The following is a 55786-nucleotide window of genomic DNA, read 5'->3' on the forward strand; positions in this document are numbered from 1 at the left end:
ATCCGACCGTCGCCGTAGTTCACGGTCGCGTTCAGACCGCGCACCCGACCGCTGTGCAGACCGCTCGTCACACCAGACCGGTACACGTAGGTCCCGAACGCCGGCGTCGTCGCACGCGTGATGTCCTGCGACTTCCCGTTGTACAGGTACACGCTGCCACCCGGCTTCTTGATGCCCACCGGGTAGTTCACCAGCGCGTAGTCGTTGTACGGGTAGCTCGAGTGCTGCAGCGTGCCGAGCTTCACCCGGTGGTCCGGGTCGGCGTACCAGGTCGAGGCCTCGTTGCCGCAGTGTCCCGCGGTCAGGAACGAGTACCGCCCCTTGCGGTACACGTTGAAGCCGACCGAGCACTTGTACTCACCGCCGTACGTCCCCTCGCCGCCGGTCGCGTACTTCTGCAGCTTCCCGGGCAGCTTCTCGAGTTTCACGCCGTCCCCGAGACGGCGCGTCTTCGCAGTGAGCGCGGTCAGCTTGTCGCCGGTCACTGTCGAGTCGTAGGACACCAGAACGGTGCCGTCGGGTTCGGTCTGCCAGGCGGTACCCGGCGTGGTCACATCGCGCGCGAGCGCGGACGAAATGGCGGCTGCGGACAGCCGGGGCGGCTTCACTGGATCTGCCGCGGCCGGTACGACGGCGGTGGCGACGAGCGCAGTCGCGGCGAGGGCCACTGCACTCCGGCGGATGGTCGAAGATCTCATGCGATCAACCTCCCATGACGAGGGGCTCACCCAACCGGAGTGGCAACAACCGGACTCAAACGCTGGACAGAGGGTAACCCAGAGTGCGCGACAGTAGCTGTTCGTCACCAGCAAGCGAGGCGTGCGACACCTCAACCGCCCAACTCTCCCCAGACAACGTCACCGTCATCGCCCCGTTCTCGAACCACGGCCCATGCGCGAGCCGCCAGTCCGCCGCAACATCCCGTACGCCGGCCGACCGCGCGAGCCGATGCAGCAACCACGTCATCCACCGCGCATCCAGCAAATGATTCGCCCACCGCACATGCTTAGGCACCGGATTCCGGAACGGCGACATCGTCAACTGTCGGATCGCCGTCCCCGGATGCTCGACCTCCCGCAGTGAAGCCTCCGCGATGTAGCTGCAATGCACGTCACCCGACAGCATCAGAATCGACGCCGGCGGATCTTCACCACTCACCACTGCACTCAACAGCGACGTCACATCGTCGAACGACTTCCGGAACGACGCCCAGTGCTCCAGATCCATCCCCTGTCGAATCCGCTCACCCAGCAGCGCGCCCCGACGTCCCCACGCGCCAGACGAGATCGCCTCATCCCAGCCCTCCAAGTGATGCAGCCCTGGCGCCAGGAGGAACGGCAGCGTCGATGCCAGCAGCAGATGGTGAATCGGCCGCCCTGCCTCCAGCACCACCTTCCGCACCCACGCCCACTCGTGCGCGTCGACCATGGCTCGCTCACCCGGTTCCAGATGCCGCGAACACCGCGAGTCGATCGCCACCAGCCGCACCCCGCGCGCCGCCGTACCGAAGTCGCGATAGAAGCTCCAGCGCGTCGAGGCCGGGTCGTCGTCCGCAGCCCACGCAAAACTGTCCAGGTACGCCGACCGCTCCTCGTCATCGGTGAGTGTCAGCATGGCCCGGTACGTCGCGTCCTGCTCGAGCTGCTCCGGCGACAGGTTCCCCAGGTGCTGATAGACCCAGTACGACGCGTAGGCGCCGACCACGCGGTCCCGCCACCACGGTTGCGCGGTGACCCAGCGACGCCAGGTCAGCGAGGTGTTCCAGTCGTCGCGCAGGTCGTGGTCGTCGAGCAGCATGCACAGCGGCACGGTCGAGAACAGCCAGCGCACCGCCGGGTTCAGCCACGCGTCGTCGTACAGCCAGGTGTACTCCTCGAAGTTCCCGATCTCGTCGGCCACCTCGGACCCCTGCCGCCCGCCGTGCGCATCCCGCAGCCGTTGCCGGACGGCATCCGATGGCTCGTCGGCATACACCTGGTCCCCGAGCAGCAGTAGCGCGTCCGGCAACTCCTCAACACCAGCCAGCGCTACCAATGCATCCGGGCCGAACCGCTCGAAAGCCTCGGAGGAGAACGGCGCCGACCGCCGGCACGACCCGAACGTCATCCGGAAGGTACCGTCCGCCCGCGGAGTCCGGATCACACTGGGCGCAAACCCGTCGAGCGGCCAGACCGGCGTGCCATCCAGCCGAACGTCGTACGGCGTCGAGCTGTCCGGCGACAGTCCTTCGATCACCACCAGCGCGTAGTGATGCCCATGCACCGACCATGTCTGCGCGGTATGCCCGAGCACCTCCACCACACACGGCGAGGAGGTCTCCACCCAGACGGTCGCCCGCGTCTCATCGACGTACCGCAGCAACGGCCCCAGCCTGAGTTCCATGCGCAGAACCTACTGGCTCAATCCAAGCGGAGAGAATGCAGCACGAACGACGCCAACTCCCGGTAGGCCTCGGCGTCGTTCAGACCGGTACGGCGGGCGATGTCGCCGCGCTGGATGGCCTGCATGGTGTGCGCGATCATCTCGGCGGCGAACGCGATGTCGACCTGCCGGAAGGTCTTGCTGTTGATCCCGTCCTCGATCAGCGTCCGCACCCGATCGGCCGCGATCCGCGTGTTCCGCTCGTAGACCGAGCGGGCCGGCGCGAACGTCGCGACGTCGTCCAGGAACGTCCGGCTGGCCGGGCGGAGTGCGTCGGCGACGGCGTTCAGGTACGCCGCGATCCGGCGGTCGTGCCGGGTTTGCCGGGCGACCGCGGACTCGACCTGGGCGGTGGCGTTCTTGAAGTAGTGCTTGACCACCTCGACGGCGAGCTGTTCCTTGCTCGGCGCGAGCGCGTACAGGGTCGTCTTGCTGCAGCGCAGCTCGGCGGCGAGGTCGTCCAGGGTGAACCGGCTGAAGCCCTGTTCGAGGAACAGGGACAGGAGGCGGTCGAGCAGTTCGCTCTGCCTGCGAGTGCGGCGCCCCGGCACGACTGTCGTCATAACGAGACAGCATAGAACGATACTGAAGTATGGCCGCTAGTATCGTTCCTGGTATCATTTCAGCAGACCCGGGGAGGGGTGCCTGATGAGCGTCGATCGCCTGTTGCCGACCGAAGAATCCACTGACTTGCTCGCGCTCGTCCGCGACCTGTGTGAGCACGAGCTCGCGCCGTACGCCGCCAAGGCGGAGGAGGCCGAGTCGTTCCCGCGGGACGCGTTCCGCACGCTCGGCAAGGCCGGACTGCTCGGCCTGCCCTACCCGGAGCAGTACGGCGGCGCCGAGCAGCCGTACGAGGTCTACCTGCAGATGCTCGAGGAGATCGCGTCCGCCTGGATGTCGGTCGGGGTCGGCGTCTCCGTGCACACGATGACCAGCTACGCGATGGCCAACTTCGGGACCGACGAGCAGAAGCAGCGGCTCCTGCCCGGCATGGTCGGCGGCGAGCTGCTCGGCGCCTATGCGCTGTCCGAGCCGCAGGCCGGTTCCGACATCAGCGGGATGACGACCAAGGCGGTCCGCGACGGCGACTCCTACGTGCTCACCGGGACCAAGTCCTGGATCACCCACGGTTCGCACGCCGACTTCTACACGACCTTCGCCCGTACGTCGGCCGACCCGAAGCACGGTATTTCCGCCTTCCACGTGCCCGCGCCGGCCGAAGGACTGAGCTTCGGCGCGCCCGAGCGCAAGATGGGTCTGACCGGTTCGACGACGACCCTGGTCAACTTCGACCAGGTCCGGATCCCGGCCGAGAACCTGATCGGCGCCGAGGGCGACGGCATGCGAATCGCCCTGTCCGCCCTCGACTCCGGCCGGCTCGGGATCGCGGCGACCGCGATCGGGCTGGCTCAGGCCGCGCTCGAGGTCGCGGCGTCGTACGCGAAGGAGCGTCAGCAGTTCGGGCACGCGATCGCGGACTTCCAGGGCGTCCAGTTCCTGCTCGCCGACATGGCCGCCGCGGTCGAGTCCGGCCGAGCGACGTACCTGCAGGCCGCGCGCCGCCGCGACCTCGGCCGCCCGTTCACCCAGCAGGCCGCGATCGCCAAGCTGGTCTGCACCGACGCCGCGATGAAGGTTACGACCGACGCCGTCCAGGTCCTCGGCGGCTACGGTTACACGCGGGAGTTCCCGGCCGAGCGCTACATGCGCGAGGCGAAGGTGACCCAGATCTTCGAAGGCACCAACCAGATCCAGCGGCTCGTCATCAGCCGCGACCTGCTGAGGAGCGTTTCATGAAGTTCAGTCCGTCCGATGTCGCCCTCGTCACCGGCGGCGGTTCCGGCCTCGGTGAAGCGACGGTACGGCGGTTGGCCGCGGACGGGCTCGGGGTAGTCATCGTCGACCTCCCGTCGTCAGCCGGCAAGGCGGTCGCCGACGAGCTCGGCGACCGCGTGGTCTTCGCGCCGGCCGACGTGACCGACGAGGCCGCGGTGACCGCCGCCCTCGACGCCGCCGCCGACCTCGGCAACCTCCGTGTCGTCGTCACGTGCGCCGGTATCGCCACGCCCGGCCGCGTCGTCGGCCGCAAGGGACCGTTGCCGCTGGCAACCTTCCGCCAGGTCATCGAGGTCAACCTGATCGGCACCTTCAACGTCCTCCGCCTGGCCGCCGAGCGAATGATCGCGCTCGACCCCACCGACGACGGCGACCGCGGTGTCGTCGTGATGACCGCCTCGATTGCCGCGTACGACGGTCAGGTCGGCCAAGCGGCGTACGCAGCCAGCAAGGGCGGCATCGTCGGCCTCACCCTGACCGCCGCCCGAGACCTTGCCGACAAGGGCATCCGCGTCGTCACCGTTGCCCCCGGAACCATGGAAACCCCCATGCTTGCCGGCCTCCCGGAGGAGACCCGCCAGGTCCTGGAGCAGCAGGTCCCGCACCCGTCGCGTCTCGGCCGCCCGTCGGAGTACGCCGCCCTCGTCGCCCACATCCTCGACAACCAACTCCTCAACGGCGAAGTCATCCGCCTGGACGGCGCCCTCCGGATGCCGCCCAGGTGATGTGAGCGCCGCGCGCTCGCCACTCCGCGACCGCGCTCACCACTCGGCGAATGAGCCGTCGGCGTGCCTCAGCACCGGCGAGCGCCAACTGTGGCCTTCCGCGGCGGCGGCTCGGACTACCTCTTCGTTGACCTCGATGCCGAGTCCGGGTCCCGTGGGCCGCTCGACGTGTCCATCCGTGAACGCGAACACGTTGGGGTCCACCAGATAGTCGAGCAGCGCGTTGCCGCCGCCGTACTCGATGCCGAGGCTCTGCTCCTGGATGAGGAAGTTCGGGATGGCCAGGTCGATCTGCAGACTCGCGGCGAGCGTGATCGGACCCAGCGGACAGTGCGGCGCGACGGCCACGTCGTACGCCTCGGCCATTGCGGCGATCCGGCGCACCTCGGAGATCCCGCCCGCGTGCGAGATGTCCGGCTGGGCGACCGCGATACCGGTCGGCAACACATCGCGGAAATCCCACCGGGAGTAGAGCCGCTCACCGGTCGCGATCGGGATGCTGGTCGACTCGGTGACCCGGCGCAGGTCCCGCGCGAACTCGGGCAGCAACGGCTCCTCGACGAACATCGGCAACAGCGGCTCGAGCAACGGCAGGATCTGGCGCGTGGCCGCCGTACTGAATCGCCCGTGGAAATCGAGAGCGATGTCGATCCCGTCGCCCAACGCCGCCCGCAGCGCCTCGACACGACTCACCGCCGCGTGCAACTGCGCGGGTGACGGAATCGGCGGCAGCGCCTCGGACAGGTTGAGCTTGATGGCGGTGAACCCCTTGGCCACCTTGGCCTGAGCGTCCTCGACGAGCTGAGCGTTGTCGCGGCCGTGCACCCAGGTGTAGACGCGCACCCGCTCACGCACCGGACCACCGAGCAGCTCATGCACCGGGACCTCGTGGTACCTGCCTTTGATGTCCCACAACGCCTGGTCGATTCCCGCCAGCGCACTCGACAGCACCGGCCCGCCCCGATAGAAGCCGCCCTTCGCCATCACCTGCCAGTGCTCCTCGATCCGCAACGGATCCTGGCCGACGAGGTACTCCATCAAGGCCGTCACCGCACCCTGGACGGCCTCCGCACGCCCCTCGACGATCGGCTCGCCCCAGCCGCTGATCCCTTCGTCGGTGTCGATCCGCAGGAACTGCCACCGCGGTGCCACCAAGAAGGTCTCGTACCCGACGATCTTCACACTGCCTCACCCGCTGTTTGTTGATCCGGAGTTGCCAAGAGAGCGGAGACCAGCTGATCGGTCTGGCGCAGCACCAGGGCGGCCGCCCCGGATGCGCCGGCTCGAGCGCCCAGGTCGAGCTCAGCGGCGACGACCTCGACATCACGGGTGAGCGCCATCGCGGTCCGGCGCAGGGTGGCCCGGATCGGCTCGAGCACCAGCTCGCCGGCCCGGGCGAGCTCACCGCCGACGATGATCCGCTCCGGGTTGAGCAGGTTGCAGATGTTCGCCAGGACCCGCCCGGTCATCTCTCCGGCGGTACGCAGCACCTCCACCGTCTCCGGTTGGCCGTCCGCAGCGGCCGCGAGCAACTCGTCCAGCCCGGCGTCCTCGCCGAGCACCGGCGCCAGCGCGGCGAGCACGGCGTTCAACGACGCGAACTGCACCAGACAGCCGCGATTCCCGCAGGGACAGGGCGCACCGCCCGAATCCGCCGACAAGTGGCCGATCTCGCCGCCACCACCGCGCGCGCCACCCAGATGAAGGTTGCCGTCGACAAGTAATCCCGATCCGATCCCGGTGGACAGCCCGAGGTACAGCACGTCGCGCGCCGCCCGCCCAGCTCCCCAGGTGAACTCCGCGACCGCCTCCAGACGGGTGTTGTTCTCCACCAGCACCGGTACGTCGAGATGCCGCGCGAACTCGGCCGCGACATTGACCCCGGCCCAGGCCTGCCCGGGCAGCGACGGACCGACCACGCCGGTCTGCAGGTCGATCGGACCGGGGACACCGATCGCGACGCCGACCAGGCTGTCCCGATCGAGCCCTGCTTGAGTGAGCAGCTCGTCGAGCAGCGCGAGACCGGCGGTGAGCCGCTCCTGCCAGGGGGTGTCCCGAGCCGCGGTTGCGCCCTGGCTGGCGACCGTCGCACCGGACAGGTCGGTCAGATGGCACCAGACGCGTTCGAGGGTGAAGTCCAGGCCGCCGGCCGTTCCCGCGCGGGGGTTGGCCTGCAGGAAACCGCGCGCCCGCCCGTCCACCTCCGACGCGTCGATGCCGGCGCTGGCCACCTGGTCGCCGACCACCTCGATCACCACGCCGCCGGTGATCAGGTCGGCCACGATCGTCGACACGGTCGTCCGGGACAGGCCGCAGATGCGCGCCAGCTCGGCCCGGTGCAGCGCCCCGTGCTCCATCAGGGCGGACAGCATCCGCTCGGAGTTGGTACGCCGCAGCGCTCGCAGTGATCCCGTGTCCTTCGTAGCCACGAGGTCGATTATCGACGAAACGGCGGAGCGGCGTCAACAAAACTGACATTCTGTGTTCACACTCTTGACACAGATCGCGAGATGCTCGAACAATTTCGCATGGACGCAGCGAGGGACGACCGGATGCCGCTGGTGGTGGTCACCGGCGGGCTGGGGCGTGTGGCGACGGTGCTGCGGCCGTGGTTGCGCAAGCACTACCGGCTCCGCCTGGTCGACCGAGCCAGGCCGACCCATCCGCACGACGACGTGGTCCAGGCCGACATCGGCGATCCCGATGCGGCGTACCGGGCGTTTGCGGGAGCCGACGCGATCCTGCACCTGGCGGCGAACAGCAGCCCGTGGCAGACCTGGGACAGCGTGTACGCCGCCAACGTGCGCACGACTCAGGTCGTCCTCGAGGCCGCGGCGGCACACGCCGTACCGAAGCTGGTGCTGGCCAGCTCGCTGCACGTCATGGGGGAGTACAACCGGCCCACGCACTGGCCTGTCGATCCACGGCTCGATCCGCGCCCGTGCTGTCCGTACGGGCTCGGCAAGGTCGTGCTCGAGGCACTGGGCAGGACCGCTGCGGAGCGGACCGGCGCCTCCGTCACCTGTCTGCGGCTCGGCCTGACCGGCTGGCCGCTGACCGAGCGGCGTTACCTCGGCCAGTGGCTGTCCGACGACGACGCCGGCCGGCTCGTGCTCGCGGCCCTGCGATCCACCGAGCGGTACGGCGTGCACTTCGGCGTCTCCGCGAACACTCGCGCCCACTGGGACATCAGCTCGGCCCGGCACGAGCTGGGCTACCGCCCCGAAGACGACAGCGAAGTCCTCGCAGACCGGGCTGGCCCCTCCTCCGGCCCGGTCTGCCGGCTCTTCGATCCACAGATTTCAGACTGAGAGGTTGGTCATGACCACAGCGAACCCAGGGCTGTCCCGCCGCCGATTCCTGGCCCTGAGCGGTGCGGCCGCGGGCAGCGCACTGGCGGTCGGTTGCGCGCCGGCGTCCTCCACGAAGACCCCGGTCACCGGTGCGTCCGGCTCGGCCGCCAAGCAAGGGGTCGTGACGGTGATGTCCCAGGCGGGCGAGTTCGGCCCGAAGGAGGCCAAGGCGGCCGGGCAGGCGCTCGGCATCACGGTGAAGACGGTCGAGTACGACCTGACCAAACTGACCGCGATGCTTGCCAGCGGCAACCCACCGGACGTGGTCCGCGGGATGGGCGCGACCGACACCGCCTACCTGGCCGCCCGCCAAGTGGCCGAGGACCTCGATCCGTACTTCGCGAAGAGCACGCTGATCAAAGCCGACGACATCGACCCGGTGAACGACCTGTGGCGGTTCGACGGTCAGAAGCAGGGCACCGGACCGCGGTACGGGTTCGCGAAGGACTACTCGCAGGACGCCATGCTCTGGTACAACTCGGCGCTGTTCGACGCGGCCAAGGTCGCGCATCCTACGTCCGCCGAGCCGTTGTCGTTCGACGAGCTGCTCGACCTCGGCAAGCGGCTGACCAGACGCCAGGGCGCCAAGGTGAGCGCGTACGGGCTGAACGCGAACGGTCTGAGTGTGTTCATCACGCTCTGCGGGATGACGGCCTCGGCCGGCGGCAAGGTGCTCGCCGACGACCTCGCGTCCGTCGACCTGACCAGTCCGGAGGCGCTGCGCGCGATCACCTGGTACCTCGACTACGCCAAGGCCGGGATCGGTCCGACCGTGCTGAATCCCGATCCGAACGGGTGGGACGGTCCGACCTTCCAGGCCGGCCGGATGGCGATCGCGACCGACGGCTACTGGTTCGGCGGCCTGTTCGGCAGCGACGCGAAGAACGCGAAACTCGCCCACCTGCTGCCGGCGCCGCAGTTCGGCACCGAGCATCGGATCAGTCCCTGCTACGGCGCCACCGGGCTGTGGATGCCGAAGGCCGGCAAGAACAAGGACGCCGCCTGGCAGGTGATGGAGTGGTTCCTCGCCGGTGACCCCGCCAAGACCCGCGCGGCCGGCGGCTGGGGCATCCCGCCGCTCAAGTCGCTGCAGAAACTGATGCCGCAGACGCAGCCGTTCCAGAAGGAGGCGTACCAGGTCCAGATGGCCGAGCAGAAGTACTTCTCGGTGATGACCTTCACGCCGTACGTGCGACTGGACGCGATCGACGGCGTGATCAGCCGGGAACTGCCCAAGGCGATCAAGGGGACCGTCTCGCCGGCGCAATTCGCCGACAGCCTGAACGGCCAGATCAACGCGCAACTCGCGGATGGAAAGAAGCGCTTGCGGTGAGATCGTCGTACCGGAAGGCGCGAACGTTCTACCTGTTCGTCGCGCCCTGGGTCATCGGGTTCGTCGCGCTGACCGTGTTCCCCCTCGGCTATGCGTTCTGGCTCAGCCTGACCGACTCCGACGGTCTGTCGCCCAAGACCCACTTCGTCGGGTTCGAGAACTACGTCGAGATCTTCAACGACCCGCTGACGCTGAGCTCACTGGGCAAGACCGGTGTGTTCGCGCTCATCACCGTACCGCTGTCGATCTTCGCCGGCCTGCTGCTCGCGGTGCTGGTGAACCAGCCGATCCGGGCGAGAGGGCTGTACCGGGCGCTGATCTACCTGCCGGCCGTGGTCCCGCCGGTGGGCGCCGCGTTGACGTTCCGGCTGATCTTCGACCGGGATGCCGGGGCGGCGAACGGCATCCTGAGCACTGTCGGCGCGAATCCGATCACCTGGCTGGTGGATCCGAATGCCCGCTACGTCCTGTATGCGCTGGTGTTGTGGGGGTGCGGCGGATCGATGATCATCTCGCTGGCGGGGTTGCAGGACATCCCGCGGGAACTGCTCGAAGCGGCAAGGGTCGACGGGGCGTCGCCCTGGAAGTCCTTCACGCGGATCACCGTCCCACTGCTGTCCCCGGTGATCCTCTTCCAGGTGATCACCGGAGTGATCGGCTCACTGCAGTCGTTCGCGCCGTTGCTGCTGTCGTCGGGCTCGCTGAGCGGCGCCGGGACGGTTCCCCAGGGCAACTACATGTACATGATCCACGTGTTCGCGCAGTACTTCAGCGCGTCCCGGTTCGGCTATGCGTCGGCGATGCTGTGGATGCTGTTTGCGGTGATCCTGCTCGTCACGCTGCTGATCATCAAGGTGAGCGCCCGGACCGTCTTCTACACCGTCGAGCCGGAGGGGACGAAATGACCCGGACCTACCGGTGGGCACTGTCCATCACGGCGCTGGCCGTCGTCCTCGTGCTGATCAGCCCGATCTTCTGGCTGGTGTCGAGCTCGTTGAAGTCGCCGGCCGAGATGGCGTCGTTCCCGCCGACCTGGTGGCCGTCCGCACCGCGGTTCGAGAACTACACCGAGGCGGTCAACAGCGTGAACTTCCTCGGCGCCGCGCGGAACTCGCTGACCATCGCGTTCATCTCCACCACGCTGACGACGCTGAGCTCGGCCTGGGTCGGGTTCGGTTTCGCCCGGCTGACCGCGCCGGGCAAGAAGCAGCTGTTCGTCGTACTGCTGGCGACGATGATGCTGCCGGGGATCGTCACGCTGGTTCCGACGTACCTGATCTTCGCGAAGCTGCACCTGGTCAACACCTACTGGCCGTGGGTGGCCTGGGGGCTCGGCGGCAGCGCGTTCCTGATCTTCCTGTTCCGGCAGTTCTTCGCCGGTATCCCGCGGGAGATGGAGGAGGCCGCGATCGTCGACGGCTGCGGGTACGTCGGGATCTTCTGGCGGATCTTCCTGCCGCAGTCCTGGCCGGTGATCGCGGCCAGTGTGATCCTCTCCTTCACCCATGCCTGGGGTGACTTCGTCGGGCCGGCGATGTTCCTGAACCAGGACAGCACGACCCTCGCCGTGGCGATGGCCACCGGTTACGTCAACGACAAGGGCCTGCCGATGAACAACCTCGTCGCGGCCGGCGCCGTCCTGTACGTGCTGCCGGTGCTCGTCCTGTTCATGGTGATGCAGCGCCGTTTCGTCAGCGGTTTCGCGACTTCGGGAATCAAGGGATGAGGAGGCACCAGATGGGAACACGACTGCGCACCTGGTCGATCGGCGTGGCCGGTCTACTGCTCGCGGCCGGCTCACTCAGCGCGGCGGCCACGCCGACTCGGTTGCCGTCAGCAACTGACACGCCAGCGGCCACCGGCACCGCCCGGTACGGCGCGACTTGTTCGACGGCGACCTCGCCACCGGCCCGAGGGCTGCCACTGACCTGGCGTGACGAGTTCGGCGGCAGGTCCCTGGACACCCGTCGATGGAGCACGGTGATGGACTTCCCCGGCCGGGCGGGCGGTCACTACCACAACTCGTCGTACGGGAGTTATGCCGTCGACGAGAACATCGTCCTGCAGGGCGGCCTGTTGCGGCTGGTCGCCAACAACAAGCCGGTCACCGGTACCGACCCCGCCGGCACCTACCAGTACACAGAAGGCTTTATCTCGTCGCACGACAAGTTCTTCCAGTCCTACGGCTACTGGGAGATCTGCGCGAAGTTCCCGGCCGGCAAGGGCTTGTGGCCGGCCTTCTGGCTGATCCCGCAGGACCGCAGCTGGCCGCCGGAGATCGACGTGGCGGAGTGGTTCGCCGGCATGCCGAGCATGCACACCGGCCTGGCCTCCGGCACCTGGCCGGACGTCCGCTGGGACAGCAAGTGGACTGCCGGCACCGCGCCAACCACGGGGTGGCACAAGTACGGCGTCCTGTGGAAGCCCGGCCAACTCACCTTCTACACCGACGGCAAGCCGACCTACACGCTCACCGGCTCGCAAGTACCGAGCAAGGCCATGTACGTCGTACTGAACAGCGGAACGTGGGCGAACGCCGACCGCGGCGGCCCGCCCGACGCCACCACCCGCTTCCCGAACTCCTTCGACGTCGATTACGTCCGCGTCTACCGCACGAACTGACTAACGCTGAGGAGGAACGATCTTGAAGGGCGGGTCGTGCAGGCTGCTCGGATCGTAGTCGTCGTGTGGTCCGGTCCGGAGGATGTTCGTGCTGTCCGGGTACCCCGGGGCGCAGTTGTCGTAGACCAGGCGCATCGTCCACGACCTCGCCCCGGAGTGCAGCTTCACGACGTAGGTGCGTGGATCACGGTTCTGGCAGCCTTCGGCCGGTGGCGCCGACGGCTTGGCGAGATCCTTCAGTAGCGCTTTGCCGAGTTGGGCGGCCAGTCTGCCCGGGACTCGCGAGGATGCGATCAGGGAGCCACTGACGTACTCGCAGATCTCGGCGCCGGTGGCCGGTTCGGTGCGCATCTCGGTGGGGGTGCCGCTGTCGATCGGGGTGCAGCCGTAGGCGTCGGTTGCCCCGATCGGCCGGGCGGTGTCGATGATCCGCCGTCGCTGTGCCTCGTTCGGCGCCAGCACCGTCACCTTGGTGCCGCCGACGACCCGCGTCTCCTCGGACCAGCCGCCGTCGTACTGCTTGATCCCTGGCTCCTGGGCGTCGTCGAACCACACGTACGGCTGCCGACTCTTGAGGGGGTACACAGGGAAGTCGCAGGTGTAGTGGTCGCGCGGTAGCCATTCGGAGAACCGGCCGATCAGCGGCACGCCGGTCCGCATGAACCGGCAAGGGGCCGGGCCGGTGATGTAGTCCTCCCACGCCACCGGGACCTGGACCTGCGCGGTCTTGTACGACTCCCACCGCCAGCCCGGAGCCGCGGGGCCGACCTGGACCGGCGCCGGTAGGGGCTGTGGTGCGGGCGGCGGCTCGGTGCGGAGTGACTGGGTGACACTGAGGCCGGCAGCGATGGCCACGACCACCAGTACGGCGGCGCCGACCACTCGGCCGGTACGGCGGCGGCGGAGGCGGGTGTGGACCGTCGCCAGGAGGTCGTGGTCCGACGGGGCGTCGGCGGCGTGCCTGGTCAGGCTGTCTGCAATGCGCTGCTCGGATGCGTCCATCAGTTGTCGACCTCCTCGGAGACAGTGGCGCGCAGGGTGGCCAGCGCGCGGTGGATCTGGGAGCGGACTGTGGCGGGTGAGCAGTCGAGGATGACTGCGATGTCGCCGTCGGGTAGGTCTTCGTAGTACCGGAGCACCACGGCTGCTCGTTGCTTGGTGGGGAGGGTCGCGCACAGCGCCCAGATCGCGTCGGCGTCGGCGTGCGCAACCGCGTGATCCGGGGCGCTGCCAACCACCGCCTCTTCCGAGACCGTCTCCCGGCGGAAGAACTTCCGCCAGCGCGAGATATCGGCGTTCACGATCGAACGCCGTACATAGGCTTCCGGATCGCCGTCGCGGCTGATCCGCTTCCAACGCGGGTACGCCGAGATCAGCGCATCCTGCACGGCTTCTTCCGCGCGACTGTGGTCCCGCGTCACCAAGTACGCAAACCGCAACAAGGCCGCACCCCGCTGCGCAACCCAGTCATCGAACTCAGGCCCCTCCATCCAGCACCTCCCATCTGACTGCACGCAGGGCAGGCGCGGGATGTTGCATGGCCAGAGTGAGTTGTTCCGCCGAGCTCGTCAGCCAGCGGCACGTGCAGCGGCGATCAGCTGGTCCGCCTGCCGACCGGCGGTAGTCACATGCTGCCGGGATACCGTCCGTGGCTGGTATCCAGCCGGCGTCTTGAGCGCCAGGAGTCTGGCAAGAATCGTGCCCAGGGATTTGTCGACCTTGGACAGAAGTGCGACAGCCTCTTTGTGGTCCTCTCCCCGTGAGTACTCGCCCAATCGAGCGCAGCAGATCACGTCTGCGGACGCGATGCCGGCGTGGACGCACAGGGTTACGTACGCATTGTTGATCGTGTCCTCGGCCGGGTCTCCGGTGAACTCCTCAATGAGTCCTGCTGCCGTGTGGAACTGCTCGGCCACGTGCATTCGGCCACGCCGATCGGCGGCGCTGCATCGATTTGTGCGTCCGCTCATCCTGCGGTCCCGCCGTGGTGCAACGCCTTCACGAGCCACACCTTGTCGCCGACCAACGGGATACCTTCCCTTCGGACGTTGGCGAGCGCGTCGATGTCCCCCGCGACCCGGACCTCTGACTCACGGAGGTGGAGCACGTTGGACGAATTCCCGGTCCACCGTGAGACGTGATATTCCAGCGCCAGGACGCGTTCGTCCCAGGCCTCGTCGGTGATGTCCCTGAAGAGTGCGTCGTCGGATCGCACCAGGAAGATGTCTACGTCGCTGCCTGGGCGCATGTCGTTGCGGGCTGCCGAGCCGAACAAGGCCGCGTAGACCAAGTCCGGCCACGAACCCAAGGTCGACGTGAGTTGCCCGAGGAAACGCTCGCGTGTCGTGGAGATCTCCTGGAGAGGTCCGGCCAGGAGATGCTCCTGATTGAGGCGGTACCGGTACATCGACGCAACGCGCTCCTCGTCGAGGATGCCATCCGCCGCCAGCCGGGCGAGGGCTCGACGCACCTGGTCCCGGCTGCTGATGCCCGACAGCTCCCACACCTGAGCAATACCGAACCAGGTATCCGCGCGAGCGAGCACCTGCAGGATTCGCCCGTCCGCGGCTGTGTGGATGACGCCGAACGGATCTTGTAGGAGCATGCGGCCACCTTCCTCAGGTGCCAAAATTCTGGCAGATCTGCCTGATATATGGCAAGCCTGCCAGATATCAGGCAGGGCGGCCGCTCCCGAGCATGCTGCTGGTAGACGCTTAGGGATTGTCCGGTGCGGTCGGTAGGGCGAGCTTCTCGTCGGGCTTGGAGCTCAGGACGTCCTCGACGTATGAGCGGGCGGCTTCCATCGTGTCGACCTCGTGGCCGGCTTCCTCGGAGAGGAACCAGCGGTGTTCGAGGACCTCGTGGAAGACCTCGGCGGGCTCGAGTTTGCGCTTCAGGTCGCGCGGTACCAGGCGGACGACCGGTTCGAAGACGTCGGTGAGCCACTCGTGGGCGACGATCTCCTCGTCCTCGTTCTGCTGGTCGGTGGAGGCGGCGTACGAGTCGAGGTCGTTGAGTAGGCGGCGGGCCTGGTTCTCTTCGACGTCGAGGCCGGTGAGCCGGATCAGGCGGCGGGTATGGTGGCCGGCGTCCACGACCTTCGGCTGGATGCGGACCTGGCTGCCGTCCCAGTCGGTGATGATGTCGATCTCGGCGACGTCGAAGCCGAGCTCGTTGAGCCGCCGGATCCGCGAGTCCAGCCGGTGCATCTCGTCGGTGGCGAACTCCTCGGGGGCGGTCAGCTCCGCCCAGAGCGCCTCGTACCGGTCCTGGATCGTCTGCACGATCTCCTGCGGGTCGAGCGACTCGTCGAGCAGACCGCCCTCCTGCAGGTCGAGCAGCTCGCCGAACAGGTTGATCTCGGCGGTGTAGAGGTCGTGTGCGCGCTGACCGCTGGAGATCTCCTGGTGCAGCTCACCGGTCTCGGCGTCCACCAGGTACGCCGCGAACGCGCCCGCGTCCCGGCGGAACAGTGTGTTGGACAGCGAGCAGTCGCCCCAGAAGAAGCCGAGCAGGTGCAGTCGGACGATCAGCGCGACCAGGGCGTCGATCAGCCGGTTCACGGTGTCCGGACGCAGCGTGCTGGAGAACAGAGCGCGGTACGGGAGTGAGAACTGCAGGTGCCGGGTGATCAGGATCGAGTCGATCGGCTCGCCATCGCGGTCCACCCGGTCGGTGATGACGCCGACCGGCTCGACCGAGGGCGACTCGAGGCGCTCCAGGTCGCGGAGCAGCCGGTACTCGTGCAGGGCGAGGTGCTCGAGCACCTCCTTGATCGCATAGACCGTGCCGTTGACCCGGACGAACCGGACCACGTGCCGCGAGATACCGCGGGGCAGCGCGACCAGCTGCTCCTCGGGCCAGTCCTCCAGCGGGACGTCCCACGGGAGTGACAGCAGACCGGTGTCCGGACGGGTGGCGACGAAGCGAGGCACGAGCCCAGTCTGTCAGCAACCTGACCTCTCAGACAGTCGGTTCCATCGAGCGCAAGTCGTTGCAAGAAATTGCGTGATCGGGCGTAGAGTTTGCGTCATGACACGACGACTTGCAGAGGTGGCCAAGAAGGTCGGCGTCAGCGAGGCCACCGTGAGCCGGGTGCTGAACGGCAAGCCCGGAGTGTCCGAGGCGACCCGGGAAGCGGTGCTCACGGCGCTCGACGTACTGGGTTATGAGCGTCCGACCCAGCTGCGCGGCGACCGGGCCCGGCTGGTCGGGCTGGTCTTGCCGGAGTTGCAGAATCCGATCTTCCCGGCGTTCGCCGAGGTCGTCGGGGGAGCGTTGGCGCAGCAAGGTTTCACGTCCTTGCTCTGCACCCGGACGGTCGGTGGCGTGTCCGAGGCGGACTACGTCGACCTGCTCCTGCAGCAGCAGGTCTCGGGGGTGGTATTCGCCGGAGGGTTCTACTCGCAGGCGGACGCGCCGCACGGTCATTACGAGCTGATCCAGGAGCGGAAGCTGCCGACCGTCCTGGTGAACGCAGCGGTCGACCACCTCGGCTTCCCGCAGGTCTCGACCGACGACACGGTCGCCGCGGAGATGGCGATCGGACACCTGCGCACGCTGGGACATCAGCGGATCGGCATGGTTCTCGGCCCGCGTGACCACATCCCGTCGCGGCGCAAGCTGGCCGCGTTCCTCGCCTCCGAGGAGGCGGATCCGAAGCTGGTCGAGCACACGATGTTCTCGCTCGAGGGTGGTCATGCCGCGGGCAGCCGGCTGGTCGCGGCCGGCGTCACCGGCATCGTCTGCGCCAGCGACATCCTCGCGCTCGGCGTCATCCGCGCCGTACGGCGGGCCGGTCTCGACGTACCCGGCGATGTCTCGGTGATCGGGTACGACGACTCCGCGATGATGAACTGCACCGACCCGCCACTGACCACCGTCCGGCAGCCCATCGACGCGATGGGCCGGGCGGCCGTCGAGATGCTGATGGCGCTGATCGAGCGAGCCGCCGTCGCGGCCGACGAACTCCTCTTCGAGCCGGAGCTCGTCGTACGGGCTTCCACTGCCCGCGCCCGCACCTAGCTCTCACTACCTGTAGCGCCCCGTTCACCCCAGGTGGACGGGGCGTTCGCACGTCCAGGCGCACTCTAGTCACGTTTTTGCAATCTTCTCTTGAAGTATTGCGTTCATGTGTCGACAACCCTACGGTGTGGCGCAGAGTCGAGGGAGAGGGTTCAACATGACGACAAGGCGCCGCGGGCTCAGCCTGCTGCTGGTAGCGGGACTCGGGCTGGGGGCCGTGTCCTGCGGCTCGGGGGACGACAAGCCGGGGGCTCAGGGCTCCGGCGGACCGGTCACGATCACGGTCGGCTGTCAGCCGCCGAAGAGCAATCCGAAGGAGCGGGAGGGCTGGGACGCCGACGTCGCCGCGTTCCAGAAACTGCACCCGAACATCACCATCGAGAGCAAGGACGCGTTCCCCTGCATCAACCCGGACACCTTCCAGGCGAAGCTGGCCGGCGGCACCCAGGAGGACGTGTTCTACGTCTACTACACCGACGTGCAGAAGATCATCAAGGCCCGTCAGGCCGCCGACATCAGCCAGTACGTCGGGGACGTCAAAGCCGCCAAGGAGTTGCGCCCCGATGTCCAGGGTGTCTTCAAATCCGAGGACAAGACCTACGGACTGCCGCGCAACAACTACAACATGGGCCTGGTCTACAACCGCAAGCTGTTCACCCAGGCCGGGCTCGACCCGGACAGCCCGCCGAAGACGTGGGCCGACGTACAGGCCGCGGCCAAGAAGATCGCCGGTCTCGGCGCCGGGTACGTCGGCTTCGGTGAGTACTCCGCAGGCAACACCGGCGGCTGGCACTTCGCCGCGTCGCTGTACGCCCGCGGCGGCTCGATGGTCGGCGACGACGGCAAGACCGCCGCGTTCAACAGCCCCGAGGGCAAGGCGGTTCTCGAGAACCTGAAGACGATGCGCTGGAACGACAACTCCATGGGCAGCAAGCAGTTGCTGCAATGGGAGGACCTGATGCGCATGATGGGTTCGGGCAAGCTCGGCATGATGATCGGCGCACCGGACGTCGTGCAGTCGGTGAACAACGACTTCCAGGGCAAGTTCGAGGACTACGGAGTGACCGCCGTACCGGAGTCCGAGGGCAAGTCGTCGCTGAGCGGTGGTGACGGCTACATGTTCAACCCGAAGGCGTCGCCGGAGAAGATCAAGGCCGGTCTGCTCTGGCTCGAGTTCCACGAACTCACGCCGGGTCAGGGCCAGTTCAACTACGCCCGTGCCAAGGAACAGGGCCGCCCGGTCGGTCTGCCGATCCCGGACCTGTACGGCGACTCGGCCGCCGGGAAGGAAATCGTTGCCCTGCGCAAGCAGTTCGCCACGGTCCCGGTCGACCACTTCACGCCGTACATGACCGCGCAGTCCACGATCACCAACAAACTCGAGCCGCCGAAGGCCCAGGAGCTGTACGCCGTCCTCGACGTCGCGATGTCCGCCGTACTGACTCGTCAGGACGCTGATATCGACAAGCTGCTCAGCGACGCCGAGTCCAAGGCCAACAAGATCCTGGCGAAGAACACGTAATGACTGTCACCCAAGAGCGGGTACGCCGTCCTCAGCCTCTGAGGGCGGCGGGCCCGCGCCCTGATGACCACGGTGCCCTGAAACGAAGCATCGGGCGGAACCTCACGGCGTACGGGTTTCTCTGCGGTGCACTGATCTGTTTCGCCTTGTTCTCCTGGTATCCGATGATCCGGGAAGTGATTCTCAGCTTCCAGGAGAACAACTTCGTGGACCCGGGGAAGTGGGTCGGGTTCGACAACTTCCGCAACGTCATCGAGGATCCGGCGTTCCGGCAGGCCTGGCTGAACACCGCGGTCTTCAGCGGGCTCGCGCTGGTCGTCGGGTACGCCGTACCGTTCGTGCTCGCGGTCGTGCTCAACGAACTCAAGCACGCGAAGGCGTATCTGCGCTTCGTCGTCTACCTGCCGGTGATGCTGCCCCCGGCTGTCGCCGTACTGCTGTTCAAGTGGTTCTACGACCCGGGAGCCGGCCTGTTCAACCAGGTGCTGGGGGCAGTCGGCCTGCCGGCACTGAGCTGGCTGGACTCGACCAGTACGGCGCTCATCAGCCTCGTGCTCGTGTCGACCTGGATGAACCTCGGTACCGGCACTCTCATCTACCTGGCCGCGTTGCAGAGCATCCCCGGTGATCTCTACGAGTCCGCCGAACTCGACGGAGCCGGGCTATTCCGGCGGGTTTGGCACGTGACGATCCCGCAGACCAAGCTGATTCTCTTGGTGATGCTGCTCCTGCAGGTCGTCGCCACCATGCAGGTCTTCATCGAGCCGTACCTGCTCACCGGCGGCGGTCCGGAGAACGCGACCGTCACGGTCGCCTACCTGATGTACCAGTACGCCTTCAACTTCGGTGACTTCGGCGGCGGTAGCGCACTCGGCCTGATGCTGATGATCGTGCTGATGGTGTTCTCCGCGATCTACCTGCGCATCTCCCGGGAGGCGGAGCGATGAGAACTTTGGTATCCCCGCTGGCCTTGCAGACCTCACGTGGACGCGTGCTCTATTGGTCCGTGTTGACGATCACCGTGGTCGGTTTCACCGGCGCGTTCGTGTTCCCGCTGTACTGGATGATCACCGGCGCGCTGAAGTCACCCGACGAGCTGGCGCAGATCCCACCGAGTTTCTTCCCTTCGAATTTCGATTTCGGCGTGTACGTCGAGGCCTGGAACCAGCTGCAGCTCGGTGTCTTCCTGAAGAACACCGCCCTGTACGCCGGCGGCGCGTGGCTGTTCACGCTGGCAGTCGACGTGACGGCGGCGTACGCGTTGTCGAAACTCCGGCCGATGTTCGGCAAGGTGGTTCTCGCGCTGATGCTGGCCACGTTGATGATCCCGCCGATGGTGCTCTTGCTGCCGACGTACCTGGTGGCCAAGGATCTGCCGATCCTGCACCTCGATCTGCTCAACACCCCCTGGGCGATTTGGTTGCCGGCGGCAGCGAACGGATTCTTCGTGTTCCTGCTCAAGCGGTTCTTCGACTCGATCCCGAAGGAACTGCTGGAGGCGGCCGAGATCGACGGCGCGTCGCCGATGCGGATCCTCTGGTCGATCGTGCTGCCGGTGTCGCGGCCGATCCTCGGCGTGGTCTCGATCCTGTCCGTGGTGACGGTCTGGAAGGACTTCGTCTGGCCGCTGCTGGTGCTGCCGGAGACCGACAAGATGTCGATCAGCGTCGGTATCGCGTCGCTGTCCGCGCAGATGCCGCAGAACGTCCTGATCGCGTCGCTGGTGATCGCCAGCCTGCCGACCATCCTGGTTTTCTTCGTGTTCCAGCGCAGCATCATGGCCGGCCTCACGGCCGGTTCCCTCAAAGGATAAGGAGCTTCGATGGCCGACGAATGGTGGCGTGGCGCAGCGATCTACCAGGTCTACCTGCGCAGCTTTGCCGACGGCAACGGTGACGGGATCGGCGACCTCGCCGGCCTGCGCGCGCGGCTGCCGTACCTGGCCGAGCTCGGCGTCGACGCGATCTGGCTCAACCCCTGGTACCCGTCCCCGATGGCCGACGGCGGGTACGACGTCGCCGACTACCGCGCGATCGATCCCGCCTTCGGCACGCTGGCCGAGGCCGAGGCCTACATCGCCGAGGCCCACGCACTGAACATCCGCACCATCATCGACATCGTCCCGAACCACGGCTCCGACCAGCAGGACTGGTTCGTCCAAGCCCTGCAGGCCGGCCCGGGATCACCCGAGCGCGAGCGCTTCATCTTTCGGGAAGGCCGCGGCGATCAGCCACCCAACGACTGGCAGTCGATCTTCGCCGGCCCGGCGTGGACGCAGGTCCCGGACGGGGAGTGGTACCTGCACCTGTTCGCCCCCGAGCAACCAGACTTCAACTGGCGCAACCCCGAGGTGGTCGAGGAGTTCCACGACATCCTCCGGTTCTGGCTGGACCGCGGCGTCGACGGCATCCGGATCGACAGCGCCGCCGTACTGTTCAAGGACCTGGACAGTGTCGAGGAGTCCTACACCGACCACGACGAGGTCCACGACGTGTACCGCGAATGGCGCCGCATCACCGACTCGTACGACGGCCGCTTCCTCGTCGGCGAAATGTGGATGCCCGACCAGGAACGCTTCGCCCTCTACCTCCGCCCCGACGAGATGCACACCGCGTTCAACTTCGACTTCCTCTCCCGCCCCTGGGAAGCCGCCGAACTCCGAGCCTCGGTCGACCTCACCCTCGCCACCCACATCCCCATCGGCGCCCCACCCACCTGGGTCCTCTCGAACCACGACGTAACCCGCCCCGTCACCAAGTACGGCCGCCCCGACACATCGTTCTCCCACCAGGACCGCAAACACGGCATGCACACCGACCTAGCCCTAGGCGAACGCCGAGCCCGAGCAGCCGCCCTCCTGGCCATGGCCCTCCCCGGCGCCGTCTACGTCTACCAAGGCGAAGAACTAGGCCTCCCCGAGGTCGAGGACCTGCCCGACGAGTTGTTGCAGGACCCCATCTTCGCCCGCTCCAACGGCACCGACCGAGGCCGCGACGGCTGCCGAGTCCCCCTCCCCTGGTCCGCCAAAGAACCCCCCTTCGGCTTCGGCACCGGCACCCCCTGGCTCCCCCAACCCGCCGACTGGAAAAACCTCACAGTCGAGTCCCAGCAAGCCGACCAGAACTCCATGCTCGCCCTCTACCGCAACGCCCTAACCCTCCGCCGCCACCACCTGGGCGACGGATCCCTCACCTGGCTGGAGTCTCGGCCCGGCGTCCTGTCCTTCCACCGCGAGTCCCTCACCAGCATCACCAACCTCACCCCCGACCCGATCGACCTCCCGCCGTACCAGGACCTCCTCCTCACCAGCACCCCCCTCGACAACGGCCAACTCCCACCCGACACCACCGCCTGGATCCGCTGACCCAGACCGCCAAACGCCGTCAGGTGAGGGGTCGGAAGCGGCGGAGACGGAGGCTGTTGGAGACTACGAAGACGGAGCTGAGGGCCATGGCGGCGCCGGCGAGCATGGGGTTGAGGAGACCGGCGGCGGCTAGCGGGATGGCGGCTACGTTGTAGGCGAAGGCCCAGAAGAGGTTGCCTCGGATGGTGCGGAGGGTGCTTCGGGCCAGGCGGATGGCGTCGGCGGCCGCCCGCAGGTCACCGCGGACCAACGTTAGGTCGCTGGCTTCGATGGCTACGTCGGTGCCGGTGCCCATGCTGAGGCCTAGGTCGGCTTGGGCCAGGGCGGCAGCGTCGTTCACGCCGTCGCCGACCATGGCGACTACGCGGCCTTCGCCTTGGAGCTTCTTTACTGCGTCGACCTTGCCGGCGGGGAGGACCTCGGCAATGACCTCGTCGATGCCGACCTCGGCTGCGACCTTCTGGGCGACGGCTTCGTTGTCGCCGGTGAGCAGGACCGGGCGGAGGCCTAGGGCCTTCAGGTCCTTGATGGCTTGGGTCGACGTTGGCTTCACCGTGTCGGCGACTACCAAGACGGCTCTCGCTTGGCCGTCCCAGCCGACGGCTACTGCGGTGCTGCCTTCGGCCTCGGCGTGTTCCTTGGCGTGGGCGAGCTCGGCGGGGAGGTGTTGGCTCCACTCCTCCAGAAGTTGGGTGCGGCCGACCAGGACCGCGTGGCCGTCGACGATGCCTTGGACTCCGAGGCCTTCGACGTTGCCGAAGTCCTCGACCTCGGGGAGCTTGCCGGCAGCCAGTGCGGCTCGGGCGACGGCCTGTGCGATCGGGTGTTCGCTGGAATGCTCCAGCGCTCCGGCCAAGCGCAGTACCTCACTGCGGTCCTGATCAGGAGCCAGCAGTACGTCGACCAGCTCCATCCGGCCCGTGGTCACAGTCCCAGTCTTGTCCAGTACGACGGTGTCCACGCGACGCGTGGATTCGAGCACCTCGGGACCCTTGATCAGGATGCCGAGTTGCGCGCCCCGCCCAGTTCCGACCAGAAGCGCGGTCGGCGTGGCCAACCCAAGGGCACAAGGGCAGGCAATGATCAGTACGGCGACCGCCGCGGTGAACGCGACCTCGACCGGCGAACCGTTGCCCAGCCAGAAGCCGAGCGTGGCCAGCGCCAGCCCGATCACGACCGGTACGAACACCCCGGACACCTGATCCGCAAGCCGTTGTACGGCGGCCTTCCCGTTCTGAGCGTCCTCGACGAGCCGCGCCATCTGCGCCAGCTGAGTGTCCCCACCGACCCTGGTCGCGCGGACCACGAGCCGGCCGCCCGCGTTCACGGTCGCACCGACGACGGCATCGCCCGCACCGACCTCGACCGGTACCGACTCGCCGGTCAGCATCGACGCGTCGACCGCACTGCTGCCAGTGACGACAATCCCGTCGGTCGCGATCTTCTCGCCCGGCCGGACGACGAACTCGTCGCCGACCGTCAGCTGCTCGGCCGGAATCCGCGTCTCGACGCCATCTCGCAGTACGGCAACGTCCTTCGCGCCGAGCTCCAGCAGCGCGCGCAGAGCAGCGCCGGAACGCCGCTTGGCCCGAGCCTCGAAGTACCGACCAGCAAGGATGAAGGTCGTCACGCCGGCGGCGACCTCGAGGTAGATCTCCTCGGCGCCGCCACCGCGCGACGGGATGAGCGTGAACGGCATCGTCATCCCAGGCTCACCGGCCGAGCCGAGGAACAGCGCATACAGCGACCAGCCGAAGGCGGCCAGCACGCCGACCGAGATCAACGTGTCCATCGTGGCCGCGCCGTGCCGCAGGTTCGTCCAGGCGGCCTTGTGGAACGGCCAGGCCGCCCACGTCACGACCGGGAAGGCCAGCGTCAGCGAGGCCCACTGCCAGAAGTTGAACTGCAGCGCCGGAATCATGCCGAAGGCAATCACCGGTACGGCGAGCACGGCGCTCGCGATCAGTCGTTCGCGCAACGGCCGGAGCTCGTCGTTTTCATTGCTCTCGGCAACTTCGGCAGCCGGAAGCGCGGCGGTGTAGCCGGTCTTCTCCACGGTCGCGACCAGATCGTCGGTGGTGACACCCTCGTCGTACGTCACCTTGGCCTTCTCGGTGGCGTAGTTGACGGTCGCGGTGACACCGTCCATCCGGTTCAACTTCTTCTCGACCCGCATCGCACAGGAGGCGCAGGTCATGCCACCGATGACGAGTTCAACGGATTGACTCATGGTTACTGCTCTCCTCTCAGTGACCGTGCGGGGTTTCTTCATGCGACGGGTCCGACGGCACCACGGTGGGCGGCACGATCGGCTTGCCGTCGCCGCCAACCTGCACCGTGAACTCGGCCGTGTGGACCGCGCCCGCGTGCTGGAAGTCCAGGAACAACCGGTACGTCCCGGCGGTCGGGAAGGTGGTGCCGAACTTGATCTCCGGCCCGCCCTTCATCCCCGCCTCGGCATGTTGCGCCGGATGGTTGTGCAGGTAGGCGAGGTCGCCGCTGCGCAGCGAGACCAGGTGCCCGAACGCCCCGAGATAAGGCTGCAGGTCGGTGACCGGCTTGCCACCGCTGCTGACCCGGAACGTCAGCTCGGACTCCTTCCCCGCAACCGGGGTCCCGGCCAGCGTCACGTCGTACTCGTGCACGCTGTAGCTACTGGCCGGCTCGTTCAGCGGGACTGAGATGTACAGCCCGGACACGTTCACATCGGTCCCGAGCGTCAGGGTGCGATCGAACCCGGCCGGCTGGAAGTCGGCGTACAAACGCCAGGTGCCACCGGCGGTGAAGGTGAACGGAATCGACCACGTGCCGCCCGCATCGCGCGTCGGGTGAATGTGATGGAACCCGGACAGATCCCGTCGTACGACGATCAGGTGCAGATCCTTCTCGTGGGTCGGGGTGTAACTGGTGACCGGCTTCCCGTCCGGACCCTTGATCGTGAATCGCAGTACTGTCTTGCTGTTCGCGGTGAAGAACGTCGACTCCGGTGCGAACGTGTAGCCGGCATCGGACACCGCGAGCCCGGGCAGCTGCCCACTCGACTCGCTGTGTCCGCCACCGTGCGCTCCGCCCATGTCCGCCATACCGGCGGGTGGGGCGGGGTCGGCCGCCGCGATCGGGTCGACGGCCGAGCCGATCGCGAACGCCGCCGCGAAGGCGAGCGCGAGCGCACCGGCGAACACGCCGAGCCGGAGCGCGACGGCCCGGGTCATGCTGTGGCGCCAGGTGCTGGGGCCAGTTCGTAGCCCGCCTCGTCGACGGCCTCGCGTACGGCGGTCTCATCGAGCGCTGCGGCGCTGGTCACGTGGACGGCGGAGGTGCCGCCGGCGTTCAGGTCGATCTTCACCTCGGTGACACCGTCCAGCTTGGTGAGCTCCTCGGTGACGGCGGACGTGCAGTGCCCGCAGGTCATCCCGGTGACGGAGTAGGTCGTGGTGGTCATATCGGTCTCCTTCGAAGTTAGCTACGAACCAGGCGGGCGATCGCGTCGGAGGCTTCGCGAACCTTCTCCTCGGCCTCCGCGCCGCCCTTCTGCGCGGCCTCGACCACGCAGTGCGACAGGTGCTCGTCGAGCAGCTCGAGCGAGAACGACTGCAGCGCCTTGGTGGCCGCCGACACCTGGGTCAGGATGTCGATGCAGTACTTGTCCTCCTCGACCATCCGCTGCAGACCGCGAATCTGGCCCTCGATCCGCCGCAGCCGCTTCAGGTGGCTGGACTTCTCGGACGTGTATCCGTGAACGTGCTCTTCGGTCATCGGCGGATCCTTTGCTCGCACTTGCTACCCCTATGGGGTATGTCGACAGGCAAAAAAGTACCCCCTAGAGGTATCCGACGCAAGTCCTTGAGGGATACCGGTAGGGGGTATTGGGTCACAGTCCCAGTTCGATGAGCCCTGGGTGATCGTCCGGACGCGGACCGGGAGCGTCCCAGTGGAACAGCCGCTCGGACTCGGAGATCAGCTGGTCGTTGATACTCGCCCGCCGTACCCGCATCAGCCCGTTCTCGTCGAACTCCCAGTTCTCGTTGCCGTGCGAGCGGTACCACTGTCCGTCGGCGTTCCGGGACTCATAGACGAACCGTACGGCGATCCGGTCGTCGGTGAACGCCCACAGCTCCTTGATCAGCCGGTAGTCCAGTTCGCGTGCCCACTTCTGGGTGAGGAAGGCAACCACCTCGGCCCGGCCGGCGACGAAGGTGTCCCGGTTCCGCCAGTACGTGTCTGGCGTGTAGGCGAGCGAGACGGCCTCCGGATCCTGGTTGTTCCAGGCGTTCTCCGCGGCGCGCACCTTCTGTACGGCGGTCTCCCGGGTGAAGGGCGGTAGCGGGGGTCGGGTGGTCACGACGAGCTCCTTCGATGGTCGACAGTATCCATTCAATATTGGACCACACGACTCAATCGGGCGAGAGATCAACCAAACGCCCGCCGGTGGAGTCTTCCTCTGCAAAGATGTTCGTCCCCTCATCGGGGGAACGACGTGAGAGGGGTGGCATGCCTGACCTGGCGATCAGTACGCGCGGTCTGCGCAAGACGTACCGGACGCGGCGCGGCCGCAAGGTAGTGGCGGTGCAGGGGCTCGACCTGGATGTGCCGGTCGGGGGTGTGCACGGCTTCCTGGGCCCCAATGGTTCCGGGAAGACCACCTCGATCCGGATGCTGCTCGGGCTGATCCGGGCCGACGCCGGCACCATGACAGTCTTCGACCGGCCGGTACCGGCTCGGCTTCCGGAGGTGGTCGGGCGGGTCGGGGCGATCGTCGAGTCGCCGAAGTTCTTCCCGGCGTTCAGTGGCCGCAAGAACCTGGAGTTGCTCGCCGCAGCCATCGGGGCGCCGAAGCAGCGCGTCGCCGAGGTGCTCGAGCAGACGTCACTGGCCGAGCGCGGCAAGGACCGCTTCAAGGGCTACTCGCTCGGTATGAAGCAGCGACTCGCGATCGCGGCCACCCTGCTCAAGGACCCCGACCTGCTGATCTTCGACGAGCCGACCAACGGCCTCGACCCGGCCGGCATCCGCGAGATCCGCGAAACCATGCGCGGTCTCGGCGACCAGGGCAAGACCGTCCTGGTCAGCAGCCACATCCTGGCCGAGGTCGAGCAGGTCGCCGACACCGTCTCGATCATCGGCCACGGCCGCTTGCTCGCCTCCGGCACGGTCGCCGAAGTGATCGGTGGCGGTACGACGACCACCGTCAAGGTCGGTGTCGCCGACCGCGAGGCGGCAACCCGGGTACTGACCGCCGCCGGGCTCGTGGTCCGGGCCGATGGCAACTACCTGTTGGTGGACGGGGTCGAACACCCCGCAGAGCTGACCAAACGCCTGGCCGACCAGCAGTTGTACGTGAACGAACTGGTCCCGATCCGGGCCGACCTCGAGTCGGTGTTCCTGGAGCTGACCGCAGGGGAGGGGCTGGCGTGATCCGCCTGACCGCAGTAGAACTACGCCGGCTGACCGCGCGCCGAATCACCATGATTGGTGTGGCAGGCGTCGTACTGATCACGGCGTTCCTGCTGTTCGTGACCTGGCGCGAGGCCCGGCCGCTGTCCGAGGGTGAGCAGCGGGCGGCCCAGACGCAGTTCGAGATGGCCCACAAGGACTGGGTCGAGCATCATGTCGAGAACGAGGCCGAGTGCCGCAAGAGCTACGACCAGATCCAGGGCTCGAAGCCGCCCATCGACGAGATGTGTGCGTACCCAGAGCCGAAGATCACCGAGTGGGGCAAACCGCAGGCAGTCTTCGCGGAACTGATCCCGAACCTGCTGCAAGGAGCGTCGTACTTCCTCCTCTTCGCCGCCTTCCTGATCGGCGCGAGCTTCGTCGCGGCCGAGTTCAGTTCCGGCGCGATCGGCAACTGGCTCACCTTCGAACCACGTCGGCTACGGGTCTACGGCAGCAAGATCGTCGCGGCCGGCCTGTGGTTCGTCCCGCTCGGAGTGCTGATCACCGGCGTCGTGACACTGGGCGCGTACTTCATCACCGCGGGGCTCGGCTCAACCGCCGGTACTGACTGGGGCAACGTCACCGGCTCAGTCTCCAGAGTCGTGACCACGACGGCAATGGGCGCAGTCCTCGGTGCGGTAGTAGGCCTAGTACTGCGGCACACGGCGGCCGCGATCGGCCTCGTGATGGGCTACATCGTCCTGGTAGAAGGTGTCTTCGGCTCCTTCCTCCAGAAGGCGCAACCCTGGCTCCTAGGCCGCAACTTCGACGCCTTCGTCCTCCACGACACCAAGTACTACCTCAACAAATGCGCAACCGATGCCAACGGCAACTACAACTGCGAGTCGATCGAGAAGACCCTCACCTTCGAACACGGAGCCTGGTACCTCGGCATCCTGACCCTGGTAGCAGTCGTAGTAGCCGGCGCCATCTTCCAACGCCGAGACGTCAACTGACGCGCGATGCACGGGTGGTCACCCCACCCGTGCACGCAGTTCGTGTCGAGGTGATTAGCCCACCCCTGCACCAACAGGTCGGCCGCGATCGTTCTCCGGCCGACAACCCGCCCGCACCGAATCGCAGGCGGCCGGTGGATCCAGCCGCTGGTACTGGTCGGAGGGTGGGTGTGGGGTGAGTATCCGGCCGCTGGGGCGGACCTGTGCCACTGTCCAACCCGCTTTTGAGCCACCCGCGCACCCCGTGCTGAGCGTGAACCAGGTAGGCCGCGCGGAGTTAGTGAGTGTGGGCGGTCCGCCACGCCACACCGGATCACCCATCGCACGGTGGTCACACTCGCGGGCCACACCGCGTCTGGGCGAAGGTGGTTCAGGGGTGGGGATATGCGAAGGCCCCGGAGACGACAGCTCCGGGGCCTTGCGAATAACACAGATCAGGCGGTGAGGCGCTCTTCGGTGGAGGTGCTGAAGAGGTGGAGCTTGTCGGGCTGGGCTTCGAGGTGGATCAGGGAACCCTTCTCGACGTTCATGCGGGCGCCGATCTTGGCGACGATCTGCTGGTGGTTGCCGTCGTGCTCGGCGGTGCCGTAGAGGAAGGCGTCGGCGCCCAGCTCTTCGATGACGGCGACGTGGACCGGGAGGCCGTTGTCGGAGACCTTGAAGGCCTCCGGGCGGACGCCGATGGTGACGGTCTTGTCGGAGCCGGCCTTGGCGAGGATGTCGCGGGCGACCGGGATGGTGTAGTCGCCGAGCTTGGCGCCGCCGTCGACGAGTTCGGCGGTCAGCAGGTTCATGGCGGGGGAGCCGATGAAGCCGGCGACGAACTTGTTCTTCGGGTTGTCGTAGAGGTTCAGCGGGGTGTCGACCTGCTGGAGCAGGCCGTCCTTCAGTACGGCGACGCGGTCGCCCATCGTCATGGCCTCGACCTGGTCGTGGGTGACGTAGACCGTGGTGACGCCGAGGCGCTGCTGGAGTTCGGCGATCTGGGTGCGGGTCTGGACGCGGAGCTTGGCGTCGAGGTTCGACAGCGGCTCGTCCATCAGGAAGACCTGCGGGTTACGGACGATGGCGCGGCCCATGGCGACGCGCTGGCGCTGACCACCGGACAGGGCCTTCGGCTTGCGGTCCAGGTACTCCTCGAGGCCGAGCAGCTTGGCGGCCTCCTGGACGCGCTTGGCGCGGTCTTCCTTGGAGACGCCCTGCATCTTCAGCGCGAAGCCCATGTTGTCCGCGACCGACATGTGCGGGTAGAGGGCGTAGTTCTGGAACACCATCGCGATGTCGCGCTCTTTCGGCGGACGGTGCGTGACGTCGCGGTCGCCGATGTAGATCGAGCCCTCGTTGACCTCTTCGAGGCCGGCCAGCATCCGCAGGGAGGTGGACTTGCCACATCCGGACGGGCCGACGAGGACCATGAATTCGCCGTCCTCGATCTCGAGGTTGAGCTTGTCGACGGCGGGGGTGTCACCACCGGGGTAGATCCGGGTGGCGGCCTTGAAAGACACAGTAGCCATGACTGGGTACATCCCTTCACCGGCAGGAACGTGCCGGACGATCCGAGTAAAGGCCCCCGGGCGGGGGTGCGCTTATCCTCGCCTCCCGCGCTCCTCCTGACAAGGGATGCAGGGTGTGAGCTGTCCATTCTGTTCACCAAGTGGACACCTGTGAACAATCTCAGCCTGCAAGTTCTTGCAACTTCTTGCTGCAATGTCAAGGACAGGTGGGTAAGGTTCCGCCGTGAGCAATAGGGCGCGGCTGGCGGATATCGCGGCCAAGGCGGGGGTCAGTGAGGCGACGGTCTCTCGGGTACTGAACGGCAAGCCGGGGGTTGCGGAGGATACGAAACAGGCGGTACTGACGGCCCTCGACGTACTGGGGTTCGAGCGGCCGACGCGATTGCGGCGGCGATCGGCAGGGCTGATCGGCCTGGTGATGCCGGAGTTGATCAACCCGATCTTTCCGGCGTTCGCGCAGGTGATCGAGTCGGCGCTCTCGCAGCGCGGCTTCACGCCCGTCCTCTGCACGCAGTCTCCTTCCGGTGCGACAGAGGAGGAGTACGTCGAGATGCTGCTCGAGCGCGGGGTCTCGGGGATCATCTTCGTCTCGGGGTTGCACGCGGATACCGGCGCGGACCATGAGCGCTACCAGTCGCTGGTCGAGCGGCGACTGCCCGTGGTGTTCGTGAACGGCTGGTTGCCCGAGGTGCAAGCGCCCTTCGTCTCGTCGGACGACAACGCGGCGATGGAGCTCGCGGTCGCGCATTTGGTTGCCCTCGGCCACCGTCGGATCGGGTTCGCGTCCGGGCCGGAGCGGTTCATCGTCGTTCAGCGCAAACTGGCCGGCTACCGCACCTCGATGAAGGCCCAGCTCGGCGTCACTGACGAGGACCTGGACCCGTTCGTCTCACTGAGCATGTTCGGTGTCGAAGGTGGTCAGGCCGCCGCTCAGCCGCTCCTCGATGCGGGTGCCAGTGCCATCGTCTGCGGCTCCGACATGATGGCCCTCGGCGTCATCCGCGCCGCCCGCCAGCGCGGGCTCACCATCCCGACGGATCTGTCGGTCGTCGGGTACGACGATGCGCCGATGATGGAATTCACCGATCCGCCGATGACCACCATCCGCCAGCCCGTCCAGTCGATGGCGTTGGCCGCCGTACAGTCCCTGCTTGAAGAAGTGCGCGGGCATGCCACGCCGAAAACCGAGTTCCTGTTCCGTCCTGAGCTCGTCGTCCGCAACACCACGGGCCCGGCCCGCTAGAACGGGTAGCGGAGGCGGAGGTCGGGGATCGTCGTGGCGTTGCTGGAATACAGCGACGTGATCTCGGCAGCGGTGAGCGCGCGGCCGTAAAGGCGGACGTCGTCGAGGGAACCGCGGAGGTTCTGCGCGCCATCCAGCCGCTGGCCCAGATGGATCTGGAACGGCCGCTTCGGACTGATCGACCCCAGTACGGCGGTGCTGGTCGCAACCATGCCGCCGTCCACGGAGAGCGTGAACGTCGACCCCTGTCGTCGAAGCGCGAAGTGGTGCCAGGCACGGTCGTTGTAGGCCTTGGCGGTCGCCAGAGTGACAGCGGTTTCGCCGCTCTGCGCGAGCGCCCGCAGGCGGTTCTTCGACGGTTCGGCGCGCAACCAGAGCTGCGAATACACGTCGCCCTGGTTGTACGCCCACAGCAGCGGCTGATCCGCCGTACTGGCTCCGTAGTTGAACCACCCGGTCCACGTGAAGTCGCCGCTGCTAACTGCAAGCTTCTCGGCGAACGGAAGCTGGACGTAGTCGTCAGTCCCATCGAGGGCAAGCGCCGTACCGAACCGGCCCGCCGTCGACGAACCCCCGCGCAGGAAGCCGTGCAGATGGTTGCCTGAGGCATCGGGTGTGGTCGGTACGCCGGTTGTGTTGCCATCCGGAAGCCCGAGCGCGGACTCGGTGAACGTCGTGAACCAGATGTACCCATGCGACCAATTGGCCGCGCGCTCGTACGCGAGCCCGACGGTGTTGTCGTCCAGCAGCGTCATATCCGTGTACGCCGCCATGCCGCTGTAGATGACGACGCCGGCCCCCGGATCGACCCACTCGGTACCGCCCTTGTACGTCGAGCGGATCGTCAGGTTCTCGCGGGTTGTGCCCTGGCGCGTTTCCGTGGCCAGCAGCACGCGGTTATAGCGGTCGCCCTGATCGGTGGCGCGCAGTTCGAGCGTTGACGCCTGAACAGTCGGTACGGCGAGGCTCTGTTCGGCCGCGCCGGCGTGGAAGCCCTGCGAGAACGTCTCCCCGGAATCGCTCGAAACCGCCGAGGCCACGGTCGACGAAGTGTCGGTGCCGTTCTCGTCCCGAGCCATCGCGAACAGCGAACCGTCAGGCCGTTCGAAGACCGACAACTCCTGCACCCGCAGCGCCGGATCAGCAGACTCGTCATGAGCGCCGACCGCCCAGGTGAGCCCGCCGTCGTCGCTGTAGACCAGCGCGCCACCCTTCCGATCGCCGACCGTCGTTGTGTAGTGGGTCCCGACGACAAGCCGGCCGGCGTGGGCGCCGCGGCGGAGCTGGATCCCGTGCGAAGGTCCGGTCGCGTACCCCTTCCAGGTCGGCAACTTCACCTGCGCGGTGATCTCGCGAGGCGCAGTCCAGCTCACGCCGTTGTCCTCGCTGTACTGCGCCCAGACCGTGTCGTACTGCCGCGTCGTCAGCAACGAGATGCGCCCGGTCTGCGAGTCGACCACCGGCGCCGGGTTGTGCGCGGTCACGTCGACGCCCGCGTGCACGACCTTCGGCGTACTCCAGGTCTGCCCTCGATCGGTCGACCGAACCATCACCACATCGTGCGTCCCGGTATCACCGCAGGTCGGCTTCCGCGCCTCCGCGAACAACACCAGCGATCCGTCGGATGCCGTCACCAACGCCGGGATCCGGAAGCAGGAGTACCCCGCGGTCCCCGGCGACAGAATCGCCTTCCCTTCCAGACCCACGCCGTACGCCGGCACTGTCAGCCCGACCGTGATCATCAGCAGAACCGCGAGCAGCACCCCACGAAATCGCATGCGACCAGTCTTGGTCGTCGTACCGCCTGGAGGCTCCCGTCCACGGCGTGTCGTAGGACGTCCGATGTCCTGCGGTCAGTAGACCTCGCACGCCTTGGCCTGGAACTCCGTCAGCGTCCAGACGCGGTTCGGCACCTCGACGTCTTCTTCCGGAAGGTCGGTGGGGAGGCTCACCAGCTCGCCTGGCTTCAGTTTCGCCAGCTCGTCCTGGCTGAAGTTGAGATGGGCGGCCGACCAGCTGTTGTCGTAGGTCCAGCCGTAGATCGTGTACCGCTTCGCCGGGTCGCGCGGTTTCAGCCGACCCTTCAGCGTCCACCCGTTCCCACCGTCCTGCAGGCTGAACTGCGAGAACCCGGTGACGGACGGATCGGCGACCCACTCGCCGATCATCTCGTCGTGCGGCTCCTCGCCCTCCGGCACACTCGGGTCCGTCAGATAAAGCGTCGCCCCGTCGATGTGCCCCTCACACATCTGCACAACCGCCGTCCCGTCGGCGAGCATCCCGAACACGCCGCCCCCAGGCACGCCACAACTCGTCAGACACCCCAAACCCAGGGCCACCACGAGCGAGATCCCCACCCATCGACGCATCTCGTCAGACTACGGTCGGCCGGCGTCACCAGGTGTTCTCATGAACCACTTCGTTATAGGGCCGCCGTTTCCGCGGTCGCGCGGCAACATCGCCGTACTGCTTGGCGTCGGGCGCCTCGTGCCCGAGGAGCGCGATGCCGACCGGAATGTACGACGACGGCATGCCGACCAGGTCCCGGATCAGCTCGTGGTCGACCCCACCGATGAACGCGGCCGCGATGCCTTCGTCGACCGCGGCGAGGAGGAGCAGCGAGAGCGCCGCGCCGGCGCCGGACTGCCTCGGAGAACTCCACGGGGGCACGGTAGTGCGTGGGGAAAGAAACTCCGGCTCGACCTACCCCCTGCCGGGATGGTCGAGCCGGAGAGACTGGGTGGGTCAGCGCGCGGTGTGGAAGGCGGCTGCGGGGGACTCGGTCTTGCCGTTGGCCCAGAGTTGGTTGACCTTGCTGCGCTCGGCGGCGTCCGGGTTGGGGTTGGTGCAGGACGGGCCGGGGCCGCCGCCGGACATCAGCTCCGAGCACGGGCCGGAGTAGTGGTCCGGCAGACCGAGCACGTGGCCGGTTTCGTGGGCGGTGATGCGGGTGGAGTCGTACTCCTTGGACTGGGCGTAGTCGATGAAGATGTAGCCGCTGCCGTGGCCGTCGGTGGAGGCGTACGAACCGCGGGAGTCGTTGCCCTCGGTGTAGTAGAAGTCGTAGTTGCTGCCCTCGACGAGCTGGACGTTGCTGACCGACGAGTTCCAGATCTGGGTACTACGGCTGATCTGGCTCGCGAAGGTGGGCGCGTCCACCGAGTACGTGACGGTGACCGCGTCGAGCTTCTGACCCGACTTGGCGGCCTTGGCCTGCTTGGCGCGCGCGGACTTCATGACCGCGTCGTAGAACGCCTTGGTGGCGGCCTCGTCCTGCGGTGACCCCGTGTACGCCGCACGCGTGGTGGCGGTGGACACGGACGGTGCCGCAGGGGCGGGGGCCGCGGCGGCGACAGCCGGTACGGCGAGCGCGGCGGCGGCGAGCCCCGCGAAACAGGACAGGATGCGGCGATGCGACATGGGAGGGCCTCACTCCGGATCAGTGGCGGAAAGCAACCAGCGGACTACTGGCCGCTACAGTCGCGAGCCTGCCCCGCCCGCCGATTTTCCGCACGCATTCGCGAAGAACTCGGGGGTTAACCCGCGAATCCCGCTCCCGGTTCTATGTCCTCCATAACCGCCCACCTATGACTGTGGGGTGGCGGTGACTACTCGCCGGGGATGCCGACGTTGAGGATTCGGGCGCCGGGGCCGCGTTCGGCGAGGCGGTCGGACTTGTTGTAGAGGTTGCAGCGTTGCAGGCTGAGGCAGCCGCAGCCGATGCAGCCGTCGAGGTCGTCGCGGAGGCGCTCGAGCTCGAGGATTCGCTCGTCGAGGCGGCTGCGCCACGTCTTGGACAGGCGGCTCCAGTCGGAGCGGGTGGGGGTGCGGTCGTCAGGCAGGGAGTCGAGCGCCTCGCGGATCTCGGCCAGGGCCAGGCCGACCCGTTGGGCCGCTTGTACGAACGCGATCCGCCGGAGCGTGCTGCGCTGGTACTGCCGCTGGTTGCCGGCTGTCCGTCGGGAGCCGATCAGACCCTGGTCCTCGTAGAACCGCAGTGCCGACGCCGCCACTCCGGACCGATGAGCAATCTCCCCGATGGACAGCCAGTGGTCCTTGCTCGGGACGTTCTCCTCCGCCATACCTTCACCCTAGAACCGCACACCAAGAACTCAAGCTCGCTTTAATTGTGATGACAGCCCAGTTCTGTCACTGGTCTGGTGACGGGCATCATGGTCAGGGGTGCAGGGCATTTCCTGTACACTTGTCAGGTGTCGGTGCGCGAGTCGCGTCACCAGAGTTCTTTCCAGGCGCTCCGACCCGTCGGTTTCAGCACCCGCTGAAAAGTCCGGCGCCGAGGGTGCAACGCGATAGCACCCGCAGGTCGATGCCTATCTCCTGCCTGATGTTCAGACCGGACAGCTTTTGGCTGCCCGGCCTCTGCACGCGGGCCACTCGGGGTGTCGTCCGCGATTTTCGAGAGAGAGATTGTGACTCAGCACCACCCGGAAGATGCGGCCTCGAAGAAGCCGCGGCACAAGAAGTTCCAGAACCAGTCTTTTGGCGAGCGGATGGGTGACACCCCCTCCACCGCACCGGCAGCTCGTGACGACCGCGCCGAGCGTCGGGGCGGACCCTCGCAGTACTCCGACCGTGGACAGCGTGGCGACGACCGTCGTCCGCCGGCCAAGGGCTACCGCTCCGACCGGAGCACGCAGCCGCGCCGCGACAACGACCGGCCGGCCTACCAGCAGCGCGACGACCGTTCGTCGTACCAGCGTCGGGACGACAAGCCGTCGTACCAGTCGCGGGACGAGCGTCCGTCGTACCAGAAGCGTGACGACCGGCCGTCCTACTCGCAGCGGGACGACCGCTCGCGGGGCGACCGCCCGCAGTACCAGCAGCGCGATGACCGCTCGTCCTACCAGCGCCGCGACGACAAGCCGTCGTACCAGCGTCGGGATGACAAGCCGTCGTACCAGCAGCGCGACGACCGTTCGTCGTACCAGCGTCGGGACGAGCGCCCGTCGTACCAGCAGCGGGACGACCGCTCGCGGGGCGACCGCCCGTCGTACCAGCAGCGGGACGACCGCTCGCGGGGCGACCGCCCGTCGTACCAGCGCCGGGACGACAAGCCGTCGTACCAGTCGCGCGACGAGCGTCCGTCGTACCAGAAGCGTGACGACCGGCCGACCTACGCACAGCGGGGCGACCGGCCGACCTACCAGCAGCGCGACGACCGTTCGTCGTACCAGCGCCGGGACGACAGGCCGTCGTACCAGCAGCGTGACGAGCGCCCCTCGTACCAGCGTCGTGAGGACAAGCCCTACGTGAACCGTGAACGACCCAACTATCAGGACACCCGGAGCCAGGACGTCGCGCCGGAGGACCTGGGCACCGTTGCCGAGGACAACCAGTTTGCCGCGCTCGGCCTCGCGCCGCGGCTCGTGCAGCGACTGGCCCGCGACGGCATCACCGCGCCGTTCCCGATCCAGGCCGCGACCATCCCGGACGCGCTGTCCGGCAAGGACGTTCTCGGCCGCGGTCAGACCGGCTCCGGCAAGACCCTGAGCTTCGGCCTCCCGACGCTGATGCGTCTTTCTGGCGGCCACACCGAGTCGCGCCGCCCGCGCGGGATGATCCTCGTCCCGACCCGCGAGCTCGCGATGCAGGTCCACGACGCGCTCGAGCCGCTGGCCCACGTGATGAACGTGTCGCTCAAGCTCATCGCCGGTGGCCTGCCCTACCCGAAGCAGATCGAGTCGCTGCGTCGTGGCGTCGACCTGCTGATCGCCACCCCTGGCCGGTTGATCGACCTGTGTGAGCAGGGCGCTGCCGATCTGGGCGCGGTCGAGGTCGCGATCCTCGACGAGGCCGACCACATGTGCGACATGGGCTTCATGCCGGCCGTCACCACGCTGCTGGACATGACCCCGCCGGAAGGCCAGCGCCTGCTGTTCTCGGCGACGCTGGACAACGACGTCGACACGATCGTGAAGACCTACCTGAAGGACCCGGTCACGCACTCGACCGAGTCCGGCCAGGCCACGGTCTCCACGATGGAGCACCACCTGCTCGTCATCGAGCCGGGTCACAAGCAGTCGCTGACGGCCGAGCTGGCCAGCCGCGACGGCCGCACCATCGTCTTCGTCCGCACCAAGCTGGGCGCCGACCGCGTCGCCACCCAGCTGCGCGACCGTGGCGTGATGGCCGCGGCCCTGCACGGTGGCCTGACCCAGGGCGCCCGCAACCGGACGCTGGACCAGTTCAAGGACGGTTCGGTTCCGGTGCTGGTGGCAACGGATGTCGCCGCGCGTGGTATCCACGTCGACGATGTCGGCCTGGTCGTTCAGGCTGACCCGCCGGCTGAGCACAAGGACTACCTGCACCGCGCCGGTCGTACGGCGCGCGCCGGTGGCAAGGGTGCGGTTGTCACCCTGCTCCTGCCGCACCAGCGTCGGGGCATGATCCGGATGGCCGAGACCGCGGGTGTCGAGGCCGAGCCGGTCCGCGCCCGTCCGGGCGACGAGCTGGTCACCGAGCTGACCGGCGGCAAGACGCCGTCCGGCTACCCGGTCCGGCTCCCCGCTCCGAAGCCGCAGCGCGGTGGCGGTGGCGGTCGTCGCTTCGGCGGCGGCAGCAGCGGCCCGCGCCGCAACAGTGGCCCGCGCCGGGACAGCAACGGCCCGCGTCGCGACAGCGGCCCGCGCAAGTCGTACCAGCACTGAAACTGAGCGAAGCCCCGATCTCCTGCAGAGGAGGTCGGGGCTTTTGCTATGTCAGAAGGGACCAGAGTCTCGCGAGGATGACGTCGACCTCGTCCTGGGTCAGCGGGACGAGCTCAAGCACCAGTTGGTCATCAGCGAGCCGATCGGTCATCACGTAGATCGACGGGTTGCCGGCCTCGAGCTGAGTCGCGACGTCGTGTGCATTAGGCACGGTGAGGACCGCGCGGGAGATCTGCAACCCAGCCGGATCCGGTACGACGGTCGCCGTGACACCGGGGATCTTGGCCGCGGCCTCGGCGAACTCGCTGACCTTGGCCAGCTCGTCGGCCTCCCACTTCATCCGGTCCAGCGCCTGCCACTCCTCGAGCGCGGCGATGACCCCGATGACCGCCTCCTTGGTCGGCTTCATCGTCCGCCCGATGCCCTTCTCCTGCGCGCGGACAGCCTGCACGAGCGGCCAGGTCCCGGCGACCAGCCCGGCAGTCGGCGACGCGAGGTACTTCTGCCCACTGATCAGCACGAGATCGGCGCCGGTGGCAAGCAAGTCGGCCACCCGCGGGAACTGCGCAGCCCCGTCGATGATCGCCGGTACGCCGCGGCGGTGCGCAGCGCGGATCGCCGCCACCAGGTCGATCGGCGGACCGCTGGTCAGCCGTGACGATACGAGCATCAGGCAACAAACGTCGGGGCCGTCGAGCTCGGCCTCCAGATCGTCAATGGTGCAACGGGTTTCGTCACCCGCGAGATCGACCTGAGCACCCGACAGCCGGATGGCCTGCAGGTTCGAATGGCCGTAGTCGACCACGTGACAGGCCGGCATCACTACCCGGTTGTGCATATCCGTTGCGTCCGGCAACGAGGCGATCCGGCGCGGGTCCGCGCCGGCCATGGTGGCCGCGACGGCGAGCGTGATCCCGGCCGCGGTGCAGTGCACGACGGCACCCGCCTGGGCGCCGGTGACCTGCGCGATGGTCTCGCTGACCCGGTCCCCGAGCTCGGTCATCACGAAGAACTCAGGGAGAGCCTGTGCGACGGCGTCCGCTACCCCGTCGGAACTCCGGGACACACCCAGCGGGGTGAAGGTCCCCTTGGCGTTGATCACCGAACTCAACCGATATCGGTCATGAATGCTCATGGTGGTCGTCACAGTAATGGTCACTGTCCGTACTTGAACAGTAGTCACCCCGGACCAATTGCCGAGCTCTTGACCACCAAGCTACTAGTGAGTCATTCTCAGTTTCTTCGACCAAAGGGAGGACTCCGTGCCCCGCCCCGCGCCCAGGACCCGCACCCTTCGTACGACGATCGCAGTGCTGGCGAGTACCGCCGTACTGGCGACCCTGCCCGTCCCGACCACCCAGGCCACACCTCAAGTCGTGACTGCGGCCGCGCCCGTGGACTACTGCGCCGCGCAGTGTCGCGACATCCTGCCGCCAGGGCAGAACGGCAACGCGACCTTCACCGATCTCCTTGCTTTCAAGGCTCTTGGGGTCCGTCCGGCGCATTTCAGCGACACGGTGAAGCCGTACCAGGACCTGGTCTGGAACTCCCAGGGCATCCAGGACGACGGCCTCGCGCCGTACTTCGATGATGCCTCGTTCGGGGTGAAGCCGGGCGATGTCGCGAGCACGATCTCGCCGCGGTCCGATGTCACGATCGTCCGGGACAAGTCGCGCGGGATCCCGCACATCACCGGGACCACTCGCCTGGGCACGATGTTCGGCGCCGGGTTCGCGGGTGCGCAGGACCGGTTGTTCGTGATGGACGTCTTCCGGCACCTCGGTCGGGGCCAGCTGACGCCGTTCGCCGGTGGTGCGCCGTCCAACCGCGCGTTCGAGCAGGAGTTCTGGCGGACCGCGCCGTACACGGAGGCTGACCTCCAGCGTCAGTACGACGACGCTGACGAGCTGTACGGCGCCGATGGCGTGAAGATGCAGCAGGACATCCAAGCCTGGGTCGACGGAGTCAACCACTACATCACCACGATCGGCATCGCGTACCCCGGTGAATACGTGGCGCTCGGTCTGGACTGGCCGACGGCTCCGTGGAAGGTGACCGATGTGGTCGCCACCGCCGCCGTGGTGGCCGGCATCTTCGGCACCGGCGGCGGTTCCGAAGTGAACTCTGCCCTTGCTCTGCTGGAAGCCCAGGCCAAGTACGGCGTTGCCCAGGGCACCAAAGTCTGGGAGTCCTTCCGGTCGCAGAACGACCCGGAAGCCAGTACGACGGTCCACAACGGCACGTCGTTCCCCTACGGAACCACGGGTCCGAACCCGGCCGGCCGGGCGATGCCCGATCGTGGCTCGGTCACCCCGGAGCCCGAGGTCATCAACCAGACCGTCAACAAGACGGCCGCATCCAAGCCGATACCCAAGGCCAAGGGTTCCGAGAGTCTCAAGGGCATCTTCAACGGCGGCGTCTTCCCGGAGGGCTACGGCAAGAAGGCGATGTCGAACGCGTTGCTGGTCTCCGGCGCACACACCGAGAGCGGCAACCCGGTCGCGGTCTACGGCCCGCAGACCGGCTACTTCGCACCGCAACTCCTGCTTCGCCAAGAGCTTCAAGGTCCCGGCATCAGCACCCGCGGGATCGCCTTCTCCGGCCTCAACTTCTACACGCTGATCGGCCGCGGTCCGGACTACTCCTGGAGCGCAACCTCCGCCGGTCAGGACATCACCGACACATTCGCCGTACCGCTCTGTGAGCCGAACGGGGGTACGCCGACGAAGAACTCGACGTACTACGTCTTCCGGGGTGAGTGCACGCCGATCGAGCGGCTCGAGCGGAACAATGCGTGGTACTCGAGTCTGGGGTCCTCGGAGCCGGCCGGTTCGTACACGTTGGTTGCCCTGCGCACCAAGTTCGGAATCGTCACGCACCGCGGCACGGTGGGCGGCAAACCGGTGCTGTTCACCAAGAACCGGTCGACGTACGGCAACGACGCGGGTTCGGCGCTCGGCTTCATGATGTTCAACGACCCGGAGAAGATGAAGTCCGCGGCCGACTTCAAGAAGGCCTCGGAGAAGATCGGCTACACCTTCAACTGGTTCTACACCGACAAGTCGTCGATCGCGTACTACAACTCCGGCGACAACCCGGTCCGCGCGGCCGGGGCCGACCCGAACCTGCCGACCTGGAGCACGTACGAGTGGCAGGGCTGGAACTCGTCCACGAACAGAGCGACGTACACACCGCCGGCCGAGCACCCGCAGGTCGTCAACCAGGACTATCTGACCAGCTGGAACAACAAGCAGGCGCCCGGCTTCTCGGCATCCGACGGTCAGTGGGGCTACAACGGTTTGTACCGCAACCAGCCGCTCGATGACCGGATCAAGGCGGTCATCGGCAGCGGGCAGAAGTTCACCCGCGGCAAGCTCGTCGAGGCGATGGAGGGCGCGGCCACGGTCGACCTGCGCGCCGACTATGTCCTGCCGTACCTCTTGCGGGTGCTGAAGAGTGCACCGATCACCGACCCGGCGGTGGCGGACGCGGTCACCAAGCTGACCGCCTGGAAGGACGCCGGCAGCCACCGCAAGTCGCCGAACGCATCCTCCAAGACCTACGACCACGCGGAAGCGATCCGGATCCTCGATGCGTGGTGGCCGATCCTGGTCCCCGCCCAGTTCAAGGACCTCGGACCCGACCTGTACGGCGCTTTGGTCAAGAACCTGAAGATCGACGAGCGCCCGAGTGCGCAGGGCTCGGCGTTCCAGAGCGGCTGGTGGGGTTTCGTCCAGCGTGACCTCCGCAAGGTGCTCGGCGATCCGGTCAAGGCGTCCCAGCCAGTGACGTTCTGCGGTAGCGGAGCGCTCGCCGCCTGCCGTTCGGTACTGACCGACTCCTTGCTGGCCGCAACCAAGGTGCCGGCTACGACGACGTACCCGGCGACAGCGGACTGTACGGCGGGCGACCAGTTCTGCGCCGACCAGATCGCACACAACCCGATGGGCGGGATCACGCAAGACCGGATTGCATGGGTCAACCGGCCGACGTACCAGCAGGTGATCGAGTTCCCGGCGCACCGCGGTGACGACGTGAGCAACGTTGCCCAGGGCAAGACGGCGACGGCGAGCAGCCACGAGACGGGCTGGTACAACTCACCGCCACCCAATGCGGTCGATGGGAACCTCGGCACCCGGTGGGCCAGCGGCTGGTCGGATCCGCAGTGGCTGTCGGTCGACCTCGGGAGCGCCCAGCAGGTCGGCCGGGTGGTGCTGAACTGGGAGTCGGCGTACGCGAAGAGCTATCGGGTCGAGGTGTCGACGGACGGGTCGGCTTGGCGACAGGTGTACGCGACGACGACCGGGAACGGTGGCGAGGATGTGGTCCGGTTCGCGGCGACCCAGGCACGATTTGTGCGGGTTGTCGGGACACAGCGGGCGACGTCGTACGGGTATTCGCTGTATGAGCTGCAGGTGTTTCGGCAGTGATGTCAGGATGAGTGCATGACACAGAACTTCCCTCCGAACCCGAACCAGCCCCCTCCTGGATATGCACAGCCGCCGCAGCAGCACCCGCAGCAGGGCGGTTACCAGCAGGGACCCCCGCCGGGCTACCAGCCGCCGCCGCAGCAGGGGTACCAGCAGGGGCCGCCGCCGCAGGGCTACGGCCAGCCGGGTCCGGGATACGGGCAGGCGCCGGGCGACTACCCGCCGGCGCAGCAGAACGTTCCGCACGTCGCGCCGCAGGGCTCGCCGTACCCGGTGCTGGTCTCGACCATGAACGACCTGCCCGGGTACGTCGCGGACAAGGTCTTCGGCGAGGTCTTCGGGCTGACCGTGCGGAGCCGCGACTTCGGCTCGAACTTCACCGCCAGCTTCCGCTCGCTCGGTGGCGGTGAGGTGCCGGAGTACACCCAGATGCTGGCCGAGTCGCGGCACGTCGCCGTGATGCGGATGTGCCAGATGGCGCACCAGATGGGCGCCAACGCGATCCTCGCGATGCGGTTCGACTGCACCGAGATCGCGCAGACGATGAGCGAGGTCGCGGCGTACGGCACGGCGGTCGTCGTGCACAAGGTCGAGCCGCCGCGCCCCGTGGACACCACACCCGATGAGGATGATGCGAGTGACGGCTGAGCTTTCCTTTCCGCCCGGATTCCGCTGGGGTGTGTCCACCTCGGCGTACCAGATCGAAGGGGCCGTGGCCGAGGGTGGCCGCGGCACTTCGACGTGGGACACGTTCTGCGCCGAGCCCGGCAAGGTCCTGAACGGCGAGACCGGCGCGGTCGCGTGCGACCACTACCACCGGTACGCCGAGGATGTCGCGCTGATGCGCGAGCTCGGGATCGACACCTACCGGTTCTCGTTCGCCTGGCCGCGGATCCAGCCGGACGGGACCGGCCCGGGGAACGCGGCCGGCCTGGACTTCTACGACCGGCTGATCGACACGCTGCTCGGCGCCGGGATCAACCCCGCGCCGACGCTGTACCACTGGGACACCCCGCAGCCGCTCGAGGACGCCGGCGGCTGGCTGTCGCGCGACATCACCGAGCGGTTCGCCGACTACGCGTCGGTGCTGGCCGCCCGGTTCGCGGATCGGGTGCCGATGTGGATCACGATCAACGAGCCGATGGTGCTCACGCTGATGGGCTACTCGCTCGGCGCGCACGCCCCGGGTAAGGAGCTGATGTTCGACGCTCTCCCGGTCGCGCATCACCAACTGCTCGCGCACGGCCGAGCGGTTCAGGCGCTGCGGGCGGGCGGAGCGCTGAATATCGGGATCGCCAGCAACCACGCGCCGACCTGGCCGGCCAGTGACAGCGCCGAGGATGTCGAGGCCGCCGGGCTCTACGACAACCTGATCAACTGGCTGTTCGCCGACCCGATCCTGCTCGGGAAGTATCCGGCTGGGTACGAGGCTGCGATGCCGGGGCCGGTCGAGGACGATCTGAAGATCATCTCGACACCGCTCGACTGGTTCGGGATCAACCACTACGCGCCGGTCTCGGTCGGTGCCGCGACGGGCAACGCGGATGTGGGAGCGACCGACGGGATCCCGCTCCCGCCGGGACTGCCGTTCGAGCCGCGGGCTCTGGAAGGTGTGGAGCGGACCGACTTCGGTTGGCCGATCGTGCCGGAGGCGTTCGGCGAGATCCTCCGGACCTTCAAGGACCGGTACGGCGATCGCCTGCCACCGATCTACATCACCGAGAACGGGTGCGCGATCAACGACGTACCGGTCGACGGGGTGGTTGACGACCAGCGCCGGATCGCTTACCTGGATGGGTATTTGCGCTCGTTGCGGTCGGCCATCGATGACGGGGTCGACGTCCGCGGGTACTTCCAGTGGTCGCTGATGGACAACTTCGAGTGGGCGGCCGGGTACTCGCAGCGGTTCGGGCTCGTGCATGTCGACTTCGAAACGCTCGAGCGGACGCCCAAGGCGTCGTACCACTGGTTGCGCGACGTGATCGCGCAGAACCGCGAATGACCGCTCTCACCGAGCCCACGGTGCGGGTTCGGGCCGGCTGGACCGCCGCGGTCGTGCTCGCGAACGTCGGGGTGTTCGCGGCCTGGTTCGGCCCGATCCAGGTGCTGCTGGCGAAACAGTCCGAAGCGATTGCTCCTGGCAACAAAGAGTTCGTCTTCGGACTGGTCACCGGGATCGGTGCGGCGGTCTCGGTGGTCGCGGCGCCTGTCTTCGGCGCGGTGTCGGACCGCACCACCTCACGGTTCGGCCGCCGGCGGCCGTGGACGGCCGGCGGTGCGCTCGGCGCTGCGGCCGGTCTGCTGATCCTGGCCGGTGCACAGGGCATCGCGCTGATGCTCGCTGGCTGGTGCCTCGTGCAGCTGTTCGGCAACGCCGTACTGGCTGCTCAGACGGCGACCGTCCCCGACTGCGTGCCGGTCGACCAGCGCGGCGTCGTCGGCGGCTGGGTGGCCGTCGCCCAGGTCCCCGGTGCGCTCGTCGGGACCGCGCTGGTGACGGTTGCCGGAGGCATCGGTCTCGGGTACGTCGCCTGTGCGGTCTTCTTGGTGTTGTCCGTCGTACCGTACGTGCTGCGCGCGCAGGACACTCCGCTGGCCGTGCCGCCACCGCCGTTCGTGCTTCGTGAGTTTCTGCGCGGGTTCTGGGTCAGCCCGCGGCGTTACCCGGACTTCGGGTGGGCCTGGCTGACGCGGTTCCTGTTCAACGTGGGAAACTCGCTCGGCCTGCTCTACCTCTTCTACTACCTGCAGGACGAAGTCGGCGTCGCCGACGCGACCACCGCCGTACTGATCCTGACCGCGATCTACAGCGTCTGCGTACTCACCACCGCAATCGCCTTCGGCAGCTGGTCGGACCGCACCGGCCGCCGGAAGATCTTCGTGATCGGCTCCGGCCTGGTAATGGCAGTCGCCGGCGTGATCCTCGCCCTCTGGCCGACCTGGCCCGGCGCCATCCTCGGCGCGATCGTCCTCGGCATCGGCTTCGGCGTCTACCTCTCGGTCGACTTCGCCCTGATCACCGAGGTCCTCCCCAACGCCAAAGACCGCGCCAAAGACCTAGGCGTCATCAACATCGCCAACTCCTTCCCCCAAGTCATCGCCCCCGTCATAGCCGCCCCCATCGTCAAACACTTCGGCGGCTACCCCGTCCTCTACCTACTCTCCGCAGCAGTAACCGCCCTAGCCGGCGTACTAGTCACCAAAGTCCGCTCAGTCCGCTAGCCCACCCCGCCGGTACGACGTTGAGCACGGGTCAACCATCCGCGCGATCGGAAGGTGGTTGAGGGACGCTCAAGGTGACCGCCGGCCCGCGATCTCGGGGCCTCGGGGTTGTCTGGCGCGTTGATCGGAACATTTTCGGCGCCTGGACCCGAAAATCCTCCGACTAACGCAAGACCTCGAGCATCACGCACCCCAGCCACAGCCCGTCAGCCCCAGACAGCGTGCAAACGCGGTCGCCGGCCTCGCCAACCAGCCCAGCCACCCACGTGGCCCGCCCTCTGGTTTCTGTCGGCCGCCTTTGGTGGTCGAGTCGGGGTACAGGTCCGAAAGGACTCGGCCGGGGTCGTTCGCTGTGGCTGATCGCCGCTTCCGGCCGACTAAAAAGAAGGCGTGGCTGGGCGCCGCGGTGGCTGAGGTGGATGGCGAGGCCGGTGACCGCGGCTCCACGTCGCTTGGGGTTGCCGGGCTGTGGTTGCCGTGCGGGAAAGAGGCCGGCTGGCTTACCGGCTCGTGGTGATGGTGACGTTCTCGAGGGCGAGCCAGTTCGCCATCAGTTCGAGTTCTTCGCGGAGGGGGCGGGTGAAGTCGGGGGCGTTGGGTTCGGGGGTGATGGTGGGGACCAGGAGGGTGGAGGTGGAGCGGTCGGCTTTTAGGTCTACGCGGGCTACTAGGTTGTCGCCTAGCAGGAACGGGAGGACGTAGTAGCCGTGGATGCGGTCGGCGGCTGGGGTGTAGATGCTGATGCGGTAGAAGAAGTCGAAGTACTGGTGGGTGCGGTCGCGGTTCCAGAGCAGGGGATCGAACGGGGACAGCAGTGCGCGGGCGTTGACCGGGCGGTCCACGGACTCGTGCCAGCGGTAGCTCTGCTTGGTGATGCCTTCGACTTGTACCGGGACGAGTTCACCGGAGTCGACGAGCTCCGCGACGATTCGGCGGGCGGTGGCGGTCGGGAGTTTGTAGTGCCCGCGGTTGCCGCACAGGTCGGCGGCGGTGCCGATCCCGATACCGCGGGCGGCGATCTTGATGAGCTCGCGTTGTGGATCGTCGGGCTCCGGTGCAGCCAGCACGGCGGCCGGCAGTACGCGCTCGGTGAGGTCGTAGAGCCGCTCGAAGTTCCGCCGGCCGGCGATGCTCACCAGACCGGCGCAGTACAGGTACTCGACCGCGATCTTCGCGTCCTGCCAGTTCCACATCGACCCCGTGCTCGGATCGGGATCCGGGTCGCTGCGTTTCCGGCGTACCTCATCCGGACTGATCTGCCCGGCCGTCAGCGGACCACGCTCGGTGATCGTCGCCAGCACCTTCTCGACGAACCCGGGCCGCTCGGCCTGCAACCGGCGCATCCCGACCACCACCGACCAGGGCGCGGTGATCTCCGGCGCGGGATCCGCGGACCAGTCCTGTTGTCTGGCGGCGCGCATCCGGTGCCGGAGCAGCGGGTAGTACTCCACCGGCAGCAACGCCGCCTTGTGCGCCCAGAAGAATTCGAACAGCTCCGCCTTCGGCCCCCAGCTCAGCTGGTCCAGCCGGTCCCGCGAATAGTTACCCAGCCGCGAGAACAGCGGCAGGTAGTGCGCCCGCGTCAACACATTCACCGCATCGACCTGCAGTACGCCGGCATCCCCGATCGCCGACCGCATCCGCCGTACATCAAGACGACCTATCGGCCGCCCGCCCGCGAACCCTTGCGCCCCCAGCGCAATTCGTCGAGCCGCAGCGACCGATAGGTCGTCCCCGTTCAGCTTCATGTTCTGAAGCTATCGCCCTCAACCGACAAGCGTGACCGTCTGCGTCGCCTTGCGCAGCACGTCGTCCATCGTGGACTGGTCCTGCAGCCGCCCACCCACAGTCAGCTCCAGGTACGCGCGGTTGCCCCCGTCGAGCGTGTCGGCGTACCGAGTGGTGACGACGCGCTGCCCCCGAGCGCCGTCGCGGTACGTGTACTTCACGTCGTAGAAGACGACCTTCTTGGCGTTCCACGGAACCGTCGACGGCGTGACCCCGTTGGACAGCGACAGAATCTTGAGTCCCGGCACCTTCTTCAGCTCAGCCGTCTTCCGCGCCACCTGAGCCTTCGGGCTCACCTTCGCGTAGATGCCGTCCACCCGCAGCATCTCGTTCGACCCGTGCGTGAACTTCCCCTCGAACCGATCGATCTGCGTGAACTTCCACCCCTTGGGCGCCTGCAGCGCCACGTTGCAGTGATCCTTCGAAGTCCCCCAGCACTTGTACGCGTAACTAGGCGCCGCCGCACTGCTCGCCCCCGCGCCCGCAACCACAGCAGCAACCCCCGCCGCCAACGCTCCAGCAAGCATCCGCCCCAGCACGCTCTTCTTCATCACAAGCCCTCCCTCACGCCGGCCCCAGATGGCCTAACGCGAACTGAGACGCGCCTTCCAACGATCTGGTTGGACCCACTTTCCACCGAGATCAGATCGTGCCCATTGGTGCATGAGCGCCTGGGGTCATGGCTTCTTGGAGTACGGCGAAGTCTGACGGGGTGAGGGGGACCAGGCCTCGGCGTAGTTGGTAGCCCCAGTTGGGTTGGGAGGTGAGGTGGAGTTCGGCGGTGATGTCGGCGAGGGGTATGGGGGTGACGCGAGCGAAGGTGATGGTTCGGCGCCAGGGTTCCACGGTGCCGCGGGCACCCATGGACATCGGGGCGGCTTGGTAGGGCTCGGAGTCGGCGACGATGCCGAGGGCGGTGAAGGCTCGGAGGGGAGTCTTGTCGCCGTACTGGTCGGTGGGTGAGTAGATGACGAAGCCGTCGCCCCGGTGGAGGCGGGCTACACCGGGGCGTTTGCCGTGGTTGAGCTGGACGAAGCCGCCGGCTACTGCGCCGCGGGTGTGTTCGGCGGAGACGACGGCCAGCCAGGCTCTCTCAATGGTCATGTCGTCAGCTTGAGGCTGAATAGGTGACACGTTTCGTCATATATTTCGAGATCAACGGCCAGGCCAGCAAAACCAGCAGGACGGCGTAGATGACGTAGGAGACTGGGCCGCCGATCAGGCCGTGGAGTTCGCCGTTGGACAACTGCAGGGACATGCGGGCTTGGCGTTCGGCGATGGGGCCGAGGATGACGCCGATGATCAGAGGCAAGACGGGGAGGCCGAAGCGGCGCATGGCGAAGCCGAGTAGGCCGAGCAGCAACAGCAGCAGGAGGTCTAGCGGTTGGGCGTTGACCGCGTAGGCGCCCATGGAGGCGAAGAAGATGATGCCTGCGTAGAGGTAGGGGCGGGGGATCTGCAGGAGTTTCGCCCAGGCGGGTGCCAGCGGCAGGTTCAGCAGGAGCAGCATCAGGTTGCCGATGAAGAGGCTGGCGATCAGCGCCCAGACCAGTCGCGACTCGCGCTCGAACAGCAGCGGTCCGGGCTGGATCCCGTACGACGTGAACGCGGCAAGCATCACCGCGGCTGTCGCATTGGTCGGCAGCCCGAGGGCGAGCATCGGGACCAGCGTCCCGGCTGCGGATGCGTTGTTGGCGGCCTCTGGTCCCGCGACACCTTCGATCGCGCCGTGCCCGAATTCCTCCGGATGTTTCGACAGCTTCTTCTCGGTCGCATACGACAGGAACGTCGGAATCTCCGCCCCACCGGCCGGCAGCGCCCCGATCGGGAACCCGAACGCGGTTCCGCGCAACCACGGCTTCCACGACCGCCGCCAATCCGACTTGCCCATCCACGGCCGCCCAACCGGGATCACGGTCCCCGGCGTACGGCGCAAGTGCGCGGCCACCCATAACGCCTCGCCAACCGCGAAGATGCCGACAGCAACGACCACGACATCGATGCCATCGGCAAGTTGTGGGATGCCGAACGTCAGCCGCTGCTGCCCGGTCACCTTGTCGATCCCGACCAGGCCGATCACCAACCCGAGCAGCAACGCTGCAAACCCGCGGATCCGCGACGACCCCAGCACCGACGTCGCCCCGGCGAACGCCAGCAGCATGATCGCGAGATAGTCCGGCGCACCCAGACTGATCGCAAACTTCACCACCTGCGGCGCAACCAGCGCGAGCAGCAGCGTCCCGATCGTCCCGGCAATGAACGACCCGATCGCCGCGGTCGCCAGCGCCTGCGCGGCTCGACCGGCCCGCGCCATCTTGTTGCCTTCGATCGCCGTCACCACCGACGCCGACTCACCCGGCGTATTCAGCAGGATCGACGTGGTCGACCCGCCGTACATCCCGCCGTAAAAGATCCCGGCGAACAAGATGAACGCCTGCACAGGCTCCAGCCCGTACGTGATCGGCAGCAGCAGCGCGACCGTCATCGCCGGCCCGATCCCCGGCAGCACGCCGACCGCCGTACCGACCGTCACCCCCAGCAACGCGAGCAGCAGGTTCATCGGCGTCAGCACATCGCCGAAACCGGTCAGCAGATTTGAGAGGTTACCCATCACAGAATCCCTTGCAGTACGCCGGCCGGCAGGTTCACGCCGAGCCCGATCGCGAACAGGTAGAACGTGATCAGCGACAACGCGACCGCGATCAGCAGGTTCCGCAGATAGTGCCGACTACCCAGCGCGTACGCCGAGCCCCAGAACAGCACCGATCCACTGATCACCCAGCCGGCCGGTTCGATCAGCACCAGGTTGACCACGAACGCCGCGATCAGCAGCAGCACGGTCTTCCAGTCCACCGCGGAGGTCGGGTCGACGTCCTCACCGCCTTCCGCCTCACCGGATCCACCGCGCGCGACATCGACGGCGTACAGGACCGCGATCACCAGCAGCAGCACGCCGAGCACGATGGGTACCGGCTTCGGCCCGATCGGATCGTTGCTGTTGGCAATGTGCCGGATTCGCAGCGCGTCGACGATCACCAGACCGCCGACGAGCGCGAGGAACCCACAGACGCCGTACTGCGCTTTGTCGCGTCGAGCCTCAACCGGAGCCTCGACCATGGTCACGCCGCCAGGCCCAGCTTGGTCAGGACGTCCGCAACCGCCTTGTCCTGCTCGGTCAAGAACGTGCCGAAAGCGTCACCGGCGACGAAGGCATCCGTCCAGCCGTGCTTGGCCAGCTCGTCCTTCCACTGCTGCGAGTCGTGCATCCGGGTCAGCGCGTCGATCCAGACCTGCTTGTCGGCGGCGCTGATCTCCGGCGGTGCCACGATCCCACGCCAGTTGGTGAAGACCAGGTCGATCCCGGATCCCTTGAGCGTCGGCACGTCCTTCAGCGCCGCGACCGGCTGCTCGCTGGTAACAGCCAGCACCCGGACCTGACCACTCTCGACCTGATCCAGGAACTCACCGAACCCACTGGCCCCGAACGCGATCTTGCTGCCCAGCAAAGCGGGGAGCAGTTCGCCACCGCCGTCGTACGAGACGAAGTTGACCTGCTTCGGATCGATCCCGACCGCCTGCGCGAGCTGCATCGGCAGCAGGTGATCCGGCCCGCCAGGCGACGAGCCGCCGCCGACCGCGAGCCCCTTCGGGTTCGCCTTCCAGGCCGCGACCAGGTCGCCGATCGTCTTGTACGGCGAGTTCTTCGGGACCACGATCGCCCCGGCCTCCTCGATCAGCTTGGCCAGCGGAGTCGTCTGGGCGAGGGTCGCCTTCGACTTGGATGTGTACGTCGCGCCGACCACGCCGAGGCCCATTTGGAGCGCGAGCTTCCCGTTGCCCTTCTCGTTCACGGTCCGCTGCAGACCGACCGTCCCGCCCGCACCGGGCAGGTTGAAGACCTGGATCCCGGACGCGATCTTCGCGTCGTCCATCACCTTCGCCGCGACCCGAGCTGTGGTGTCGTAACCGCCACCCGCCGTGTTCGGCACCATCAGCCGCAACCCGGTCACCGGTTTTCCGCCACCGGAATCCGCCGAGTCCTTCTTCTCCGCAGTCGCGCCGCAACTCGCAGTACCCACCAGCGCGACCACCGTCGCCGCCGCCACCCAAATCTTCGACCTCATCAGGACTCCAATCACACAGGGGATCTGTTCGAGATGGTGGTGGTTAGGCGGGTACGGCGTCTGTGTTGTGGTTGCAGCGGTGGTTGAGTTCATTGTGGTCACGACTCGATCGGGGCTGAAGGGTGGCCTTGGACGGGTTTCACCGGTGATCATGCGGCCGTGGCCTTGCGAATCGGGAAGCGGCCGACTCTGGCCGGCCAACTGCTGGTCCTGCAGTTGGCGATCGTGGTGGTGGTGCTCGTCGCCGTCGCCGCGGTCTCGCTTGCCCAGTCGGCGGCGACCTTCAACCGGGTCGAGGGTCGGCGGGTGACCGCGCTGGCCGAGCAACTGGCCGGGAACCAGACGCTGCGGTTCGGAATCCGGCACCCCGCCCCGGCCGAAGTACTGGCGCCGCTGCTGCAGACCACGCTCATCCAGTCGGGCGTCACGTCGATCACCGTCGCGGACGCGAAAGGGCGGGTCATTGCCGCCACCAACGTCAGCGCGATCGGCAAGGACCTGTCGCTGGGTCCGGGCGTAAATGAGGGACGCGGCTGGTCCGGTGAGTTCCGGGTGGACAGGGAGCAGGAGCTGGTCTCCCAGGTGCCGGTGCTGAGTCAGGGCACCGGCCTGGACGGCAAGGCCGATGGTTCGCTCGGGGCGCGGATCGGCACGGTGATGGTGGGCGAGCGGTCACCCTCGATACTGGAACGGTTGCGCGGGGCATCGTCGTACCTGGCGATCTATCTCGGTATCGCCTGTCTGCTCGGGCTGCTCGGTTCGTGGCTGCTGGCCCGCCGGATCAAGCGGCAGACGCTAGGTCTCGAACCGCGCGAGATCGTCGGTCTGGCTGAGCACCGCGAGGCCATGCTCTACGGCCTCGCCGAAGGAGTCGTTGCCCTGGACCCCCAATTGCGCGTGACCTTGGTGAACGACGTCGGCCGCCGGCTGCTGGATCTGCCGACCGATGCGGTCGGTCGCAGCCTGCGTGAGCTGGGCATCGAGGGTCGGTTGCGGGAGGTCCTGGCCGGTGAGCACGACGGCGATGCCGCGCGCGACGCCGTCGTCGTACGGCGAGGCCGCGTCCTGGTGATGAACCGGATGGATGTCGCCAAGGACGGCCGATCGCTCGGCTCGGTCACCACGTTGCGCGACCGGACTGAGCTCGCCCAGCTGGAGCGCGAGCTGGGTTCGTTCCGCAGTTCGGCCGAATTGCTCCGCGCGCAGACCCACGAGTTCGCCAACCAGCTGCACACGATCTCCGGGCTGATCCAGATCGGCGAGTACGACGAAGTCGTCTCGTACGTCGGCGCCTTGAACCGGTACCGCGAATCGCTAGACCTCACCGTCACCAGGCGAGTCCACGACACCGCGGTCGCCGCCCTGTTGATGGCGAAGTCCTCGGTCGCCGCCGAACGCCGCGTCGAACTGCGAGTCTCCGAACGCACCACGCTGCAGCGACTTCCACCGGAGCTGTCCGCGGATATCGCCACCGTCGTCGGCAACCTCGTCGACAACGCGGTCGACGCCGCGGCCCAATCCGGTACGCCGTTGTCGCCGGCCTGGGTCGAGGTCGAACTGCGGCAGGACGCGACCAGCATCGAGATCGAGGTCCGCGATTCCGGGCCAGGTATCGCACCGGAATTGGCCCAAGAGGTCTTCGCACACGGCTTCACCACGAAGGCCGCAGCTGAAGGTGAGCGCGGGATCGGGCTCGCGATGATCCGCCTGATCTGCCGGCGTCGCGGTGGCGAGGTCGCGGTCACCAACCTGGACGACGGCGGCGCTGCGTTCGTCGCGCGGATGTCGATTCAACCCCTGCCCTCGGAGGCCGCGCGATGATCACGGTGCTGGTGGTCGACGACGACTTCATGGTGGCGCGGATCCACCGCGGGTTCGTGGACCGCGTGGACGGTTTCGAGGTCGTCGGTACGGCGAACTCCGGCGAGCAGGCGTTGACCGCGATCCGCGAACTCCGGCCGGATCTCGTGCTGCTCGACCTCTATCTGCCGGACACGTTCGGGATCGACCTGATCGCCCAGCTCCGGTCCGCCCAGCCCGACTGCGACATCCTGGTGATCACCGCGGCCCGCGAGGCGGACGCCGTACGGGGTGCTGTGCGGCAAGGGGTGGTCAACTACCTGCTGAAACCCTTCGGTTTCGAGGATCTGCGGTCGCGGCTCCAGCAGTACGCGCGGCAGCGGGCGAGCGTGCCCGAGCAGATGACGAGCCAGGCTGATGTCGACCGCGTCCTCACGCCGACCAGGCCGACCGGGAACCGCCTGCCCAAGGGACTCAGTCAGGAGACCGCCGACCTCGTCTCCACCGCATTGAAGGCCGCCGACAGCCTGAGTGCGGCCGAATGTGCTGAGCAGGTTGGTCTGTCACGAGTCAGCGCTCGCCGATACCTCGAGTTCTTCTGCACCCGCGACCAGGCAGTCGTTGCCCTCCGCTACGGCACGACAGGCCGACCCGAACGGCGGTATCGCTGGCACGCATAGCATGCACACCATGCCGATGTTCTCGTTCGAAGGTAAGAGCCCGACTGTCCATCCCGAGGCGTGGGTGGCGCCGACTGCCACGCTGGTGGGCGATGTCGTGGTCGAGGCCGGGGCTTCGATCTGGTACGGCGTGGTGATCCGGGCCGACCTGGCCACGATCACGGTCCGGGCCGGGGCGAACATCCAGGACAACACCGTGATTCATGCCGGGCACACCGGATGCGAGATCGGGCCCGATGCAACAGTCGGGCACCTGTGCCTCGTACACGACTGCACGATCGGCGAGCAGGCGCTCGTCGGCAACGGCGCGATCGTGCTGGACGGCGCGGTGGTCGGTGCTCGCACGCTGGTCGCGGCCGGCGCGACTGTCACCCCGGGAGCGGTGATCCCGCCCGAATCGGTGGCGATGGGGAGTCCGGCGAAGAAGATCGTCCCGCTGGAAGGGACGGCGAAACTGTTCGTCGATCACAACGCGGCCGTGTACCACGATCTCGCCCGGCGGCACGCAGAGACCGTCGTACGAGTGGACTGATTGCGGGCGGAAGGAACTCGGGGCACGTTGTGCCGGGGCCCCGAGCCCCCACCCGCGGGCTGTCTGCTCAACCCGTCAAGACCCTGGTACCCATTAGCTGCGGATCGAAAAGAACCTCTTGCTTGGCTACGGTGTCGGGACAACCGAGGGAGGGTTATATGACCGAGATCGCGAATACCGGGGCCTTCGTCATCAATCGCGCCGACGGCCAGGCCGACGGGGACGGCTGGGAAGAGAACTACACCGAGCTACCGGGTGGTGCCGGTGTGTCACTGATCCTTGAATCCACCACTCAGGAAGGTGTCGGCCCGCGCCTGCACCTGCACCCGTACGCCGAGACTTTCATCATCCGGCGCGGTTCCGCGACGTTCACCGTCGCCGACCAGGAGGTGGTCGGCCACGCCGGCCAGATCCTCGTCGTACCGGCTGAGACGCCGCACAAGTTCCGCACCGGTCCGGGCGGCTACGAGGCTCTCCACATCCACGCCAATCCCACCTTCGAAACCACCTGGCTGGAGTAGTCGTGCCCACTTCGATCCGCCGTGCAGTATCCGCCGACGCCGAGCTGGTGCTCACGCTGATGCTCGAGCTGGCGGGCTACCAGGACGAGGCGAAATACGTGACGGCCACCGTCCCGGACTGGCAGGACTACCTGTCCCGTCCGGAGGTGGTCGTGCTGCTGGCCGAGGTCGACGGGACGCCGGCCGGATACGTCTCCGCGCTCCGGCGGCCGTATCTCTGGGTCGGCGGGGACCAACTGGCGCTCGACGATCTGTATGTCCGGTCGCAGTTCCGGGACGGTGGCATCGGGCGCGCTTTGATGCTCGAGCTGGCCAGGCTGGGGCTGCCGGAACGCTTGCCGATCGGCTGGGGACTGCGGTTGGACAACGAGGCCGGTTACCGGTTCTACGAACGGCTCGGTGCCAAGCTCGTCACCAAGACTGCGGCGAGCTGGTCCGCGGACACCTACGAGAAGTTGCTCAGCTGACCGCGCACTTGTGAGCGAACGCCGCTCGCCACCGATCGTCCATACCGCGCACGAGGATTTCGGTGATCCATTCCTCGGTCGCGTACGGCGTTCCTTCCCACGTGCCGGAGCTGGCCCGCCGAGCCGTGACAACCACCGTGTCGCCAACCTGCGCGATCCGCTCGGGTCCGACCGTCGCCATCGTGTGATGCGCCAATCGGC

General features: G+C 67.2%; 54 protein-coding genes (2 of these 54 only partly in view). 25 read left to right on the plus strand and 29 right to left on the minus strand.

Annotation, left to right across the window (positions count from 1 at the left end):
• The 3 genes in view from ACFTSF_RS05690 to ACFTSF_RS05700 are tightly spaced (at most 55 nt apart) and all read right to left on the minus strand, a layout consistent with a single transcriptional unit that may run on beyond the window.
• Positions 1-698, minus strand: partial view of a S1 family peptidase gene (locus ACFTSF_RS05690; protein ID WP_380152669.1) — the 5' portion only. Its footprint begins 184 nt before the window's first position; only the first 698 of its 882 coding nucleotides appear in the window; its start codon is at positions 696-698; its stop codon lies off the left edge, out of view.
• Positions 699-753: 55 nt separating this feature from the next.
• The gene (locus tag ACFTSF_RS05695) at positions 754-2382 is read right to left on the minus strand and encodes an alkaline phosphatase D family protein (RefSeq protein WP_380152670.1); all 1629 of its coding nucleotides are present in this window, start codon (positions 2380-2382) and stop codon (positions 754-756) included.
• Between the two features lie 17 nt (positions 2383-2399).
• Complete coding sequence (locus tag ACFTSF_RS05700; protein ID WP_132409194.1) at positions 2400-2984, minus strand: TetR/AcrR family transcriptional regulator; 585 nt, start codon at positions 2982-2984, stop codon at positions 2400-2402.
• Positions 2985-3069: 85 nt separating this feature from the next.
• Here ACFTSF_RS05700 and ACFTSF_RS05705 point away from each other — a divergent pair, with 85 nt between their 5' ends.
• Both ACFTSF_RS05705 and ACFTSF_RS05710 read left to right on the plus strand, forming a co-directional pair.
• Positions 3070-4221, plus strand: coding sequence for an acyl-CoA dehydrogenase family protein (locus ACFTSF_RS05705; protein WP_380152671.1), 1152 nt, complete (start codon positions 3070-3072; stop codon positions 4219-4221).
• Entirely contained in the window at positions 4218-4985 is a 768-nt protein-coding gene (locus ACFTSF_RS05710) for an SDR family NAD(P)-dependent oxidoreductase (RefSeq protein WP_380152672.1), read from the plus strand. The genes ACFTSF_RS05705 and ACFTSF_RS05710 overlap by 4 nt, the downstream gene beginning before the upstream one ends.
• A 36-nt stretch (positions 4986-5021) precedes the next feature.
• Here the strand turns inward: ACFTSF_RS05710 and dgoD are convergent, their stop codons facing one another.
• Both dgoD and ACFTSF_RS05720 read right to left on the minus strand, forming a co-directional pair.
• Positions 5022-6167, minus strand: a complete 1146-nt coding sequence (gene dgoD / locus ACFTSF_RS05715) for a galactonate dehydratase (protein ID WP_380152673.1) — start codon at positions 6165-6167, stop codon at positions 5022-5024.
• Positions 6164-7414: an ROK family protein gene (locus tag ACFTSF_RS05720; protein WP_380152674.1), complete on the minus strand. Its 1251-nt coding sequence runs from the start codon at positions 7412-7414 to the stop codon at positions 6164-6166. The genes dgoD and ACFTSF_RS05720 overlap by 4 nt, the downstream gene beginning before the upstream one ends.
• A 99-nt stretch (positions 7415-7513) precedes the next feature.
• Between ACFTSF_RS05720 and ACFTSF_RS05725 the strand changes: the two genes are divergently transcribed.
• The 5 genes from ACFTSF_RS05725 to ACFTSF_RS05745 are packed head-to-tail and all read left to right on the plus strand — an operon-like array spanning position 7514 to position 12293.
• A complete protein-coding gene (locus ACFTSF_RS05725; RefSeq protein WP_380152675.1) occupies positions 7514-8296 on the plus strand; it encodes an NAD-dependent epimerase/dehydratase family protein in 783 nt (260 codons plus the stop codon).
• Between the two features lie 10 nt (positions 8297-8306).
• The gene (locus tag ACFTSF_RS05730) at positions 8307-9671 is read left to right on the plus strand and encodes an extracellular solute-binding protein (RefSeq protein ID WP_380152676.1); all 1365 of its coding nucleotides are present in this window, start codon (positions 8307-8309) and stop codon (positions 9669-9671) included.
• Positions 9668-10576, plus strand: coding sequence for a carbohydrate ABC transporter permease (locus tag ACFTSF_RS05735; RefSeq protein ID WP_380152677.1), 909 nt, complete (start codon positions 9668-9670; stop codon positions 10574-10576). Before ACFTSF_RS05730 ends, ACFTSF_RS05735 begins: the two co-directional genes overlap by 4 nt.
• The gene (locus tag ACFTSF_RS05740; protein ID WP_344159710.1) at positions 10573-11397 is read left to right on the plus strand and encodes a carbohydrate ABC transporter permease; all 825 of its coding nucleotides are present in this window, start codon (positions 10573-10575) and stop codon (positions 11395-11397) included. The genes ACFTSF_RS05735 and ACFTSF_RS05740 overlap by 4 nt, the downstream gene beginning before the upstream one ends.
• An 11-nt stretch (positions 11398-11408) precedes the next feature.
• Positions 11409-12293, plus strand: a complete 885-nt coding sequence (locus ACFTSF_RS05745) for a family 16 glycosylhydrolase (RefSeq protein WP_380152678.1) — start codon at positions 11409-11411, stop codon at positions 12291-12293.
• On the opposite strand, the gene ACFTSF_RS05750 is transcribed toward ACFTSF_RS05745, so the two are convergent.
• The 5 genes from ACFTSF_RS05750 to ACFTSF_RS05770 form a co-directional block, all read right to left on the minus strand.
• Entirely contained in the window at positions 12294-13295 is a 1002-nt protein-coding gene (locus tag ACFTSF_RS05750; protein WP_380152679.1) for a hypothetical protein, read from the minus strand. It abuts the gene before it with no gap.
• The gene (locus ACFTSF_RS05755) at positions 13295-13783 is read right to left on the minus strand and encodes a SigE family RNA polymerase sigma factor (RefSeq protein ID WP_344159719.1); all 489 of its coding nucleotides are present in this window, start codon (positions 13781-13783) and stop codon (positions 13295-13297) included. The genes ACFTSF_RS05750 and ACFTSF_RS05755 overlap by 1 nt, the downstream gene beginning before the upstream one ends.
• 78 nt (positions 13784-13861) lie before the next feature.
• Positions 13862-14209: a hypothetical protein gene (locus ACFTSF_RS05760; protein WP_380152681.1), complete on the minus strand. Its 348-nt coding sequence runs from the start codon at positions 14207-14209 to the stop codon at positions 13862-13864.
• 50 nt (positions 14210-14259) lie between these two features.
• Entirely contained in the window at positions 14260-14898 is a 639-nt protein-coding gene (locus ACFTSF_RS05765) for a nucleotidyltransferase family protein (protein WP_380152682.1), read from the minus strand.
• A 109-nt stretch (positions 14899-15007) separates the two neighbouring features.
• Positions 15008-16228 carry a DUF4032 domain-containing protein gene (locus tag ACFTSF_RS05770; RefSeq protein ID WP_380152683.1) on the minus strand — a complete coding sequence of 407 codons (1221 nt, stop codon included), beginning with the start codon at positions 16226-16228 and terminating at the stop codon, positions 15008-15010.
• A 97-nt stretch (positions 16229-16325) separates the two neighbouring features.
• Between ACFTSF_RS05770 and ACFTSF_RS05775 the strand changes: the two genes are divergently transcribed.
• From ACFTSF_RS05775 to ACFTSF_RS05795, 5 genes are all read left to right on the plus strand, one after another.
• The gene (locus ACFTSF_RS05775) at positions 16326-17318 is read left to right on the plus strand and encodes a LacI family DNA-binding transcriptional regulator (protein ID WP_380152684.1); all 993 of its coding nucleotides are present in this window, start codon (positions 16326-16328) and stop codon (positions 17316-17318) included.
• Between the two features lie 157 nt (positions 17319-17475).
• Entirely contained in the window at positions 17476-18840 is a 1365-nt protein-coding gene (locus ACFTSF_RS05780) for an ABC transporter substrate-binding protein (protein ID WP_380152685.1), read from the plus strand.
• 164 nt (positions 18841-19004) lie between these two features.
• Positions 19005-19787, plus strand: a complete 783-nt coding sequence (locus ACFTSF_RS05785; protein WP_380152686.1) for a carbohydrate ABC transporter permease — start codon at positions 19005-19007, stop codon at positions 19785-19787.
• Positions 19784-20653, plus strand: a complete 870-nt coding sequence (locus ACFTSF_RS05790) for a carbohydrate ABC transporter permease (RefSeq protein ID WP_344159738.1) — start codon at positions 19784-19786, stop codon at positions 20651-20653. The genes ACFTSF_RS05785 and ACFTSF_RS05790 overlap by 4 nt, the downstream gene beginning before the upstream one ends.
• A 9-nt stretch (positions 20654-20662) precedes the next feature.
• On the plus strand, positions 20663-22204 hold the full coding sequence (locus tag ACFTSF_RS05795; RefSeq protein WP_380152688.1) for a glycoside hydrolase family 13 protein: 1542 nt from the start codon (positions 20663-20665) through the stop codon (positions 22202-22204).
• A 19-nt stretch (positions 22205-22223) separates the two neighbouring features.
• On the opposite strand, the gene ACFTSF_RS05800 is transcribed toward ACFTSF_RS05795, so the two are convergent.
• From ACFTSF_RS05800 to ACFTSF_RS05820, 5 genes are all read right to left on the minus strand, one after another.
• Entirely contained in the window at positions 22224-24434 is a 2211-nt protein-coding gene (locus ACFTSF_RS05800; protein WP_380152689.1) for a heavy metal translocating P-type ATPase, read from the minus strand.
• A 16-nt stretch (positions 24435-24450) separates the two neighbouring features.
• Positions 24451-25416, minus strand: a complete 966-nt coding sequence (locus ACFTSF_RS05805) for a hypothetical protein (RefSeq protein ID WP_380152691.1) — start codon at positions 25414-25416, stop codon at positions 24451-24453.
• Positions 25413-25646 carry a heavy-metal-associated domain-containing protein gene (locus ACFTSF_RS05810; protein ID WP_380152692.1) on the minus strand — a complete coding sequence of 78 codons (234 nt, stop codon included), beginning with the start codon at positions 25644-25646 and terminating at the stop codon, positions 25413-25415. The genes ACFTSF_RS05805 and ACFTSF_RS05810 overlap by 4 nt, the downstream gene beginning before the upstream one ends.
• Before the next feature lie 17 nt (positions 25647-25663).
• Positions 25664-25960 carry a metal-sensitive transcriptional regulator gene (locus ACFTSF_RS05815; RefSeq protein WP_376028048.1) on the minus strand — a complete coding sequence of 99 codons (297 nt, stop codon included), beginning with the start codon at positions 25958-25960 and terminating at the stop codon, positions 25664-25666.
• Between the two features lie 115 nt (positions 25961-26075).
• Positions 26076-26546 carry a DUF1348 family protein gene (locus ACFTSF_RS05820; RefSeq protein WP_380152693.1) on the minus strand — a complete coding sequence of 157 codons (471 nt, stop codon included), beginning with the start codon at positions 26544-26546 and terminating at the stop codon, positions 26076-26078.
• 149 nt (positions 26547-26695) lie between these two features.
• Between ACFTSF_RS05820 and ACFTSF_RS05825 the strand changes: the two genes are divergently transcribed.
• Both ACFTSF_RS05825 and ACFTSF_RS05830 read left to right on the plus strand, forming a co-directional pair.
• Entirely contained in the window at positions 26696-27619 is a 924-nt protein-coding gene (locus tag ACFTSF_RS05825; RefSeq protein WP_344159761.1) for an ATP-binding cassette domain-containing protein, read from the plus strand.
• Positions 27616-28596 (plus strand): ABC transporter permease subunit, encoded by a 981-nt coding sequence (locus ACFTSF_RS05830; RefSeq protein WP_344159765.1) that lies wholly within the window; start codon positions 27616-27618, stop codon positions 28594-28596. Before ACFTSF_RS05825 ends, ACFTSF_RS05830 begins: the two co-directional genes overlap by 4 nt.
• A gap of 434 nt (positions 28597-29030) precedes the next feature.
• On the opposite strand, the gene ACFTSF_RS05835 is transcribed toward ACFTSF_RS05830, so the two are convergent.
• Positions 29031-30110 (minus strand): sn-glycerol-3-phosphate ABC transporter ATP-binding protein UgpC, encoded by a 1080-nt coding sequence (locus ACFTSF_RS05835; RefSeq protein ID WP_344159768.1) that lies wholly within the window; start codon positions 30108-30110, stop codon positions 29031-29033.
• Positions 30111-30333: 223 nt separating this feature from the next.
• On the opposite strand from ACFTSF_RS05835, the gene ACFTSF_RS05840 reads away from it, so the two are divergent.
• The gene (locus tag ACFTSF_RS05840) at positions 30334-31353 is read left to right on the plus strand and encodes a LacI family DNA-binding transcriptional regulator (RefSeq protein ID WP_344159772.1); all 1020 of its coding nucleotides are present in this window, start codon (positions 30334-30336) and stop codon (positions 31351-31353) included.
• Here the strand turns inward: ACFTSF_RS05840 and ACFTSF_RS05845 are convergent.
• The 5 genes from ACFTSF_RS05845 to soxR all read right to left on the minus strand — a co-directional run bounded on the left by ACFTSF_RS05845 (position 31350) and on the right by soxR (position 35435).
• Positions 31350-33131 (minus strand): exo-alpha-sialidase, encoded by a 1782-nt coding sequence (locus ACFTSF_RS05845; RefSeq protein ID WP_380152694.1) that lies wholly within the window; start codon positions 33129-33131, stop codon positions 31350-31352. The two genes, ACFTSF_RS05840 and ACFTSF_RS05845, sit on opposite strands and share 4 nt — an antisense overlap.
• A gap of 75 nt (positions 33132-33206) precedes the next feature.
• Positions 33207-33722, minus strand: a complete 516-nt coding sequence (locus ACFTSF_RS05850) for a hypothetical protein (protein WP_380152695.1) — start codon at positions 33720-33722, stop codon at positions 33207-33209.
• A 25-nt stretch (positions 33723-33747) separates the two neighbouring features.
• The gene (locus tag ACFTSF_RS05855) at positions 33748-34023 is read right to left on the minus strand and encodes a nitroreductase family protein (RefSeq protein WP_380152696.1); all 276 of its coding nucleotides are present in this window, start codon (positions 34021-34023) and stop codon (positions 33748-33750) included.
• Positions 34024-34098: 75 nt separating this feature from the next.
• Positions 34099-34773, minus strand: a complete 675-nt coding sequence (gene snpA, locus ACFTSF_RS05860) for a snapalysin (RefSeq protein ID WP_380152697.1) — start codon at positions 34771-34773, stop codon at positions 34099-34101.
• Between the two features lie 188 nt (positions 34774-34961).
• Positions 34962-35435: a redox-sensitive transcriptional activator SoxR gene (gene soxR / locus ACFTSF_RS05865; protein ID WP_344159787.1), complete on the minus strand. Its 474-nt coding sequence runs from the start codon at positions 35433-35435 to the stop codon at positions 34962-34964.
• A 348-nt stretch (positions 35436-35783) separates the two neighbouring features.
• Here soxR and ACFTSF_RS05870 point away from each other — a divergent pair, with 348 nt between their 5' ends.
• A complete protein-coding gene (locus tag ACFTSF_RS05870; RefSeq protein ID WP_380152698.1) occupies positions 35784-38021 on the plus strand; it encodes a DEAD/DEAH box helicase in 2238 nt (745 codons plus the stop codon).
• Positions 38022-38067: 46 nt separating this feature from the next.
• Here ACFTSF_RS05870 and ACFTSF_RS05875 read toward each other — a convergent pair whose 3' ends face one another.
• Entirely contained in the window at positions 38068-39156 is a 1089-nt protein-coding gene (locus tag ACFTSF_RS05875) for an aminotransferase class V-fold PLP-dependent enzyme (protein WP_344159793.1), read from the minus strand.
• Between the two features lie 127 nt (positions 39157-39283).
• On the opposite strand from ACFTSF_RS05875, the gene ACFTSF_RS05880 reads away from it, so the two are divergent.
• Genes ACFTSF_RS05880 through ACFTSF_RS05895 form a run of 4 tightly spaced genes read left to right on the plus strand, consistent with a single transcriptional unit; the run spans position 39284 to position 45673 of the window.
• Complete coding sequence (locus tag ACFTSF_RS05880; protein WP_380152699.1) at positions 39284-42451, plus strand: penicillin acylase family protein; 3168 nt, start codon at positions 39284-39286, stop codon at positions 42449-42451.
• Positions 42452-42466: 15 nt separating this feature from the next.
• Positions 42467-43099, plus strand: a complete 633-nt coding sequence (locus ACFTSF_RS05885; RefSeq protein WP_380152701.1) for a YbjQ family protein — start codon at positions 42467-42469, stop codon at positions 43097-43099.
• Positions 43089-44453 carry a GH1 family beta-glucosidase gene (locus ACFTSF_RS05890; RefSeq protein WP_380152703.1) on the plus strand — a complete coding sequence of 455 codons (1365 nt, stop codon included), beginning with the start codon at positions 43089-43091 and terminating at the stop codon, positions 44451-44453. Before ACFTSF_RS05885 ends, ACFTSF_RS05890 begins: the two co-directional genes overlap by 11 nt.
• Entirely contained in the window at positions 44450-45673 is a 1224-nt protein-coding gene (locus ACFTSF_RS05895; RefSeq protein ID WP_380152704.1) for an MFS transporter, read from the plus strand. Before ACFTSF_RS05890 ends, ACFTSF_RS05895 begins: the two co-directional genes overlap by 4 nt.
• Positions 45674-46173: 500 nt before the next feature.
• Here ACFTSF_RS05895 and ACFTSF_RS05900 read toward each other — a convergent pair whose 3' ends face one another.
• The 6 genes from ACFTSF_RS05900 to ACFTSF_RS05925 all read right to left on the minus strand — a co-directional run bounded on the left by ACFTSF_RS05900 (position 46174) and on the right by ACFTSF_RS05925 (position 51585).
• Complete coding sequence (locus ACFTSF_RS05900; protein WP_380152705.1) at positions 46174-47421, minus strand: winged helix-turn-helix domain-containing protein; 1248 nt, start codon at positions 47419-47421, stop codon at positions 46174-46176.
• A gap of 18 nt (positions 47422-47439) precedes the next feature.
• Entirely contained in the window at positions 47440-48012 is a 573-nt protein-coding gene (locus ACFTSF_RS05905) for a hypothetical protein (protein WP_344159811.1), read from the minus strand.
• 91 nt (positions 48013-48103) lie between these two features.
• Positions 48104-48565 carry an EVE domain-containing protein gene (locus tag ACFTSF_RS05910; RefSeq protein ID WP_380152706.1) on the minus strand — a complete coding sequence of 154 codons (462 nt, stop codon included), beginning with the start codon at positions 48563-48565 and terminating at the stop codon, positions 48104-48106.
• A 4-nt stretch (positions 48566-48569) separates the two neighbouring features.
• A complete protein-coding gene (locus tag ACFTSF_RS05915) occupies positions 48570-50072 on the minus strand; it encodes a tripartite tricarboxylate transporter permease (RefSeq protein WP_380152707.1) in 1503 nt (500 codons plus the stop codon).
• Positions 50072-50578, minus strand: coding sequence for a tripartite tricarboxylate transporter TctB family protein (locus ACFTSF_RS05920; RefSeq protein WP_380153084.1), 507 nt, complete (start codon positions 50576-50578; stop codon positions 50072-50074). The genes ACFTSF_RS05915 and ACFTSF_RS05920 overlap by 1 nt, the downstream gene beginning before the upstream one ends.
• A 2-nt stretch (positions 50579-50580) precedes the next feature.
• Positions 50581-51585: a tripartite tricarboxylate transporter substrate binding protein gene (locus tag ACFTSF_RS05925; protein ID WP_344159818.1), complete on the minus strand. Its 1005-nt coding sequence runs from the start codon at positions 51583-51585 to the stop codon at positions 50581-50583.
• 159 nt (positions 51586-51744) lie between these two features.
• On the opposite strand from ACFTSF_RS05925, the gene ACFTSF_RS05930 reads away from it, so the two are divergent.
• The 5 genes from ACFTSF_RS05930 to ACFTSF_RS05950 all read left to right on the plus strand — a co-directional run bounded on the left by ACFTSF_RS05930 (position 51745) and on the right by ACFTSF_RS05950 (position 55585).
• Complete coding sequence (locus tag ACFTSF_RS05930) at positions 51745-53406, plus strand: ATP-binding protein (RefSeq protein ID WP_380152708.1); 1662 nt, start codon at positions 51745-51747, stop codon at positions 53404-53406.
• Positions 53403-54065, plus strand: coding sequence for a response regulator (locus ACFTSF_RS05935; protein ID WP_344159822.1), 663 nt, complete (start codon positions 53403-53405; stop codon positions 54063-54065). Before ACFTSF_RS05930 ends, ACFTSF_RS05935 begins: the two co-directional genes overlap by 4 nt.
• A gap of 10 nt (positions 54066-54075) precedes the next feature.
• The gene (locus ACFTSF_RS05940; protein ID WP_344159825.1) at positions 54076-54597 is read left to right on the plus strand and encodes a gamma carbonic anhydrase family protein; all 522 of its coding nucleotides are present in this window, start codon (positions 54076-54078) and stop codon (positions 54595-54597) included.
• Positions 54598-54755: 158 nt separating this feature from the next.
• Positions 54756-55118, plus strand: a complete 363-nt coding sequence (locus tag ACFTSF_RS05945) for a cupin domain-containing protein (RefSeq protein ID WP_380152709.1) — start codon at positions 54756-54758, stop codon at positions 55116-55118.
• Between the two features lie 2 nt (positions 55119-55120).
• Positions 55121-55585: a GNAT family N-acetyltransferase gene (locus ACFTSF_RS05950; RefSeq protein ID WP_380152710.1), complete on the plus strand. Its 465-nt coding sequence runs from the start codon at positions 55121-55123 to the stop codon at positions 55583-55585.
• Here the strand turns inward: ACFTSF_RS05950 and ACFTSF_RS05955 are convergent.
• Positions 55578-55786 carry the 3' portion of a nuclear transport factor 2 family protein gene (locus tag ACFTSF_RS05955; RefSeq protein WP_380152711.1) on the minus strand. The gene runs 163 nt beyond the window's last position, so the window shows 209 of its 372 coding nt (coding positions 164-372); its start codon lies off the right edge, out of view; it ends in the stop codon at positions 55578-55580. The two genes, ACFTSF_RS05950 and ACFTSF_RS05955, sit on opposite strands and share 8 nt — an antisense overlap.

It is taken from the genome of Kribbella sp. NPDC056951 (assembly GCF_042674205.1).
Lineage (GTDB): Bacteria > Actinomycetota > Actinomycetes > Propionibacteriales > Kribbellaceae > Kribbella > Kribbella yunnanensis.

Excerpts from the sequence above, each read along its gene's own strand:
- ACFTSF_RS05725 (WP_380152675.1), top strand. The coding sequence starts at position 7,514 with ATGGACGCAGCGAGGGACGACCGGATGCCGCTGGTGGTGGTCACCGGC.
- ACFTSF_RS05850 (WP_380152695.1), bottom strand. The coding sequence starts at position 33,722 with ATGCGTCGATGGGTGGGGATCTCGCTCGTGGTGGCCCTGGGTTTGGGG.
- ACFTSF_RS05765 (WP_380152682.1), bottom strand. The coding sequence starts at position 14,898 with ATGCTCCTACAAGATCCGTTCGGCGTCATCCACACAGCCGCGGACGGG.
- ACFTSF_RS05790 (WP_344159738.1), top strand. The coding sequence starts at position 19,784 with ATGAGAACTTTGGTATCCCCGCTGGCCTTGCAGACCTCACGTGGACGC.
- ACFTSF_RS05750 (WP_380152679.1), bottom strand. The coding sequence starts at position 13,295 with ATGGACGCATCCGAGCAGCGCATTGCAGACAGCCTGACCAGGCACGCC.
- ACFTSF_RS05705 (WP_380152671.1), top strand. The coding sequence starts at position 3,070 with ATGAGCGTCGATCGCCTGTTGCCGACCGAAGAATCCACTGACTTGCTC.
- ACFTSF_RS05925 (WP_344159818.1), bottom strand. The coding sequence starts at position 51,585 with ATGAGGTCGAAGATTTGGGTGGCGGCGGCGACGGTGGTCGCGCTGGTG.
- ACFTSF_RS05740 (WP_344159710.1), top strand. The coding sequence starts at position 10,573 with ATGACCCGGACCTACCGGTGGGCACTGTCCATCACGGCGCTGGCCGTC.
- ACFTSF_RS05795 (WP_380152688.1), top strand. The coding sequence starts at position 20,663 with ATGGCCGACGAATGGTGGCGTGGCGCAGCGATCTACCAGGTCTACCTG.
- snpA (WP_380152697.1), bottom strand. The coding sequence starts at position 34,773 with ATGTCGCATCGCCGCATCCTGTCCTGTTTCGCGGGGCTCGCCGCCGCC.
- ACFTSF_RS05700 (WP_132409194.1), bottom strand. The coding sequence starts at position 2,984 with ATGACGACAGTCGTGCCGGGGCGCCGCACTCGCAGGCAGAGCGAACTG.
- ACFTSF_RS05915 (WP_380152707.1), bottom strand. The coding sequence starts at position 50,072 with ATGGGTAACCTCTCAAATCTGCTGACCGGTTTCGGCGATGTGCTGACG.
- ACFTSF_RS05895 (WP_380152704.1), top strand. The coding sequence starts at position 44,450 with ATGACCGCTCTCACCGAGCCCACGGTGCGGGTTCGGGCCGGCTGGACC.
- ACFTSF_RS05945 (WP_380152709.1), top strand. The coding sequence starts at position 54,756 with ATGACCGAGATCGCGAATACCGGGGCCTTCGTCATCAATCGCGCCGAC.
- ACFTSF_RS05920 (WP_380153084.1), bottom strand. The coding sequence starts at position 50,578 with ATGGTCGAGGCTCCGGTTGAGGCTCGACGCGACAAAGCGCAGTACGGC.
- ACFTSF_RS05815 (WP_376028048.1), bottom strand. The coding sequence starts at position 25,960 with ATGACCGAAGAGCACGTTCACGGATACACGTCCGAGAAGTCCAGCCAC.
- ACFTSF_RS05755 (WP_344159719.1), bottom strand. The coding sequence starts at position 13,783 with ATGGAGGGGCCTGAGTTCGATGACTGGGTTGCGCAGCGGGGTGCGGCC.
- ACFTSF_RS05745 (WP_380152678.1), top strand. The coding sequence starts at position 11,409 with ATGGGAACACGACTGCGCACCTGGTCGATCGGCGTGGCCGGTCTACTG.
- ACFTSF_RS05730 (WP_380152676.1), top strand. The coding sequence starts at position 8,307 with ATGACCACAGCGAACCCAGGGCTGTCCCGCCGCCGATTCCTGGCCCTG.
- ACFTSF_RS05910 (WP_380152706.1), bottom strand. The coding sequence starts at position 48,565 with ATGACCATTGAGAGAGCCTGGCTGGCCGTCGTCTCCGCCGAACACACC.
- soxR (WP_344159787.1), bottom strand. The coding sequence starts at position 35,435 with ATGGCGGAGGAGAACGTCCCGAGCAAGGACCACTGGCTGTCCATCGGG.
- ACFTSF_RS05825 (WP_344159761.1), top strand. The coding sequence starts at position 26,696 with ATGCCTGACCTGGCGATCAGTACGCGCGGTCTGCGCAAGACGTACCGG.
- ACFTSF_RS05780 (WP_380152685.1), top strand. The coding sequence starts at position 17,476 with ATGACGACAAGGCGCCGCGGGCTCAGCCTGCTGCTGGTAGCGGGACTC.
- ACFTSF_RS05935 (WP_344159822.1), top strand. The coding sequence starts at position 53,403 with ATGATCACGGTGCTGGTGGTCGACGACGACTTCATGGTGGCGCGGATC.
- ACFTSF_RS05775 (WP_380152684.1), top strand. The coding sequence starts at position 16,326 with ATGACACGACGACTTGCAGAGGTGGCCAAGAAGGTCGGCGTCAGCGAG.
- ACFTSF_RS05710 (WP_380152672.1), top strand. The coding sequence starts at position 4,218 with ATGAAGTTCAGTCCGTCCGATGTCGCCCTCGTCACCGGCGGCGGTTCC.
- ACFTSF_RS05885 (WP_380152701.1), top strand. The coding sequence starts at position 42,467 with ATGACACAGAACTTCCCTCCGAACCCGAACCAGCCCCCTCCTGGATAT.
- ACFTSF_RS05785 (WP_380152686.1), top strand. The coding sequence starts at position 19,005 with ATGATCCGGGAAGTGATTCTCAGCTTCCAGGAGAACAACTTCGTGGAC.
- ACFTSF_RS05905 (WP_344159811.1), bottom strand. The coding sequence starts at position 48,012 with ATGAAGAAGAGCGTGCTGGGGCGGATGCTTGCTGGAGCGTTGGCGGCG.
- ACFTSF_RS05810 (WP_380152692.1), bottom strand. The coding sequence starts at position 25,646 with ATGACCACCACGACCTACTCCGTCACCGGGATGACCTGCGGGCACTGC.
- ACFTSF_RS05805 (WP_380152691.1), bottom strand. The coding sequence starts at position 25,416 with ATGACCCGGGCCGTCGCGCTCCGGCTCGGCGTGTTCGCCGGTGCGCTC.
- ACFTSF_RS05900 (WP_380152705.1), bottom strand. The coding sequence starts at position 47,421 with ATGAAGCTGAACGGGGACGACCTATCGGTCGCTGCGGCTCGACGAATT.
- ACFTSF_RS05835 (WP_344159768.1), bottom strand. The coding sequence starts at position 30,110 with ATGGCTACTGTGTCTTTCAAGGCCGCCACCCGGATCTACCCCGGTGGT.
- ACFTSF_RS05695 (WP_380152670.1), bottom strand. The coding sequence starts at position 2,382 with ATGGAACTCAGGCTGGGGCCGTTGCTGCGGTACGTCGATGAGACGCGG.
- ACFTSF_RS05875 (WP_344159793.1), bottom strand. The coding sequence starts at position 39,156 with ATGAGCATTCATGACCGATATCGGTTGAGTTCGGTGATCAACGCCAAG.
- ACFTSF_RS05940 (WP_344159825.1), top strand. The coding sequence starts at position 54,076 with ATGCCGATGTTCTCGTTCGAAGGTAAGAGCCCGACTGTCCATCCCGAG.
- ACFTSF_RS05800 (WP_380152689.1), bottom strand. The coding sequence starts at position 24,434 with ATGAGTCAATCCGTTGAACTCGTCATCGGTGGCATGACCTGCGCCTCC.
- ACFTSF_RS05845 (WP_380152694.1), bottom strand. The coding sequence starts at position 33,131 with ATGCGATTTCGTGGGGTGCTGCTCGCGGTTCTGCTGATGATCACGGTC.